Consider the following 57,671-nt stretch of genomic DNA (forward strand, 5'->3'; position numbering starts at 1 on the left):
AAAGATACAAGATTACATTAGGCACCAACTTGAGCATGATAAGCTTGGTGATCAATTATCTCTTCCATATTCTGGAAACCCGTTTACGGGTCGCAAGTAACAGAGATGCAGATGCCAGACGAACGTGCGCCTGCTAGGGCGCTGCTAGTAAGAAAGCCTTATAGGCGCATATGAAGAACCCCCAGCTATGCTGGGGGGTACCTTTTTTGTTTATATTGATGCACTCCTTTTCCGATTGCTGGCCCTGAATGCAGTGTGAAGCTATAGGCAGGTCAACACCCAAGGAAAAAAAGTTTGGCTCCTGTGCAAGGTTGCAGGTACAAATAAGCGCCTGACTACAGTTTTGAAGTCAGGCGCTTAGCTGGCTGTAATTACATCTTTTTTAACACTGCCTTCTGGCTGTAAAAGGCAGTGCCTTCACCTGCATCTGTAAGAAGCGGTTCAATGATGCTGTTTGCCCCCCAGCCGCAGCTTACCCAGCCTCCGCGACGTAGACATGCCACCGTTGGGTGCATGGTGTTGTCGTGCCGGATTACGACACGCATTTCCCCTCTGGGGGTACATAAACGTGCTGTTTCCCCTTCGGCAAAGTTGCTGTTAGCCGGTAATAAGGGGGATACTGTAAGTTCCGGCAGGCCGCTTTGCTCGGCAGTCGGAATTTGCGAGTGCAGGGATTTTTTTCTGACCAGAGTTAACAACGACAACGGGTAATCGCCTGAAAACTCTTCGGGTGGAGAAAGCCTGTTGATGCAGCAAAACTTGCCGTCGGCATGAGCAAACACCATACCTTCAAAAGCAATTTCAGGGTGCTTTGCCAGAGTAAAGCCCGTGGATTTTAACTCTTCCAGTGTGGTTGCAAGCAACGGGGATTCAAGTCCGCGGCGCAGGCAGGCTTCTTTGTCCGGCAAGGCTATGGAAGGGCATAATCTGTTCCCGAGTTCCTGCAGAATATCGAAGTCATCTTTAACGCTTTCTGGAGGCTGTATGACCTTGGCAGAATAGTGCACGTAATTATGCAGAAACGAACCAAGGATTTCTTCACGTTCCAGCATGAGAGTGCATGGCAGAAAAACATCTGCCTGTCTGGCTGTATCGGTCATGAAAGCATCAGTAACAACCAGAAATGTTTTTTCCAGAGTTCTGGCTATAGTGCTGGAGTCAGGGCACTGGTTTACAAAGTTAATCCCCCTGCACCAGATAAGCTCTACTGGCGGGGCTGCGTGCGTAAGTTCCTGCCCGATACGTGGCAGGCTGAACTGACGAGGCGGGGGCGGGAGTTCTTTCATCCAGCTTCTGTTAAAATTGCGTGAAGATGAAATGTTGTAGTAGGTTCCGGCTCCCTTGCGGCCGATATTGCCGGAAATCAAAGCCAGTGCGTTGATGTGCCGGACGCTTTCTGCGCCGTACAGGTAGCGCTGCAACCCCCATCCGAGCAGGCTGGCGACAGGTTTGCTGTCTTTGCTGTACCATTCGACAAGCAGGTCCAAGTCCTGCACAGAGGCATCACAGGCGGACAACAGTTCCGCTTCACTCCTGCGCGCTAGGCTGGCGAGGTAACTTTGTGATCCTGTGGTATGGTTTTGAAGAATTTGTTGTGCTTCAGGAAACTTCAACAGACGCTTTGCCGCGGCGGCAGCCAGAAAACGGTCCGTTCCGGGGCGGATGGTGATGACCGCATCTGCAAATGAGTCCGCACCGGCAGGACAGGGACTGATCAGCAAAACTTTTGTTCCGGCTTTTCTGGCGTCTTTCAGAATCTGCGCCAGATGAATGGAAGAGCGTGAAACATCACGTCCCCAGTTGACTATGCGACTGGCGTTTGCAAGGTCGGATGGGGCGCTCATAGTCAGGTCGCCGAAGTCTGCCTTGCAGGCTTCAATGCCTGTCTCGTCACAAAGAGAACCATATGTTGTCGCCATGCGTAGACGTGCCGGAACTTCTCCTGCACTGTCGTACAATACTCCGCGGGTTCCTGCGCCCCGAATGTGCAGCATGCGTTCCGGCGTGTTTCTAAGTGCGTTGATTTTTTCTGCGCACAGAGTGAGTGCTTCGTCCCATGTGGCGGGCTGCAGTTGGCCGTTTTTGCGTATAAGAGGGGTTGTGATCCGTTCTTCAGAGTGCAGGCGCTTAGCAAACGTGCGACCTTTGTTACATATAATTCCGTTAGTGAACGGATGCGCCGGGTTTCCCTTGATGGTAAGCGTACCATCTTCATTGTGCTGCGTAATGAGCGAGCAACAGTCGGGACAATCCAGTGTGCAGGCACTGATCTGCTGGTTCATGCGTTACCCTTTTATACATATCAATGGTTTCAGCCTTGCAACTTGTACGGCAAGACCTGCTGTGCATGTGGATTCAATCACTTCATCGACATCTTTATACGCAGCGGGCGCCTCTTCTGCCAGCGCTTTAAGGTCTGAGGTTCGTATTTCAATACTCTGTTTTTGAAGCCTTGCCAGCAGCTCTTTGGAGTTATGGCGCTTTTTTGCCTGTGTGCGGCTAAGTTGTCTTCCTGCACCGTGATTGGCAGAATACAGACTTTGTTCAGCATGTTGTGAGCCTGCAAGAATCCACGATGCAGTCCCCATGCTGCCGCCTACAAGCACGGGCTGGCCTGTAGTCTTGAAGTCGGCGGGTATGTCAGGATGGTTGGGACCGAATGATCTGGTGGCTCCTTTACGGTGTACAAAAAGTCGCTTTTCGCTTCCGTCTATAATATGCCGTTCTTCTTTGCATGTGTTGTGGGAAACGTCATAAAGTTGCGTCAACATGCTGTCTGACATGGCCGATGTGAAAGCGTTACGGATGCTATGGGTGAGTGCCTGCCGGTTGGCTAAAGCACAGTTTATACCCGCTCGCATGGCTGCCAGATAATCTTGGCCCAGCTCAGACTGTATCGGTGCGCAGGCAAGGGCAGGGTCGGGCAGGTGCTGTCCGGTCTGTGCGGCATGCTTTTTCATCAGTAAAATATAGTCAGTGGCAACCTGATGTCCTAGCCCGCGTGAGCCGCAGTGGATACTGACCAGAATTTGTCCTTTGTGCAGATTGAACTGGTCGGCGATGTCTTTGTTAAAGATTGTATCGACAACCTGCACTTCAAGGTAATGATTTCCGGAGCCAAGTGTGCCCAGCTGATTAATAAATCGACTTTTTGCCTCCGCGGATACCTTACGGGGATCAGCCCCTCCGGCTTTGCCACCATCTTCTGTGCGTTCAAGGTCTGATCTGGTGCCCATGCCTTGTTCCGCCGCCCAGACAGCGCCGTTCAGAAGTATGTTGTCAATATCTTTGATAGTCAGGTTGTGAATGCCGCCTTTGCCGGTTCCGGCGGGAATTGCTTTAAATAGAGCGTCTGCGAGCTGCTGTGTGCGCTTGTGACTGGCGATATCTTTTACGGTCAGATTGGTCGTAAGTGTACGTACCCCGCAGGCTATGTCGTATCCCACACCACCGGCAGAAATAATGCCGCCATCATCAGCAGAAAAACCGGCAACACCGCCGATGGGAAAGCCGTAACCGGAGTGCGCATCTGACATGGCTATGGCAGGGCCTGTGATCCCGGGTAAGGAAGCGATATTTACAAGCTGTTGTAATGTCGTCTGGTCCATGCTCTCTACAAGCCTGCGGCTGGCAAAAATCAAGGCCGGAACACGCATTTTGCCGGAAGGGTATATTTTCCAGACAGATTCTGACTTTTGCACCGGAGTAATGGTGTTCCCCATGAGTGTGACTCCTGTCCGGACAGGTTCGCCCGACGATAATAAAAAAGGGCCGGCAATAACCGGCCCCCCTGAAAATACAGCATACAGGTTGTTATCCGTTATACAGCTTTTCGCCCGGAATAACGTTGAAGCCGCCCTGCTGGAGGACTTCAATTGCCTGATCTGTTCTGTCAAAGCGGAAGATCAGCACGGCACTGTTGCCACCGGGCTGAACGTATGCGTACATGTATTCGACATTAACTTTGTTGTCGGACAGTGTTTGCAGAATGTCATTGAGTCCACCCGGCTTGTCCGGCACTTCAACCGCCAGAACGGTGGTGCGACCAACAGTGAATCCTTTATCTTTTAAAACCTGTTTGGCTTTTTCATGGTCGGCCACAATCAGGCGTAGGATGCCGAAGTCCGAGGTGTCAGCCAAAGACAGCGCACGCAAGTTGATGCCCGCATCGGCAAGGGCGTTAGTGACTTCGGCCAGACGGCCTGCCTTGTTTTCGAGAAAAACAGAAATCTGTTCGACTTTCATGGCTAGTCAGTCCCATTTTGGTTGCAAGTAGTAGACGTAAAAAAAGCGTCGTCTTCGTCTCTCGTTTCAGTATCATTCCCGCCTTGTGATGACAAGCGCAAGCAACATGCGGGGTTGCGCGTATCTGCCGCTTGGATATACTGTATGGCCAATCAACAGTATTGCCTTATACCATGCGGCAAGACAACGGAGAAAACATGTCTAACCCCATGAATTTTGCTTTCCTCAGAAAAGAGGCTTTGCCTCCGAATGGTCGTAAAGTAGCCATCATTGGTGCCGGGCCGTCCGGACTTGCTGCTTCGGGCTATCTTGCGTGCCTTGGATACGAGGTTGTCGTTTACGATAAATTGCCCCAACCCGGAGGATTGATGGTTTTCGGGATTCCCAAAAAACGCATTCCACCGGAACGCATTCAGGCTGGTGTAAAGCGCATGGAGCGTCAGTTCGGGGTATTGTTTCGTACAAAAACCAAAATTTGCTGTAGTGCGCCCTTGCATGAAGAAGAGGGGGACCACTTTTCCTGTGACATCAGAGGACTGGGCGAGCTTGTACGCGAGTACGATGCCATTATGATCTGCACCGGTTCCTGGAAATCGCGCAAGCTCGGAATTCCCGGAGAAAAACTGAAAGGTGTGCATTCCGGTCTTGAATTTTTGTTTCCCATCCGTGCCGCACGCTATGCTTCTCCTAATGTGTCTATGCCGGCTGTGCAGGGGAAGCGCGTTGCGGTGGTCGGTGCCGGTCATTCCGCTGTAGATGTGGTAGACAGTGCTCATGCGCTGGGCGCGGAAAAAGTCTACATGATCTACCGGCGTACTGTGCGTGAAGCTCCATGCGGCAGTTATGAGATTGACCGTATTGAGGAGATGGGGGCTACGTGGCTTGAGCGCCGGACGCCGCTTTCAGTCATGGGTGATGACAGCGTCGTCGGCCTTGAACTTGCCAACGGTGTTACCGGAGAGACGGAAACACTGGATGTTGATATGGTTGTGACCGCTATTGGTGAGATCCCGACGCCGCCTTTCCAGCAGGAGCTGGGCCTTGAAAATGTTCGTAAGGGTGAAGTCCGCTGGCTGCATATGACCAGTATCGACAACGTCTTTGTTGCCGGTGATGTGCTTACCGGCCCCAGCAAGATCGGAAAGGCCATATATAGCGGGTTGCGGGCTTCGCGTTCCTTGACAAACTGGCTTGACCTTAAAGCTCAGGACCGTGAAGACGAATACAACTACGATGAAGATAAAATTGACCGTTAGCCCGTTTCATATCCGGAGGCGTTACAATGTCCTGTGAAGGAAAAACTCTTTTTATTGACTACAGCAAGTGTATCGGATGTGAGACGTGTGAGGCTGTGTGCAAGTTTTTGTATGATACTCCCCGCATAGCCATGACCCGGACAATCGAAGGTATTGCTGTTCCGCTTTACTGTAAGCATTGCGAGCATGCGCACTGTATGAAAGTCTGCAATCGCGGTGCGCTGTTGCGAGACAGAGACGGTGCTGTGGTGCTGCAGCCTTTATTATGCCGCGGTTGCGAAACAAGAAACTGTATCCTTGCCTGTCCGTATGCAGCTTTTTTTGCTACCGACAGGGGAGTCACGGTTCAGAAGTGCGACCTGTGCGCTGCCCGGCGCGATGTGGGGCTTGAACCTGCTTGTGTCGAGATGTGCCCCTGTGAAGCGATTGTGCTGGCTGACAGAGAAAAAATTCTTGAGCTGGAAACAGAAGAGTCCCGCAAGGCGTATGAAAAGGTGATGACTCATATCCGTCCGCCTGCCAAAAGTAGACGGTCCAGCAGAGAGGATTAAGAAGTTATAGGTATGGTGTCTGTTGCGTTGGCTCAGCCTTGCTTCTGTTTGGGCGCTTTAGCTAGCCAGATCGGGCTGGTGCGCTGTTAGCTGCTTAGCTCTGCAGAGTAACCTTATATTTTTTATTTGGGTTTAGTCGCTTGTTCAGCCTGAATTACTGTTTTGACAGAGTGCACACAAAAATAAAGGGGAAGCCTTGTGGCTTCCCCTTTATTTTCAGCTTTGCGGATTCTATTCTTCGTTGCGCAGGTCCAGCACTCGTTTTGCTTTACCTTCCGAGCGCTGAATGGAGCGCGGGTCAACCAGTCGTACTTTTGCTGTGACACCGAGAAATTCTTTGATTGTTTTCTGGATACGGCCCTCAAGACGTTGCAGGTTTTTGATCTCGTCTGAGAACATGTTCTCAGACAGTTCAACCTGTACTTCCATAACGTCGAGGTTCCCATGCTTTTTAACCACAATCTGGTAATGGGGCGAAGCACCTTCGGTTTCCAGCAGGATGGACTCAATCTGGGAGGGGAAGACGTTTACACCGCGGATAATCAGCATGTCGTCGCTTCTGCCCATTACACGGTCCATGCGAACGTGCGTTCTGCCACAGCAGCAGGGGGTGTAATTAAGCCTGCTGATGTCGCGGGTTCGGTAACGGATGAGCGGGATGCCTTCCTTTGTCAGCGTGGTAATGACCAGTTCGCCTCTTTCACCGGGAGGCAGTTGCTCGCCGGTTACAGGATCGATTATTTCAGGCAGGAAATGGTCTTCCCAGATATGCATCCCGTCCTTGGCATCTGCACATTCCATTGAGACGCCAGGTCCCATAATTTCAGAAAGGCCATAGATATTGACGGCGGAAATTCCCATTTTTTGCTCAATGTCATAGCGCATTTCATCGGTCCAAGGCTCTGCGCCGAAGATGCCTACCCGCAAGGGAAGGTCGCGCAGATCAATGCCGGCTTCGGTTGCTGCTTCGTATAAATACAGGCTGTAGGATGGGGTACAGCAGATAGCCGTTGCACCGAAGTCGCGCAGCAACACTACCTGTCGTTTGGTGTTGCCGCCGGAAACAGGAATGACAGTAGCGCCTAGCTTTTCTGCGCCGTAATGCGCACCCAGACCGCCCGTAAAAAGGCCGTAGCCGTATGCGTTGTGGATAAGGTCGCGGCGGGAAAGACCACCGGCCATGAAACTGCGGGCCATAAGTTCTGCCCAGTTGTTCAGGTCACGTGCGGTATAGCCGACAACCGTGGCTTTGCCGGTGGTGCCGCTGGATGCATGCAGACGGACGATATTTTCTTTTGGAACGGCAAAAAGTCCAAAGGGATAGTTGTTGCGTAGGTCCTGCTTCTCGGTAAACGGTAGATATTTCAGATCGGAAAGGCTGTTGATGTCTGCGGGGGTAATGCCTGCCTCCTCAAACTTGCGTCTGTAGTGGCCGACGTTTGCGTATACCCTTTCGCAAAGGTTTCTGAGGCGCTTAACCTGAAGGGTTTCAAGTTCTTCCCGCGGAAGCGTTTCGCGGTCAACATCGTAAATCATGCCGTAATCTCCCATCTGGACGTTCCAGATTTTTAAAGTGTCTACCGAAAAGAAGCAGTTGCGCCCTTAAAAGAACGCAAGCAATTTGTCTGCCCCAAACCAGGCTGGTGGTCAAGCGCTAGCGCACTGAGCTGGCGTTTCGTTCTTAAAGAAAAAAGTTTGTGTTACATTTGTGTGTCGAAAGCCTGTTGGCAATTGCTGCCACTTGATCAACCGGGCAATATATCTGTACCACTAGTGTCGTGCGGGGATGAAATGAGCACATGATGAGGATACTTATGAATGTCGGTTTTGAATGGCGTAAGCCTGTAAAGGGGACTGTTTTAGTTGTCGAAGATAGTAAAACAATAGCTGCTGTTTTAACAGGAGCATTAACACAGGACCTTTCTGTTAAGTGTAAAGTTGCCTGTAGCTTGCAGGAGACGAAACGACTTCTTTCTGCTGGTAATCATTTCGATGTTGCTGTGCTTGATCTTGTCCTGCCTGATGCCCGCAGGGGAGAAGTTGTTGACTATGTTGTTGCTGCAGGAATTCCCTCTATTGTCTTTACCGGTGAGATTTCGGATGAAATCAGAGGGGCAATGTGGGGGAAGCAGATTGCTGACTATATAGTGAAAGATGGCGGGCGCAATGTTCTGCAAGTAACCTCAATCGTCTACAGGTTGCTTGCAAACATGGGCCAGCGAGTGCTTGTGGTGGATGATTCTGCAGTGGCAAGGGGGCTTCTCAGAACGTTGCTTGAGCGCTGGAACTTTGAAGTAGATGAGGCGGAAACAGGATGTGACGGGTTGGAACTGCTGAAGAAGCATCGTGATTATTCGCTTATAATTACTGACTATGAAATGCCTGAGATGTGTGGTGTTGAATTCGTCAGAGAAGTCCGACGTCTTTTTCCGAAGCAGGAAGTGCCAATATTGGGCCTCTCAGCTGCGTCTGCAGCTTCCACATCTGCATTTTTTTGAAGTCCGGTGCTAATGATTTTTTGCATAAGCCCTTTGAAGCTGAAGAGTTTTACTGTCGTGTTGCCCAGCGAATTGAGACGCTTGAATATATGCGCGCGGTTCACACTTTGGCGGAACGTGACCCGCTTTCCGGTTTGTACAACAGACGTTCTTTTTTTCATCTGGGCCGCACGGCTTATGATAATGCCTGCGAAGGCGGCAAGGGCCTTGCTCTGGCTATGATCGATATCGATCACTTTAAAAAATGCAACGATACATATGGGCATGACGGTGGTGATGCAGTCATCAGAGACGTGGCAGGTTGGTTGCAGCGCTTTTTTAGCGATGCCGGAGTTGTAGCCCGCCTTGGCGGCGAAGAATTTTGTGTTGTTCTTTCAGGTGTGGATGCCGAAACCGCATGTGCAATGTGTGAAGCATTTCGGGAGAAACTTGAAAAGAATGTTGTTGAGTACGATGGTAAGAGAATTGCGGTAACAGTAAGTATCGGGGTGTGTTATGGCCCCTCTGCCGGTCTGGAGGCTATGCTGCAACTTGCTGATGGTGCTCTGTACGCGGCAAAAGAAGGGGGACGCAACAGAGTGATGCTTGCGCCTTGACTGTTACAGGCCGTCGAGAGCTGCGCAGCGCTTCATGTGAAGAACCTTGCCTGATTCTGCTCCACGTCCTTGCTCATCAGGAGCCAGTCTGACTTTCAGGATGGCCTTCAGTTGCTGCAGTGCGAGTGGGGTAAAGTCGGTGCCGCTTGCTACATGGATAACTTTGAAAAACGGATGGAGCAGGTTTGCCGTACTAAGGCGCAGAAGCAAACGTATGCGGGTATCGGTTGCAAGCTGCATGTATTGCACTCCGTCGTTAAAGTAGCAGGCGGTGATTTTTGCTGCCAGAATATGTTTGTTCGTGGCCTTGATGCGTGTTGCAAATTTTTGTGCGCAAAGTTCTCTTGCTCTGCGTCTACTCTGGTCAGAATCAGGGCCTCCTGAATGTACACCAGAGCCGAGATCATGACATAGCGCCATCCATACCGCCATGGGATAACCTGCCGTCAGGTCCATCAAGTCTGCAGTTTTTTCAAGGTCCGCCAGCGGTGTGTTGTCGGGCAAGGTTGTTTCAAACTCTTGAAACCAATGAGTTAAGCAGGCGGCACGTTGCAGCGTGCGCAGCAGGTTGCCCGGCTTGCTGCTGTTCAGCAGTTTGTGTATTTCGTTGCCGATGCGTTCGGGGGCGATGCTGGAAAGAGGAAATGTTTCGGCTGTCCGGCGTATGGCCTCGTTAAGGGATGTTGCAATGTGCAGGTCCGGAATGGTGGAAACCATACGGGCAGCCCTGTAGATTCTTACTGGGTCTTGTTCCAGAGCAGTTGGACCGGCAAGTGCCAGTCTGCCTGCAACAAGGTCTTGCAGCGCTTCAGGATGGGCGTATATCTTACCTTGTTCGTCGAGAGCTATTGCGTTGATAGTGAAGTCGCGGGCTAGCAGGTCGTCATGAATTGTGTTGCCGCGCAGCGGAGCAAACTCCAGTCCGTTCAAAATGGCTATCTGGAACTGGGTTCCCGCTTTGCGGGCTTTTGGGTGCTGCTGTAAAAAATCGTTAAGGGTTCCGGAGAATACGTAATCGTACTCACGGGGCTTTCTGCCAAGCAGCATGTCGCGGACCGCACCGCCAACCAGATACGTTTGCATTCTGCGTTCGTAACATATTGTCACGCTGCTCGAAAGAGTGGTTTTTTAGTCTGCATATATGCAGGAGCTATTTTGTCTGAGCCGGTTTACATTGTTCCCGTTTGCGACGGAAAGGTCGTAGATGCTGACCCTGCTGATGTTGCTGATGCTATTGCTGCTTCGCATCCGCTTTGGCATGCTGAAATCGCGCAGTTGGGTACTTTACGGCTTGAAAATGTCAACGGTGTCCGGATGCTTGCTGTGGATGGCAAGGTTGAGTGCGGCCCTGTATTTATCTGCGGCGATGTGAGTTCGTCTCTGGATGTTGCGCACAGTTTGCATAGCTTTGAATTGTTGCCGGAGTGGGGCAGTGTGCTGGCTGTTTCACAAAGTTCAGGCCGGGGGCAGATGAGGCGGGACTGGTCATCTCCGGCAGGAAATATTTATGCTGTACTACGGTTGCCCGTGGCAAGCGGGTATCCGGATTCTCTATCGTCTCTTGTTGTAGCGTATTGTTTTGCACGTGCGTTTGGTTCGCTGGGACTGGAAGTGCGCATTAAGTGGCCCAATGATTTGTTGCATAGTGACCGCAAGTTTGGCGGAATTTTACTGGAAGACAGGGCAGGGGCTCTTTTTGCCGGTATCGGAATAAATCTGGCGTATCGCCCTGATGATACGATGCTTCGCAAAGATGCTGCTGTGTCTGCATGTGCTTTAGAAGAATGCGGCTTTCATGGTGCACCTTTGCAGTTGTGGCGGAAGCTTGTCGAGCGTGCATTTTTTTGCTACTATAATGAGGTTCTTCGCTTCAGTGAAGATGGCTTGATCAGTCGCTTGGAAGCGTATCTTGCCTGGGTGGGCCGTGTTGTGAATGTACACGGAAGTGATTTCGGGAACTGTCCGGGCAGGCTAATGGGCTTGAGCCATGATGGAGCGTTGCGTGTTCTCCTGTCCGGCCGGGAGCAGGTTCTCCACTCCTGTAGTCTTTCCCTTACGTCATGACCCGTCGCACCTGTATGAATCTCAGTGTTTGTTGTAACCCGGGTGTTCTATGTAATGGGCTCCGGCTGTTTGTTGAGTACGAGGAGTGCATGGCTACTAAGACCTTCAATCAGGTGTTGGAAGAGGTTAAGGGCAAGCCTATACTGGTTGCCAACCGGGGGATTCCCGCCCGGCGAATCTGCCGCTCTATCCGTGAGCGGTTTAATGCTGTTGCCGTGATGACGGCTACGGATATCGATAAAACCTCTCCGGCCGCTTCCGCAGCGCAGGAACTTCTGCTGCTCGGATCCGATCCCAGAGCATATCTTGATATCGACCGAATCATCCGGCTCGCCAAACAGCGTGGGATTATAGCAATTCATCCCGGATGGGGCTTTGCTTCCGAAGACCCGCGCTTTCCCTCTCGTTGCGCAGAGGCGGGCATACTTTACATCGGCTCTACCGCAGAAGCCATGAATCTGCTGGGTAACAAGGTACAGGTACGTAAGCTTGCAAAGCGCCTTGAAATTCCCGTAGTTCCGGGCTCTGAAGGTGCTGTTGACATTCCCACAGGTCGTCAGATTGCTGAAGAAATCGGCTTTCCCGTGATGCTTAAAGCGGAAGGCGGCGGCGGTGGTCGTGGTATTTTTCTTGTTACATCTCAGGATGAACTGGAAGATGCTTTTGTTAAGGCCTCTACAATGGCTCAGGCATCTTTCGGAAACCCGCGCCTGTACGTTGAAAAGTACCTGCCTTCGGTTCGTCACATTGAGATTCAGGTTATTGCTGACATGCACGGTAACGTGTTCGCTTTTGACGAGCGTGACTGCACTGTCCAGCGTAACCACCAGAAGCTTATTGAAATCACTCCTTCGCCGTGGAAAGGGCTTACCGCTGAACTGCGTGAACGCCTGAAATCATACTCTCGTCAGCTCGTTCAGGAAGTTGGTTACTATTCGCTTTGCACGGTGGAATTCCTTGTTACCGACGATGGCACTCCGTACCTTATCGAAGTAAACACCCGCCTGCAGGTTGAGCACGGTATTACTGAATGCCGTTACGGTATCGACCTTGTCGAAGAACAGCTCGCTGTTGCCTTCGGTGCTGAGCTGCGGCTTACCGAAGAGAATGCAACGCCTACGCAGAACGCTATTCAGGTGCGCATCAACTGCGAATCGCCGCAGAATGAATTTGCTCCCAATGCCGGTCTTATCACCCGTTATGTTTCTCCCGGTGGTCCCGGTATCCGCCTCGACTCCAACTTGTCTGCCGGCTATGAGTTCCCGTCGAATTACGACTCTGCAGGTTCTTTGCTGATTGCATATGGCAAGGGTTGGGAAAAGGCTATTTCCACGCTGAACCGTGCTCTTCGCGAATACGTTGTCGGCGGTATTAAAACTACTATTCCTTTCTATAAGCAGGTTGTGAACCATCCCAAGTTCCTTGCTGCGGACTTTGATACCAACTTCATTGCCCGTACTCCCGAGCTGATGTGCTATACGGACCTTGAGCCTGAAGCAGAGCGCCTGTCGCGTCTTGTGGCCGAGATTTCTGCAAAAGGGTACAACCCGCATGTGCTGCTGGATGAGTACCGCACCCGCGAAACTCCGCGTATGCGCGAGTTCAAGCCCGTACTGCCCGAAATTACCACTAAAGTAAGAAAGGCTGCCACTCCGTATCCGGTAGGCGACAGAGCTGCCTTGCTGGATATGGTGCGTGATTCTGGCTACGTGCATTTCTGCGATACCACTGCCCGTGACATTACTCAGTCCAACAGTGGTAACAGGTTCCGCCTTGCAGAAGACAGCCTTATTGGCCCTTATCTTGATAATTGCAATTTCTTCTCGTTGGAGAGCGGCGGCGGGGCGCACTTCCATGTAGCCATGCTGGCTAACATGACATACCCCTTCACCGAAGCTAACCGCTGGAATCAGTTTGCACCCAAGACTGCAAAGCAGATTCTTATCCGGTCTACAAACGTTTTGGGGTATAAGCCGCAGCCCAAAAATCTGATGCGCCTTACCGGTGAGATGATCTGCGATCATTATCAGGTGGTCCGCTGCTTTGACTTCCTTAACCATGTAGGCAACATGCGCCCGTTTGCCGAGGTTGCTCTCAGCCGTAAGGGCGTTGTATTTGAGCCTGCGATTTCTCTTTCATGGGCACGTGGTTTTGATGTCCCCCATTACCTGCAGGTGACTGAAGCTGTGCTTCGCATGGTAGGCGATGTGGCCGGGGTAAGTCCAACCAAAGCTTCCGGTATGATTATTCTGGGACTGAAAGATATGGCGGGCGTTTGTCCTCCCCGCTTTATGACAGAACTGGTTACAGCGCTGCGTAAAGCATGGCCTCAGCTCGTGCTGCATTACCATCGTCACTATACTGATGGCTTGTTTGTGCCTGCTGTGGGTGCCGCTGCCAAAGCCGGTGCTCATATAGTGGATACGGCTATCGGCTCATCTGTACGCTGGTACGGTCAGGGCGAAGTGCTTTCGACTGCCGCATACATTGAAGATGAGCTTGGCCTGAAAACGAATCTGAATAAAGACATGATCCGTGACTGCAACTTTGTACTTAAGCAGATCATGCCTTATTACGACAGATATACTGCTCCGTACTTCCAGGGCATCGACTATGATGTTGTGGAGCATGCCATGCCCGGTGGTGCTACTTCCTCCTCTCAGGAAGGCGCTCTGAAGCAGGGATATATCCATTTGCTGCCCTATATGCTGAAGTTCCTCGCCGGAACCCGTAAGGTTGTGCGTTACCATGACGTTACCCCGGGGTCGCAGATTACATGGAATACTGCCTTCCTTGCTGTAACCAGCGCCTATAAGCGCGGTGGCGAGCAGGAAGTACGTTATCTGCTGGAAGTTCTGGAAAATATCACCAGACACGCTGAAGAAGATCTGTCTGAAGAGATGAAGAAAGCGCGTCTGGCTCTGTATCAGGATAGTAACGATGCCTTCCGCGATCTTCTGCTGGGCAAATATGGTAAGCTGCCTTTGGGCTTCCCTGCCGACTGGGTGTACCAGAGTGCATTCGGTAACGAGTGGAAGCGCGCACTCAGCTGCCGCACGGAAGCTTCGCCGCTTGAGTCTCTGGAAGATATGGATTTTGCCGCAGAAGAACGTGGCTTTGTTGACCTGATCCGCCGTAAGCCTACAGATGAAGAGTTTGTGATGTACCTGAACCATCCCGGTGATGCCATCAAGACTATCCAGTTCCGTCAGCAGTACGGTGATCCTAACAACCTGCCATTGAATGTCTGGTTTGAAGGTGTTGAGCCCGGAACCGAACTGAACTTTACCGATACGAACGGTAAACCGCATCAGATGACTATTCTGAGCATCTCGTCGCCTGATGAAAGCGGTATGAGTGTTGTCCGGTATGTTCTTGATTCTGAAATCATGAGTGTTGACATTCAGGTTTCCGAACCGACCAGTGACGACAACCATGGTGTGGAAAAAGCTGACCCCAATAACAGCTACCACATTGCTGCACCTTCCAATGGTGACCTGTGGGTCATGTATGTGCACCCCGGAGATTATGTGAAGAAGGGTGAAGAACTCTTTAACATTTCCATTATGAAGCAGGAAAAAGCCGTGCTTGCTCCCGTTGACGGTATGGTCAAGCGTGTGCTGCGGACTGCGGACTACAAGGAAAATAAACAGATGGTGCCTGTAAAAGGTGGTGAACTTATCGTTGAACTTGGACCTGTTCCTACTTTGTGCCCCAACGATAAATGTCAGCGTCCTATTACTATTGAAGGTATCGGCTTTTGCCCGTACTGCGGTGATCAGTTAAGCTGCGAATGCAAGCAGTAGCCTGATTTCCGTAGCCATCTAATTGACGGATATAGTAGTAGCGTATAAGCAAGAAAGGCTCGGAAAACCGCTTGGCTGTACTGGCGGTTTTCCAGCCTCTTAATACGAGCGACCGGGATTTGACTCGAGGTATGCCCGCCACCATGTATGTGGCCGGGCGTTTTCATCCCCCCATAGGAGGAGAGACAATGGCTAAAGCTCAGGCAGAAAAGCCCAAGGCTGAAGTAAAAGGCCAGAAGGCTAAAGCTGAGACCACTGCCCTGACTACACAGTTGGTGCTTAACGGCGCCGAGATCACCGCCATAGGCGAAGAAGCCGAACTACTTGTTGGCGGCAAAAACTACAATACCGCCATCATCAGTCAGGTAGAAGGTGTCCGGAGCCCCCAGTTCCGTGCTATTTCGTCTGTAGCGTTCCACAAGCTGCTGGATGAAACCAAGGTTAACGCATCCTTGGTACGTAGCGTGCTGGAAAAAGAGTACAACAGCATCGACTGGAATGACTCTGAGATCAACAGGGATCCTGAGTTTCTTAAAAAGTTCGTTCGCAATCTGGCTGATGAAATCCGTCAGAAAGCTGCAGCCTCGGGCGCGCAGAACATGCTTAAGACCAGAACCTTCATCAACAACGTTGTAGAAGGTTTTGCTACTTCTCCTGAAGGTATTGACCAGCTGCGTAAGCGTTCCGTACTTGTTCAGGCTGCACTCCTTTCAGCTGACTTGCCTGAAGAAGTAGCAAACTGCGTACGCGAAGCATACAATTCGATCTGCAAGGAAGCCGGTGTTGAGGACGTGGCTGTTGCAGTTCGTTCTTCCGCGGCTGGTGAAGACTCCCGTAAAAAGGCGTTTGCCGGTCTGCAGGACACGTACCTGAACATTGTCGGCGAAGCTCAGGCCGTGGAAGCATACCACTGGGACTGCGCTTCTGCGTATAACCTGCGCAGTATGACCTATCGCCGCGAAGCTATCCTTGATGCCATGGCCCGCGCAGAAGCTACCGGCGATGAATCCATTGCTGTAGCAGCCAAAGAAGAGTGGGCTATTGAAAATACCTCTCTTTCCGTGTGCATCATGCGCATGGTTAATCCGGTGATTTCCGGTACTGCCTTCAGCGCTGACACTGCTACCGGCTGTCAGGGTACGGCACGTCGTGATTTAGTCTCCGTTGATGCAAGCTACGGCCTTGGAGAAGCTGTCGTTGGCGGCATGGTTACTCCTGACAAGTTCTATGTTTTTCAGCGTGAAGACGGTCAGGAAGTTGTCATTCGCCAGATGGGCTGCAAAGATAAGAAGATTGTTAATGATGAAAAGGGCGGTACCAAAATGGTGCCGGTTCCTGAAAACGAAGCGTTCCGCTGGTCGCTTTCTCTGGCACAGGCCGAAGCCGTTGCCAAGGGCGTACGCAGTATCAGCAAAGCATACGGCGGCATGATCATGGATACGGAGTTCTGCATCGACAGCTCCGACCGTTTGTGGTTTGTGCAGGCTCGCCCTGAAACCCGCTGGAACGAAGAGTTTGAAAAACATCCCCATACCATTTTTATGCGCCGTCTTGAGGTGGATGAAAAAGCGGCAACCAATGCGGAAGTCATTCTGGAAGGTAACGGCGCTTCCCGAGGTGCGGGGCAGGGGACTGTTAAGTATCTGCGTTCAGCCTTAGAACTGAATAAGATTAATAAAGGCGATCTGCTTGCTGCAGAGCGTACCGACCCTGACATGGTTCCCGGTATGCGTATTGCCTCTGCTATTCTTGCTGATGTAGGCGGTGATACCAGCCACGCTGCCATTACGTCCCGCGAACTTGGCATTCCTGCCGTAATCGGTATCCAGCGCCTTGAAATTCTGCGTTCCCTTGACGGTCAGGAAGTGACTGTAGATGGAACCAGAGGCAAGGTATACCGCGGCCTTCTGCCTTTGCAGGAAGTCGGCGGCGAAATGGATGTCAGCGCGTTGCCCCAGACCAAGACCAATGTCGGTCTGATTCTGGCTGACGTCGGCCAGGCCATGTTCCTTTCGCGCCTGCGCGATGTTCCCGGTTTTGAAGTGGGCCTGCTGCGCGCCGAGTTTATGCTTGGCAATATCAGCGTTCACCCTCAGGCACTGGAAGCATACGACAATGGCGAACTTGACATCGTTGTTGCTGCCAAGCTGAAAGAGCTGGATGCACGCCTTACCAAGGTTCTTCGCGACCAGCTTGGTGCAGGCCTGATCGGGCTGGATATGAAATTGCGCGACTACGTAGGTCTGCTGACCGGACTCGCTCAGGATATTCAGCAGCTCACTGAGCGTGAAAACGTTCGCGGTACGGAAGAAGTGCTTGCCATGCACCGCCGTATGCGTGAACTGGACCACAAGCTTGATGAGCACGTAGAACAGGCAACCCGTCGTCTTGACGTGTTGAAGACCTCCGTCAACCTTGAAGAGCACATTCGTGTTGTCATGGGATACGACGAAGAGCTTGCGCTGCTTATCGGCAAAGACTCTGACACCATAAAGCGCAGAGCGGAAATCGATGCTACGGTTAAAGCCATGGCAGAGAGAGTTGCCGATGATCCCAAAGTGAAGGATGTTATGGAGCGCATTCAGGCGCTGCGTAATGAAGTAGCACAGAAGAGCGGTATGCTGAAAGAAATGGAAGAAGTGCGTAATGTGCCTTCCATGATCCGCGACCTTATCCGTTCGCGCGGTTTCCGTACCGGTAAAGAACACTACGTGCAGACTCTGGCGCAGGGACTTGCACTGTTCTCCATGGCCTTCCACGGTAAGGAGATTATTTACCGTACGACCGACTTCAAGTCGAACGAGTATCGCAACCTGCTTGGCGGCTCGCTTTTTGAGCATGTGGAAGATAACCCGATGCTGGGCTATCGTGGTGTTTCCCGTAAATTGCACGACTGGGAAATTGAAGCGTTCAAGCTTGCCCGTGGCGTGTTTGGCGGCACCAACCTGATGATCATGCTGCCCTTTGTGCGTACACTTGAGGAAGCGCGTTCTATGCGTCGTTACCTTGCTCAGGTGCATAAGCTGAGAAGCGGCGTCGATGGTCTTAAGATCATTCTGATGTCTGAGATTCCCAGCAACGCCATTATGGCTAAGCAGTTCATTCAGGAGTTTGACGGTTTCTCTATCGGCTCTAACGATATGACTCAGATGGTGCTTGCAACTGACCGTGACAACGCACGGCTTGGTCATATTTATGATGAAGAAGATCCTGCAGTTGTATGGGCTATTCTGGTAACCATCTTTACCGGACAGAAGTACGGCAAAAAAGTCGGTTTCTGCGGTCAGGGTGTGTCCAACAGCCGTATACTGCGTGGTATTGTAGCGATTGCCGGTATTATGTCTGCCTCGGTTGTGCCTGATACATATGCACAGACCAAGGTGGATATGGCAGAAGTTGAAGCAGAAAATATCCCGACCAGTAAGTTGGGCGACTGGCTGCGCAGGCAGTATCTGCAGACTTTGCGTACACTTCTTGAGGAAAATGGTTACGGCCACATCCTTAAGAAGTACAAGACCGCTGAAGACCTTATGGAGTGGTACGATGGTGAACTGAGCCGTCTGCATGAGCAGCTGCGCGAAAGCATCGAAACCCCCAAAGAGAAGTTTTACAGGCAAGAGCTTGATAACTTCCGTATGGTCTTCCACAAGCTGGTTATTTACGCTTCGTGGGATTGGCAGGCGACTGTTACCGACGCAATGCACCAGGCGGGTTTTGCCAACTTTGAAGAGCAGGCAAAGGCTCTTGAAGCGCAACGCAACAGAAAGTAACAGACGAAGAATAAATAGTCATAAAGGGCTGTCCATCTGGGCAGCCCTTTTTTTATGTCTGAGTGCTGCCTGAAATCGGCTTGATGCATAATAGAAAGGGAGGCAGATAGTTGTGAACAGTATGGCTACGCTAGATTCATGAGAGGGTGCAGCGGATACGTTATGTCTGAGAGCGCTTTGGACGGGAGTGCGAGCGCGATGCTTTAGCCGTGGCAAAGGAGGCTGTCGTACTCAGGGGCGCTTGAAGGGAAGAGGAATTTCTGACGTGAGTTACTTTTTGTGTCGTGGAGCGGCTACTAAAAAAGGGCTGCCTTATGAAGGCAGCCCTTTATGCTGGTTAGTTATTGCGCAAGGCGATCGGTAATGTTGTGCCGAATCCAGCGCTGGTCGAGCCATTCAAGAGGTTGTACCGGCAAGCCGGAAAGGATGACTCCGAAGTGCAGATGATCACCGCCTGCCATTCCTGTTGCACCGGTAAGTCCGAGAATATCGCCCCGGTTTACGGTATCGCCGTCTTTGACGTGCATCTCTGAAAGGTGGGCGTAGAGTGTTTGCAAACCAAGCCCGTGGTCAACAATCACGCAAAGGCCATAAATGCCCATATCATCCGCAAAAACGACAGTGCCGTTGTTTGCGGCAGGTACAGGTGCACGTGCGATGGACGCCATATCGAGGCCCAGATGGTATTGGTCGTCTACCTTCTGGCCTTTGTACATATATGAGCGGTGATCAGCAAAGCGTGCACGGTTGCTGGCATTGGGCAGGTTCAGGAATCTGCCGGACCAGAGCATGGTAGGCGATGTTTTGTGTCCGATGCTGAGAAGCGCTGCACGGTTAGCTTTTCTCAGATCACGGTTGACCTTAAGGAAGCGTTCCAAAGAGGACATCTGTCCGGGGAACTCGTCTGTAAAGTCCTGCATTTTGCTGTCAAGGAAGGAGTCAGGCAGAGGAATGGTGTCAACTCTGAACTCGACATGCAGCGGCTTGATTGCAAGCGCGATAGACGTAACGTTACCTGCTTCGTCTTCTGCCGTTACTCTGGGAGCAAAGTTGCTGGTAGTCATGTAGTACGGAAAAGCAAAGAAGCACAAGTAGCTGCCGTCAGGCTGCCGGTATCCGGGGAAGTATAAATCTTCCACGGTCACGCCTGTACTTTTGACTTCTTCGTTTACCGTATAAGCGATACAGGCAGTTCCGCCACGGCGCACGTACGGGGGAAGTGTTGTTACACTGATGCGCGGAGGCTGGCTGTCCAGTCGCAGGGTAAAGGTCTGGGTAGAGGTGTTCCCTTTGCCGAAACCGGAAAATGAGGCATCAGTAGCCTTTACGATGATTTTGACAGAGCCTTCGCCAAAATCAGCGCTTTCCTTCAATGAGAATTCAGCAGTGCGAGATACAAGCTTGTCGGTCCATTCTTCATCCAGTGCGACAAATTCACGACTGTTTTTCTGAACGCGGACACTGAGCGCTTTAACGCCGCTTTCAACGTCCTTTACGTTCAGAGTGAAAGGTGTCTGGGGGGAAATGCGTCCTTCAGCAGGGGTTAGTGTCATCTGAGGGCCTGCCTGATCGCGGAACAGCAAAAAGCCAACAAGAACAAGACCGCCCACAAGAGTCAGGAGAACGGTGGACAGCAAGAATTTTTTCATTGGAATCTGGCTCCAGTTACAATGCAATGGCCGCTCGCTCCGCGAACGGCCGTTCAATAGACAAATGAGGCTGGTGCAGCGCCTAGGTTTCTTCCACTGCGTCCAGAAGGGTAATGGTCAGCTTTAAAAAGTCGGCTTCCGTTACAATGCCTACAAGTGTTTCATTCTCGACCACCGGCAGGCAGCCGTATTTGTGGCGGAATAAAATCTCTGCAGCATCTCGCAACCTTAATTCCGGCGAAACGGTACGCACATCGGTACGCATAATTTCTTTTACCGGAATGCCTGAGTCAATTTCATCCTGCACAGTGTTATCTACTTCTGCAAAACGTGAGATTGTAGCTTCAAGAATATTGCGGTGAGTAAGCAGCCCGATAAACCGTTTCTGTTCATCCACAATGGGGATATGGCGTATACGGGCAAGCTGCATTAATGATCGCGCAGTCTTAAGCGAATCTGTAGTCTGTAACGTAAACAACTCTGTAGTCATCAGGTCACCGACATTAAGCATATGAGCCTCCGGGACGTGTTTCCTGCAAGTTTGGCATACTCTGGGCGGATGTCAAGATGGGAAGCATGCGGTACATTTTATCTTTATTCTGCTCCTAAGGTTGACTTGAGGCTGAAAATCTGATTTCCAACCAAAGCCCAGCCTGTTATTGTCATCGGTACAGGGCGATCATTATGCCGAAGGAAGCCATTCGATTATGATTGATAAAAGGCGCAGCAGAGAGCGCATGGTGCGAGAACAACTGGTGGCCAGAGGGATAACGGATTCTGCAGTACTTACCGCAATGCAGAAAATTCCGCGTCACCTGTTCGTTCAGGAAGCATTGCAGGCTCAGGCATATGAAGATCATCCTTTGCCTATAGGGTATGGTCAGACCATTTCACAACCGTTTATCGTGGCATTAATGTCACAGATAATTAAAGCCGAACCCGGTATGAAAGTGCTGGAAATCGGGACCGGGTCGGGATATCAGGCGGCCGTTCTGGCTGAAATGGGTCTGGATGTCTATACCGTCGAGCGAATCCCGGAACTGTACCATCATACACGAAAGCTGTTGCGTGACCTTGGCTATACCAAAGTACGCACTAAGCTTGACGATGGAACCATGGGCTGGCCGCTGGCCGCTCCTTATGATCGAATTCTTGTTACTGCGGGCGGCCCCGGTATTCCCGAGCCGTTGGCCGACCAGTTGGCAGATCCCGGTGTGATGGCGATTCCTGTCGGGGCGTCGCGTCGGGAACAGGAACTCTACCTGATGAAAAAACAAGACGGGACTCTGTCATATGAAAATTACGGCAAGGTTGTTTTTGTAGACCTTGTCGGTAACCATGGATGGTAGGTGTGACAGTATGAGTCTTTTTAAACCTCTGCTTGACCGTCTGTGGCGCATGGCAGACACTGCCGGTGCTACACGGGTACTTGCTCTGGTTTCTTTTACCGAATCGGTATTTTTTCCGATTCCACCTGACTTGCTGCTGATTCCCATGGCTCTGGCCAGAAGGGAAAAGGCAATGCGTCTTGCGCTTATCTGTTTAGTCTCATCGCTGTTAGGCGGTGTGGTGGGCTACTTTTTAGGCTATTTTTTTATGGAAGTAGTAGGCATGCCAATTGTGCGGTTCTATGGCTTGCTTGAAAAATATGATGCAATTCGAGTCTGGTACGAAACATACGATGCATGGGCAGTTGCGATTGCGGGTCTTACGCCCATTCCGTATAAAGTGTGTACTCTCACTGCAGGCGCTTTCCGCATTGATTTTTTAGTTTTTTTGATTGCTTCTGTTCTTAGTCGCGGATTGCGTTTTTTTGTAATTGCAGGGCTTATTTACTTGTTCGGGGATAAGGTTCGTTATTTTCTTGAGCGCCGTTTCGATCTGGTTTTGATTGCATTTACGGTGCTGGGGATAGCCGGCTTTGTCGCCCTTAAGTATTTTTAGGAGTCCGGCCGCGCTGGTGGCCGGGAATCGATGCTGGCAGACAGGTGTCTGTGCCGGAAGTTTTTTTTAAGGAGTATGCGAAATGTCATCGTGTAAAAGTCGCCCCGATAGTCTGAAAGGGGGCGATATCGCCAAAAATGCTTTTGGTGCGTCACAGCAGGAGCTGAATATTCAATCCGTGCTGCAGCGCATCCGCTACAAGCTGTTCATTATGAGCGGCAAGGGCGGTGTAGGTAAAAGTTCGGTTACTGTAAATACCGCTGCGGCTCTGGCTGCCAAAGGCTTTAAAGTAGGCATTCTGGACGTGGATATTCACGGCCCCAGTGTACCTAATTTGCTTGGAGTGAAGTCCGGCCTTGAAGTTGATGAAAAGACACAGAGAATCTGTCCTGCCGCTTACAGCGAGAATCTGTTTGTTGTATCTATGGATTCGCTTTTGAAAGACCGTGACTCTGCTGTACTCTGGCGCGGACCAAAAAAGACCGCCGCCATCCGCCAGTTTGTTTCTGACGTGGAGTGGGGCGAGCTTGATTTTCTTCTGATCGACTCTCCTCCCGGCACCGGTGACGAGCACATGACCGTTCTTAAGACTATTCCCGACGCTCTTTGTGTGGTTGTTACCACCCCGCAGGAAGTCTCTCTGGCTGACGTCAGAAAAGCCATCAACTTCCTGCAGTATGCTCAGTCCAATGTTCTGGGTATTGTAGAAAATATGAGTGGCCTTGTCTGTCCTCATTGTGGTGGCGAAATTTCGCTCTTCAAGAAAGGCGGAGGCAAAGAACTGGCCGAACGCTATGGACTGCCTTTCCTCGGAGCCGTTCCGCTTGACCCAGCGACTGTAGTTGCTGCGGATGTCGGACGTCCGGTAGTATTGCTTGAGGGAGAATCTCACGCAAAGACCGGCTTCCTTGATCTGGCGGACAAAATCGTTCATGCCTGCGAGAACAGTCTGGAAGTGATCGCAAGCGTACATGCCTGATAGCGACGGGGCCTTCTGGCCCCGTTCTTTTAGTATCTGTGTTTTTTACGAGATGAGTTTTGCTGTGCTGCAGCTTTTTTGCTACACTGTCTCCATATATAATCCATGGGGGTCTAGGTAACCTATGTTTACTTTGGCTAATAAGATAACTCTGTTCCGTATCCTTATTGTACCCCTTATTGTGCTGCTTTTGTACTTTCCGGGCCGCATTACCTGTCTTTTGGCTATGATAGGTTTTATGTTGGCTTCAATTTCTGATATGCTTGACGGACATATTGCCCGCAAGTCGAATACTGTTACCAGCTTCGGCAAGTTTCTTGACCCGTTGGCAGACAAGCTGCTTATCAGTTCCGTTCTTGTAATGCTGTCTGCTTTGGGCTGGGTTCCGGCATGGGTTGTTATTGTTATCATCTGTCGTGAGCTGATAGTGACTGGTTTGCGGGCAATTGCCGCTGATGAAGGTGTCGTGATTGCAGCCGACAAGTTTGGCAAGATGAAAACCATACTGCAGATGCTTGCACTGACACCTTTGCTTCTGCATTACCCGTGGTTTGGCTTTGATCCTAATCCCATCGGGCAGATTCTGCTTTACATGGCATTGATTCTCACTGTATTTTCTGGCGGAAACTACCTGTATGCGTTTTATAAAAACTGGCGTGCGGGCGATTCGGTATAGCCATTGCTGGCTTGATGTTGTGCCTGTTCACTGTACGACATCCGGAGCCACAGGCTTTGCGGGAGAATAGTGTGCGAGAAAATGAAGAACTCCAGAGCAGGTTGAGGAATTGTCTGCAGACCATTCTGGAGCTGGAACCCGATCTGGAAGATCTGGATATCGGTCAGGAACTGATGAAAGAACTCAGCACGCTGAAGTCTTTTATGAAAAAGCTTGATAATGTTGAGCTGGAAGAATCAGATGTGTTGCGGATAGAAAAGGCGACGGCTAATTTTTTGAAAGAATTAGAAGGTCCTTTGGCCATTTATAGAAAACAACAGGCTACGCGCCCCTACCTGCAATAATCAGATGCGTTGGCGGCATATTGTTATCAGTGTGTCGCTTCTGCTTAACCTGATCATGGTGTACACTTTGATCTGGGGTGAGCAGGGGCTGATTGCATACAACGATTTGAAGACAGAGTCTGAGAGGCTGAAAAGACAGATTGTTGAACTGGACAGCCGTAATGTTGCACTAAGTCGGGAGATCAGACTGCTTCAGTCTGATAATCGGTACATAGAGAAAATGATTCGTAAGCGGATGAATTTTGTAAAAAACGACGAAGTGCTGTATATTTTCCCCGAAAAGATGCCCCAGAACGTCTCAGGAGCGGCTTCCGATGAACGAGAAGATTAAGTGGTATCGTGAGGTTCTTGAGCTTGAGCCAAGCTCTAAAGTTTTTTTTCCTCTGGCTCGTCTCTTCTCTGATAACGGTCAGTTTGCCGAAGCTGTAGAAACTCTGCGGCAAGGGCTGGATCGGCATCCCGAGCACCTTGAAGCGCGGATGCTTCTGATTGAATGCCTTGATAGTCTCGGGCGTGAGCTTGAAGCAGATGATGAGGCCGAAGCTCTCAGTGAGCGGCTTCGCAAATATCCTCAGTTCTGGCAGGCTTGGGGCCGGTCAATGGCTTCGCGTCCTGATTCCAGAGATGCCTCGCTTGCTCTGGATTTTCTTGCAGCATCATTTGGCGATTCGCCTGTTTCCTGGGCCGCAGTTATCGAGCAAGGCTTGCGCTCGCTTTCTGCTGACGGTTGTAATGCTTCAGCCGAAAGTAAAACAGGTGGTTTTGCCTCGCCTGCGATGTCTGTATCTGCTCAGGATATAGAAAGTGTTGCCGCGGCTGCTGTCACAACTGAAGCGCAGGCCGGAATTTCCTCTGATGAAGCGAGTGACTTTATTTTTGAAGAGCCAGAATCTTCTGCTGCTGAACAGGTAGCGGATGTCTCTGGTTTTTCTGTTTCAGAGAATGCAGCAGAGCAGGGCAATGATGACTTTGATGTAGAAGATGACGAACCATTGTCCCTTCGTACCCGCTCCATGGCTGACGTGCTCGCACAGCAGGGAGATATTAAAGGTGCCATGGAGATTCTTGATGAACTTTTGGCCGGAACCATGGATAGTGAAGTCCGGCGAGATATTCTGGCAAGAAAAGAGTCTCTTACCTTAATAGGTTCGGCCAGCACTTCGTCAAAAGACGCACAGGCCGAACAGCCCCTGCATTCTAAACATAAGTTGTTGACCATGCTTGAAAGCCTTGCCGAGCGCCTTGAGGCGCGGGCCGCAGGGTAGCATTTCTTTATTCCGACCTATCTACTTTCTAAGCAGGAGAATAACGTGACTCGCTTTACGCGAATCCTCATTTTTATTGCCTTTGCAATCATTCTTTCCGGATGCAAGCAAGATGCTAAAAACTACTGGAAAGATACGCGTAAGCTGTATCGTGAATACGTAAACACACCTGCAACTCTTGATAACAATGAAGAGTTGGATGTGATGCTTGTGGAATCAAAAATTGCCACAGTTTTTACTAGTATGGACGAGCAGCTTGAGCAGATGCGTCGTGTGCTGGATAATCAGGACACGTTTCCCAGCGATGAGTGGATTGCGGGGTTTCTTGAACGTTTTCCGTGGGTGAGCGGTGTGGCTGTAGTAGACACTGACGGAACTGTGTTGCTCCAGCAACCTCAGCTTGCCATTAAGCCTTATAACTACAACCCGCTGCTTGAAGCTTCCTCTGATACACCTGTTCATGTCATGCGGGGCTACGCTGAAGCTAACCCTCTGGGTCCAGAGTTTTATCTGGCCAACCCGATGGTTGCCGGCCGTGATATATCGGCCTTGCTTATTGCCCACTTTGATGTGCGGAACCTGCTGGCTTTCTGCCCCAGCCCCGGTGATATTGTTGTCCTTTCCCGTACAGATATGCTTTGGCCCGGTAAGTATGTTTACGACAAGACTCCGCTGGCCGGAGTTGACTGGGCTGAAAAGTTGAAGACTGATGTCATGGGCGAAGTAGAAGACGACCGTGGCAGCTTCCTGTGGATTGCCCGTTACCTTGGAGGCATTCCGATTGTTTACGCCGCTTCGGTTGATCAGTACCCTGAAGATCCGGCAAATCTTGCGGGGCTGGCAGCCTGGTTTGAAACCAGAGAAGCTTTACGTAATGCTCCGGCTATGGAAGAAACTGAGGTTGACCCCGTAGCGCTTGCAGCTAGAGGCGAGATTCATGAAGACGTAGTTGTGGAATCAGAGCCGGTGTCTTCCGGTAATGCTCCGGAGCGGGTAACCCCCGGACTACATGACCAACCCACCGCGGCTCCTGCCACTGATGATTTTGTATACTCCGTGCAGATTGGCGCGTTTATTAACGAAGGTTACGCGAAAGATCGCGTAGAATTACTGCGTAAAGCAGGTTTTGAGCCTTGCACAATGAAGCTGTACGACAAAGACGGGCAGCTTTGGAATATTGTGCAGATTGGCGATTACCGTACCTCCACCGATGCGTGGAAGAGAGTGCGGGAATTTATAAATGCTGACACAGGTTTTGACTATAATATAGAATTCCTTGATGCCGGTGTTGTAAGCCGACGCAAGCAATGTCCTTAAATCTGCCGGACCGACAAGGAGATTCCATGAGACAGGTTACTGTTACTGAACACTTGCTGTTGCATCAGGCCAAATCGCCTGCAGCAACCGGCCAGTTTACAGCGCTGCTATACGACTTGATTCTGGCAGCTAAGATTATTTCAAAAAGCGTTAATAAAGCAGGTCTGCTGGATGTTCTGGGGGGCACCGGCCAGGTTAACGTGCAGGGCGAACAGGTTCAGAAGCTGGATGAATTCGCTAACCGTGTTCTCATCCACCGTATGGAGCGCACGGGCGTGCTGTGCGCTATGGCTTCCGAAGAAAACGCAGACCTTATCCGCGTACCGGAAAAATTTGGTGCCGGTGACTATATTTTGATTTTTGACCCGCTTGATGGTTCGTCTAATATTGATGTGAATATCAATGTGGGAACCATTTTCTCTATTTTGCGCAGAAAATCCGATAGTTCTTCTGCCAGAGACGTTACTCTCGGGGATGTTTTGCAAAGTGGAGTAGAACAGGTTGCTGCTGGCTATTTCCTCTATGGACCTTCCACTATGCTGGTGTATTCTTCCGGTCAGGGTGTGCACGGTTTTACTCTTGACCCCAGTGTGGGTGAGTTTCTGCTGTCGCATCCGGATATCCGCTTCCCAGATCAAGGCAAAGTATACTCGGTGAACGAGTCATACTGGCATTACTGGGATGAGCCTACGCGTGAAGTTATGCGCTATTTCAAAGGTACGGAAAATCCTCTGGGTAAGCCGTACTCGTTACGCTATGTCGGTTCGCTTGTTGCTGATTTCCATCGTAACCTGTTCTATGGTGGTATTTTTATGTACCCCATGGATTACCGCCTGCCGGATAAGCCGCAGGGTAAACTGCGCCTGATGTGCGAAGCTTCTCCGCTTGCCTTCCTTGCCGAGCAGGCTGGGGGCAAAGCTACTGATGGTCAGCGTCGCATTCTGGATATTACGCCGTCGGAGCTTCACGAACGTGTACCGCTTTTTATCGGCTCCCGAAGTGACGTGGAAATGGTTGAGAAAATCTATAGTCAGCATAAGTAGCTGGCTTTGACATGGTGTTATTATGCCGGCTGTCCTGCCTGCGGGGCTGCCGGCTTCATTTCTTTATTGTGATGTACTGCGCATGCGATGTTTAGGAATTGAAACAAGCTGTGACGAAACGGCGCTTGCCATTGTAGAAAACGGCAAGCTGGTTGATGCGGTGATGACTACGCAAGCAGAGGTGCATGCGCTGTTTGGCGGGGTTGTGCCTGAGCTTGCATCAAGAGAACATTATCGACTGATCGCCAGAATGTTCGACGCGTTAATGGAGCGTTGTAACTTGTCGTATCAGGATATTGATGTTGTTTCCGTTGCCAGAGGCCCCGGTTTGCTGGGCAGTCTTCTGGTGGGAGTCGGGTTTGCAAAGGGCCTTGTCCTGGCCGGTGGTCAGCGTTTGATCGGTGTTAACCATCTGCATGCCCACTTGCTTGCAGCAGGGCTTGAGCAGAAGTTGCAATTTCCCGCACTGGGCTTGTTGGTTTCCGGTGGGCATACGCATTTGTACCTTGTTGAGTCACCTCGTGAATTTCGCCTTATCGGCCGTACGCTGGATGATGCAGCGGGTGAAGCCTTTGACAAGGTGGCAAAGATGCTTAATCTTCCATATCCTGGGGGGCGCTTTATTGATGTCCTCGGAAATATGGTTGAACCTGATGCAAAGATGTTTCCCAGACCGTATGTTGATAACGACAATCTTGACTTCAGCTTCAGTGGGTTGAAAACAGCGGTCGGTAGCTGGTTGAACTCGCATCCTTCCGTTGCCTTACAGTTCCCCTTGGCAGAAGAACAGGCAGACTCTCTTTTATGCGAGAGAAGATTGCCCGAGAATGTTGCAGAAGACCTGCCGCTGGTCTGTGCTTCTTTTAATGCTGCAGTGGCCGATACTTTGTATATAAAGACAAAGAGGGCCTTGGGGCAGTTGCGGAGTGAAGGCTGTGAGGTCCGGTCGGTTATCGTGGCTGGTGGCGTCGCCGCCAACAGCCGTATACGAAGTTCCATAGCCGGACTGGCTGATGAGGCCGGACTGGTGTTGCACTTGCCGTCGTTTGGGTTGTGTACCGATAACGGGGCGATGATTGCCTATACTGGCTGGCTTCTGGCTGTTCAGGGCTTGTGTCATGGGCTGGACTTAGAAACAATGCCCCGCGGACGTGTGATTCCGGATGATTACCGGATGTATTCTTTTTAAACCTTAAAGTTGTCTCTCGTTTACTTGACAGTATTCGAGAGCGCTAATATCTCTAGTTGAATTGGCTTGCGACTCAAATGAGAGAGTTGCACTCTTAGCTATCAAGCGGGAGGCTTGTTTCGCCCGCTAAACGTTATTAAAAGGAGCTTCCCATGGCTGTGCAGGTTACCGATAGCAATTTCGAAGCTGAAGTGCTCAAGTCTGAACTCCCCACCCTTATCGATTTCTGGGCTCCCTGGTGCGGACCCTGTCGTGCAATGGGCCCTGTCATTGATGAACTGGCAGCCGAATTCGCCGGCAAGGTGAACATCGTTAAGATGAACGTGGATGAAAACCCCGCGACCCCCAGCAAGTATGGTATCCGCGCTATCCCCACTCTTATTCTGTTTAAGGACGGCGAAGTTGTGGAACAGATCACAGGTGCTGTTTCCAAAAGCAGCATTAAGGATATGATCACCCAGAAGGCTCTCGGGTAATGAAGCTCTACGACGCCATTGTTATTGGAGGGGGGCCGGCAGGAATAACGGCCGCCCTTTATCTTCTCCGTTCCGGTGTGACTGTTGCGTGGTGCGAAAAACTTTCGCCCGGCGGCCAGATGCTGATGACCGAAGAGATTGAGAACTATCCCGGATTTCCCAAGGGGCTGAAGGGGTATGAACTGGTTGATCTTTTTGCAGCACACCTCGACGGATGGTCTTTTGACAAGTATACGGACGAAGTTGCTGAAATTGTACCTGAAAAAGGACGCAATCGTGTACGTATCGGGGATGAGTGGATAGAAGGTAAAGCCATCATCATCAGCTCTGGAGCACGCTACAAAAAGCTTGGCCTGCCTAACGAAGAACGTCTTACCGGAAAGGGCATTTCCTATTGTGCTCTTTGTGACGGTAACTTTTTCAGAGGGCTTGAGGTCGGTGTAGTGGGGGGCGGCAACTCTGCATTGGAAGAGTCTCTGTATCTTTCCAAGCTGGTTGGCAAATTGCATCTTATCCACAGGCGTGATGATTTCCGCGCCATGAAGTGCTATCAGGATAAAGTTTGTGTCATGCCTGACATTGACGTTATCCGTAGTACGGTCGTGAAAAAAATCCACGGTGAAGACTCACTCGAAGGCGTTACTCTGCTGAATCGTAAGACAGGTGAGGAGCGTTTTCTCAAACTTGATGGACTGTTCATCTTTATCGGCTTTGAGCCTGTTTCAGGCTTCCTGCCTGAAGATATGAAAGTTGATGAACAGGGTTTCATCATTACAGATGCAGAGATGGCAACCAGTATCCCCGGTATTTTTGCTGCCGGTGATATCCGTTCCAAGCTGTGCCGTCAGGTGACCACTGCTGTGGGCGATGGCGCTACAGCGGCAAACTCTGCATTCCTGTATCTGGAACAACTTGATGCGTAGATCTGTTGTGCGCTTTCTGGCGATGCTGCCGCTGCTGGCAATGCTTTCCGGCTGCGGTCTCATCGACTACTTTTTTTTGCCTCCGCCGGAAGACACGGCGCAGGAGCTTTTTGAGTCCGGTAACGACGCCATGCGTGAAAAGGACTATGCTTCGGCTACAAATTATTTTTCAAAGCTGAAAGACAACTTCCCGTTCAGTCCTTATGCCATTGAGGCAGAGCTGTCCTTGGGGGATGCCTACTTTCTGGATGAAGAGTATTTGCTGGCGTCAGAGGCATATAAGGAATTTGAAATGCTGCACCCAAGGCACAGCGCAATTCCTTATGTTCTTTTCCAGATCGGTAACGCCAACTTGAAAAGTTTCGTTTCCATCGACAGGCCTCAAACAAATGTTGCTGAAGCGTATGAATACTTCAGCCGTGTTCGAGAGTCCTATCCCGGTAGCGAGTATGCAAAAAAGTCTGAAGAACTGCTTGGGCAGTGCCGCAGGCTGATGGCGGAACATGAGCTTTTTGTTGCAGATTTTTATTGGCGTACAGAGCGTTTTATGTCTGCTGCTTTTCGCTATAAATACGTGGCGGAAGAGTTCTCTGACGTTGAAGATTTGCAGAAATATGCAATTGAAAAAAGCCGGATAGCCTATCTGCGGGCTACTGCGGAGCACGCCCAGACTGACAGGGCAAAGCTCCACGGGTCATGGAAAGAATGGTTTGAATGGTTATAAATAAGACAAAAAGGCGGCTCCGGCCGCCTTTTTTTATCTATTTAACCGCCTTGAACTCCCTCCCGTGTCTTTCAAGTTCCCGTTGCTTACTGTATAGTATGCAGGAAATTTCTTTTTATCTGTAAAATTGATCAGTTGTGCAGGGTTGATATGGCTGATGACTTCTTCCCCGAATGGCTTTATTCCCGCCAGATTGATGATGATCAGTTTGGGGCTGCGTATAACAATGTGTCTGACTTTCACAGGTCTTGTCTGAAAACAAACATTGCTCGGCATCAGGCTTTGTACGGCTTTCCTGACGTTACTTCTGTTTTAGAAAAAAAAGTTCTGGCGCAAGGCGGTTCTGTCGAAATACAGGTCAGGCCTCTCGATTGGTGTGTTTTTGTTCTTGCAAAGGGATATGCTTCCGCCCCTCGGTTTCTGGCAGTGCTTATGCCTGCGCTTTTTTCCGGTGTGCAGGCTGTCGCAGTTGTGCAGTGCGGTTCGGAATCTGTTGAAGGCACCATTCTTACTGCCTGTGAGCTTGCGGGTGTAGAGACCGTGGTTGCTCTTTCTGAGCAGCAGTTGATTACTCTTGTGCAGGATTGTTCAGTTAAAGGGCACGGTGCCGTGCTGACTCTGGGCACAGGTGTATTATCAGGTCTGAACACTACTTCTGCTTCTCAACGCACTTTGAAGTGCTGGAGCGAGCCTGTATACCATACTGTCTTTGCAGACAAAGATGCTGATCTGAATCTGCTTAGCTGGGCGCATCCGGATATGGAGCTTATTTGCTCCGCGGCAAGTGTGAAAGGTCGCCTGCTGGCGACGTGTGCAGCGTCTGCAGATACTTTTCCTGATGTTCCAGTCCGCTTGGGAGCCGGACAGGAAGCTCTTTTTTGTTGGCCTGGCTTGCAGAAAGATTTTTTCCTTGCTCGATCAGTCGCTTTTCTGGCCTGATATATTGATTTTGCCTTGCGCGGTTCAACCCTTATAATTCGGCAGGCTGTTTATGACCGCTAAAGATTCTTCTTCCTATCTGAAATCGCTTAGAAATATCGGAATTATCGCCCATATTGATGCAGGCAAGACTACGCTGACAGAGCGTTTTTTGTATTACGCTGATAAAATCCATCGTATGGGGGAAGTCCATGAAGGTACTGCCACAATGGACTACCTGCCTGAAGAGCAGGAGCGCGGAATCACCATCACGTCAGCGTGCACAAGCTGTCGCTGGGCGGGGTACGATATCAATATAATCGATACGCCGGGCCATGTTGATTTTACCATTGAAGTGGAGCGCTCGTTACGTGTGCTTGATGGTGCTGTCGGTGTGTTCTGTGCGGTGGGCGGGGTAGAGCCTCAGTCTGAAACCGTATGGAGGCAGTCTGAGCGGTTTAAAGTGCCTAAGCTTGCTTTTATTAACAAGATGGACAGAATAGGCGCAGATTTTGAGGGCGTTCTGAATAATATACGCACACGCCTGAAAGCGAAAGCGGTTGCTGTGCAGATTCCTGTCGGTCAGGGCGAAGAGTTTGAAGCTGTTATTGACCTTATTGCCATGCAACGGATTAACTTTGACAGCGAAGACTACGGTAAGACCTACACATATGAGCCGCTTTCTGAGAATGAACTGGCTTTGGCTGAACCTTGGCGCGAGAAATTGCTTGAAGCTTTGGCTGACTTTGATGATGCGCTTCTTGAGGCCTACCTTGGTGGTGAAGAAATTAGCAGTGGCAGCCTGATTGCCACTATCAGGCAGGCTACTCTTTCTCTGCAACTGGTTCCCGTTTTTACCGGTTCTGCTCTTCGCAATACCGGCGTGCAGCCCTTGATGGATGGCGTCTGCCGTTTTCTTCCCGGGCCACAGGATGTGGTTGCGCCTTATGGCTTGCTTGGCGAAGAGCGTGTTCCGGTAGAAATCACGCCTGACGGGCCTTTTTCTGCTCTTGTTTTTAAGGTCATCATGGAAGGCTCGCGGCCTGTCGCTTTTTTGCGACTTTACTCCGGTACACTTAGTGAAGGTGCTGCCTGCTGGAATTGTGCTCAAAGCGGCTTTGAAAAGGCTTCGCAGCTTTTCAAGCTGCACGCAGGAAGGCGTGAACGGGTAGAGCAGGCTAAAGCAGGTGATATTATTGCTGTTGTCGGTTTTAAAAAAGCACGTACCGGTGATTCGCTGGCAGATAAAGAGCACCCTGTCGTTTTGGAAAATATCCAGCAGTACCGCCCTGTAATTTCGCTGGCGCTTGAGCCGCGGAACTCTGAAGAGGGCGATAAGCTGGACGAAGTCCTTGAAAGAGTACTGGTTGAAGACCCGACACTTACCTTGGAACATGACGAGGATTCCGGTCAGCGTGTCCTTTCTGGTATGGGCGAACTGCACCTTGAAGTTGTGCTGGAGCGGCTGAAACGGGAATACGGTGTCAGTCCGCGTGCCGGTAACCCGCAGGTTGTCTATCAGGAAACGATTCGCAAAGCCGCAGACGGTGTCGGGATTTTTGACCGTGAGCTTGGGGACATTAAACTTTATGGTCACGTAAGTGTATCTGTACTGCCGTTGGGTCGTGATGAGGGGATCATTGTCGAGTCACAGGTGACTGATGAATCTATCCCCGATGCGTGGCTTGCAGATGCTATTCAGGGCGTTAAAGACAGCCTGCAAAGTGGCGTGCTGAAAGGGTATCCGGTTCAGGATATTAAGGTGGCTGTCTGTGCTTTGCAACGAAAAGAAGGCTTTTCTTCTTCGGCAGGCTACCGTATGGCTGCAGTGGCAGCTGTTAAAAATGCGCTTGCACTGGCAGAGCCGGTATTGCTTGAGCCTATTATGGCCGTTGAAATTTCCGTTCCTGCTGATTTTGTAGGGGATGCAATCAGCCTGCTGGGAGCAAAAGGTGGAAGGATTGAAGACATGCTGGATCAGGCTGGCGTAAAAATTGTACGCGGCTTTGCCCCCATGCGTATGCTTTTCGGGTTTACCACGCAACTGCGTAGCGCTACGCAGGGGCGCGCAGCACTTGTCTTAAAGTTCCACCGTTTTGACATGCTACAGTAACTTGCAGCGTTCTATTTTTTATCCGGAGGGTTAACCACTCGTGGATTGGTGGGCTTCTTTTAAACGTCTTGTGCGGCTTCAATATTTGCGTTTGCTGCGCTTAAAGGCTTCAACACATAGTATTGCCATGGGATTGGCGGTAGGTGTCTTTGTGGGCTGTCTGCCGGTTATTCCTTTTCAGACTATAATCGCTGTTGTTATGGCGTTCATTTTCAGAGGCAGTAAGGTGGCGGCAGCGTTGGGGACATGGGTGTCCAACCCTGTCAACATGATCCCCTTCTATACCATGCTGTATTATGTTGGCAGCTTGGTTATGCCTGTAACCGCATATTTTGATCCGCACCATCTTGAGCTGAAAGCTATGCTGCATCAAGGGTGGGAGATTGTGCTGGTTATGTTTACCGGTGGTATCCTGATAGGTGTTCCGGCTTCTTTTGCTACTTACATACTGACGTTCAGATCTGTTAACGCCTATCGTCAGCGTAGAATGATCAAGCTGCTCAAGCAGTATGAACAGCGTCGGGAAGCGAATAATGCAGACATGGACGAAAGCCAAAAACAATCATGAATTCTGGCATCAGATCGCAGCAGCTCCCGGGCTGCTGCTTATGTTTGATTATGATGGTACGTTGGCGCCTTTTACGACAGAGCGTGACAAGGCGTGGCCCTATGCTGGTGTACGTGAAGCTTTGCGCACACTTGTGAGTCTGCCTGATATACACGTTGCAATCGTTACTGGCCGCACCTGCGCTGAAATTCCTTCTTTGCTTGGCCTTGATGCAGACGTTGAAATATGGGGCTGCCACGGCGGAGAGAGAAAATCTGCAGGCGGCTCATGCCATAAGGCAGACCTGTCCCCTGACCTGACTGCGCTGATTGAATCTGCTTACAATAAGGCTGCTGCTCTGATTGCTCCTGAGAATATTGAGCGTAAGCCTTTTAGTGTAGCAGTTCATGTTCGTAGCCTGCAGGAGTCGCGTAGAAAGGCTACGTTGCAGGCGGTTTGTTCTGCATGGGCCTCATTGCCCGGTTATTTAACTGCAGAGCTTTTACCTTTTGCTTGTGGCCTTGAGCTACGCGTAGCGGGATACAGCAAGGCGCGGGCTGTAACTGCGTTGCTGCAGGAACATCCTCAGGCAGCTGCATTTTATGTAGGTGATGACAAGACCGATGAGGATGCTTTTAGTGCGCTGATTCCCTTCCTGCAGCAGGGCGTTCCGGGAGCTGCTGTTTTGGCAGCAGTGAAGCCTGACGTCGAAAGCGCTGCTCAATGGATTCTTTCTCCCCCGCAAGAGTTGCTTGAGTTTTTGGCTTTTCTTGCTGCTGCACGTTCTTGATTTGTCGTTTTCCTGCCGAAATATTTTCTTATAGTTGTATCAACATGCTGTAAGGGGTATAGTTTTAGCTGATATTTGGTATTCAGGAGGCTGGACTATGCCATCTTCTTCTCAAGGGTTGATTGTTGTCTCAAACCGATTGCCTGTTGTGCTATCAAAAGCTGATGGCGAGTGGGGTATCAAGGCAGGCGCAGGTGGCCTTGTTTCTGCAATGGCTCCTGTTTTGCGTGACAGAGGGGGGACTTGGGTAGGTTGGACCGGAACTGAGGGGGCACACGAGGCAGAATCGCTTCTGGGGGATTTTTCGCGTGATGCCGGATATTCGCTTTGCCCGGTCCGGCTAGAAAAAGAAGATGTTGCAGACTTTTATTATGGTTTTGCTAACGAAGTTATCTGGCCGCTGTTTCATGATTTTCAGTCGCTTTGTAATTTTTATCCCCGCTACTGGCGCTCCTATCTGAAAGTAAACAAATTATACGCAGACGCTGTCATAAGTTCCGGCCAGCCTGATGCCTATGTATGGGTGCACGATTATCATCTGATGCATGTCGGTCAGCTGCTTAAAGAAATGGGCAGTACGAGGCGGGCAGGCTTTTTTCTGCATATTCCGTTTCCTCCTGTTGATAATTACCTCAAGCTGCCTTGGCGTGACAGGGTGCTTTCCGCTTTGCTGGAATATGATCTGGTGGGGTTTCAGACATACCGTGATCGCCGTAATTTTATGCAGGCGATCAATGTGTTGCTGCCACATGTAAAGTCTCAGGGCAGAGGGCCGGTTGTTGAATTGCTTGTTGATGGAAGGGTAGTGCGTGTTGGGGCTTTCCCGATAAGTATTGACTACAGGTCTTTTGTCAGAACGGCACGCTCAGCCGGTGTCAGTGAGATGGTCAGCTCACTTAATGCCGCAATGCAGCAACGCAAAATGCTTCTTGCAGTTGACAGGCTGGATTACTCCAAAGGCATTCCATACAGGCTGGAAGGGTATAAAGAAGCGCTTAGCAGGTATCCAGAACTGCATGAGAATGTGACCCTGATGCAGATTATGGTTCCAAGCAGGCAGGAGGTACCACGCTATCAGGCTCTTAAACAAGATATTGAGCGCATGGTGGGTGAAATTAACGGGCTATTCAGTAAGCCAGGCTGGAATCCTGTCGAGTACCAGTACAGAAGCCTTGGCAGGGAAGAGCTTGTGGCGTATTACAGGGCCGCTGCCATGGCTATCGTTTCTCCATTGCGCGATGGTATGAATCTTGTCGCGAAAGAGTATTGCGCATGCAATCTGGGTAAGCGTGGCGTTTTGATGCTTAGTGAATTCGCAGGTGCTGCTGCACAGTTGCAAAACGGTGCGGTACTGATTAATCCGTTTGATACGGAAGGAATGGCACAGGCGATTAAGGAATCATTAGAGTTTCCGCAGGAGCAGGTTCGTAAAAGAATGGAGCGCATGCGGGACGGTATTCGTAAAAATGATATTTTCAGGTGGGTGGATATGTTTCTTCTTGCTGCGTTTTCGCGCCACTTGAACGATTTTCCTACAAGTAATGTTCGTGATTAAGGATAATTGCCAATAATGAACGGTTCAGCAACTGCGCCCCGGGCCAAGAAAAGCCTGGGGCAGAATTTTCTGCAGGACAAAAATATTTCTCGCAGGATTGTGGATGCGTTGCAGATTTCAGCGCAGGACAGGGTGATTGAGATAGGCCCCGGGCCTGGAGCTTTGACGACTTTTATTCAGCAGGCAGGGCCGATGAGTCTTTGGGTGCTGGAAAAAGACTATTACTGGGCAGGGGAGCATAAACGTACAGATACGAAGAGTCCTGTGACTAAGGAAGTTGTGTTGACCGATGCGCTAACTTTTCCTTGGGAGAAACTTGGAAAAGGACAGGCATGGAAAATAATCGGCAACCTGCCTTATAATGTTGCTTCTCCGCTGATGTGGGATATTTTGAGTCGCTCGGCGTTTACCCGTGCAGTTTTCATGATTCAGAAGGAAGTGGGGGACAGGATTCTGGCTGCTCCTCGAACCCGTCAGTATGGAGCTTTGTCTGTATGGCTGCAAAGCTTCTCTGTGCCCAGAAAAGAGCTTATCGTTCCGCCGACGGTTTTTAAGCCTCGGCCGAAGGTGGACTCTGCAGTTCTTTCTTTTGATCCGTTGCCTGAGGATGATAAAAAATTTAGTGCCCGGGCGCTTTCGATGCTCCTGAAGTTGTGCTTTCAGCAGCGTAGAAAGCAATTGCAAAAGATTTTAAAGCCTTACTGGGATGAGTCGGTCAGCTTGTGGATTGAATCACATGGGCTGACTCCGGCCCTAAGACCTGAAGAATTATCCCCTAAACAGTTTCAAGAACTTGCAAACTTGTTGGAAATGCGGTTGGCATCTTGACGTAATGCCGCTAAATATGCTTGAGTCTTTCTCGGACAACGTGCCGGTTGCGCTGTTTAAGACGCTCTGGTACATGCGAAACAAAGCTTGAGAAAAAAATCTCAAAGTTGCCGGTTGCAATTTTTTTGTGTGGGTGCGCCGGTAATTATGGCTTAAGCCTGATAATCCTGCAAACCTTGAGAGGAGGAGACGGCAGATGACCAAGGCTGATCTGGTTGAAAAGATTGCTGAAAAGGCGAACCTGACTAAGGCAAATGCAGAGCGTGCACTTAACGCATTTCTGGACTCTGTAGAAGATGTTCTGGTTAAAGAAGGCAAGCTGACCCTTACCGGATTCGGCACTTTTGTTGTCGAAACCCGTCAGGAGCGTCAGGGACGCAATCCCCGTACCGGCGATCCCCTTGTCATTCCTGCAGCCAAGGTTGTTAAGTTCCGTCCCGGCAAGCTGCTTAAGGATGCTGTAAAGTAACAATCGGAGGCTGTTGTTATGATGTTGCATGGTGAAACAATTCAGAGCCCTCTGCCTATGGATATCCCGTGGTGGATGCCTGATCACTTTGTATTTTTTGGCGTTCTGTACGCTGTTTTGTTTGTTCTCTTCGCCGGCCTTGGCTATGTCATGGTCAAGTCGGCCTCTCAGGCTGCACAGGACTGTCAGGGTGGTGGTTCTCACCACTAATCATACAGTTTGTATGAGGCGACCTTCGGGTCGCCTTTTTTTATGCGAAAAAGTGTGTATTGGGGCTTGCTATGTCGGTTGAATGAGGGTAAGGAAGTCGGTTCATGGTGTCCGCAATCCGTTGCGGAACTTTGCCACTGAGGGAGGTGATTTCTTTGCCCGGTGTATACCTTGATGATAGCGAATACAACTTTGATATCGCACTGCGTCGCTTCAAGAAGCAGGTCGAAAAGGCCGGCGTTCTGTCTGAAATGAAGAAGCGTCAGCATTTCGAAAAGCCCAGCGTAATGCGCAAGAAGAAAAAAGCTGCAGCACGTAAGCGTCTTCTGAAGAAAATGCGTAAGGCTAACATGGGTTAGTTTTAACCTCTCTGTTATGAAAGCCAGCGCGCTTTGCTGAGGCTTATATAACTTTCACGGGAAATCCGGCTTGTTCCGGATTTCCCGTATTGTCTTATCTAAAGGGGCAATATCATGACTCTCTCTTCCCGTATTGAAAGCGACTACATCACAGCTTACAAAGCAAAAAACAGCTTGAAGCTTGGTGTGCTGCGTCTTTTGAAGACCGCTGTGAAAAACCTGCAGGTCGAAAAAATGCGTCCTCTTACCGAGGACGAAATTTTCGACGTACTTATGCGTCAGGTTAAGCAACGGCAGGATTCCATTGAACAGTTTGAAAATGCAAATCGCCAGGACCTTGCTGATAAAGAAGCCGCTGAACTTACTGTCTTGCAGGAATACATGCCTGCGCAGCTCGGTGCGGAAGAACTTGCCGCAGCTGTTGATAAAGCTATTGCTGATTCCGGTGCTGCTTCCATGCAGGATATGGGCAAAGTGATGAGCGCAATCATGGCTGAGTACAAGGGCCGTGTTGACGGTAAAGAACTTAGCGGTATGGTCCGTTCCAAGCTGCAGGCACTGTCTTAATTTTCTATGCAGCCCAGAACCGCAAACGTTCTTGAATTTGATAAGGTGCTTCGGCATCTGGCAGGGTACACTGTATCCGAAGCCGGTGCCGAAGCTTGTCTTGCGCTTACTCCGGAGCATGACGTAGAAGCCGCCAGAGCCAGAAGTGATTTTTTTAGTCAGGGGCAACGTTGGAGAGAGGTCTCAGGCTTTCGTCTGACTTCTTTTCCTGATCTGGAAGGCGTCTTTCATTTTTTGCAGGCTCCTGCTGCTGTGCTGGATTGCGACGCTTTGTGGGCTGTCAGGCAAGTTCTGGTTCTCGGGCGGGAGCTTACTTCCTCAATCTCCAGAGCTGGTGAAACCGGCGGCGCATGGCCGCTGCTGGAAGACATGCTTGCCCGCTACAGCTGGCCTGAGAAGACCCTCTCCGGTCTTTCCCGCTGCCTTGGCGATGACGGGCTGCTGCGTGATGAAAGCTCGCCTGAACTTCTTCTGGTACGTGAGGAAATCCGGCGTATTCACCAACTTTGCACCCGCAAAGTAAAAGATCTCGCGTATAAGTATAACCTCAGCCATTATATGCAGGACGAGTTTATTACGCTTTCGTCCGACAGATATGTTTTGCCTTTAAAAGCAAACTTTAAAGGCCGGCTGCAAGGTATTATTCATGACTATTCGCAGACAGGCGAAACCTGTTATTTTGAGCCGATTTTTCTTGTAGAGCTGAATAACCAGCTGCAGCAGCTCAAGCGGCAGGAACGCGCTGAAGAACGGAAAATTTTTGAATATCTGACAGGTCTGATCAGGGCTGAACTGGATAGCATCGGCTCAATCTGGAATCTGCTTGTCGAAGTAGATGTCCTGCAGGCTCGTTGTGCGTTGGCTGCTGCCTATGACGGCATAGCTCTAGACTTCGATAATGCCCGTCCTTTCTGCCTTAAGCAGGTTCGGCATCCTTTACTGGCACTGGCTACAGATAAAACGCATCCTGTAGATCTGGAATTATTGCCCGGCCAGCACTGCCTGATTATCAGCGGAGGCAATGCCGGTGGTAAGACTGTGTGTCTTAAGACCATCGGTTTGATAGCCATGATGGCTGCAGCCGGACTGCCTGTTCCTGCACAGCAGGGGAGCACGCTGCCCGGGTGGGATGCCATTTATGCCTTTATCGGTGATGAACAGAGCCTGGAAGGCAGCGTAAGTACGTTTACTGCTCAGATTCGTCATCTTAGTGATGTATGGGAGCAGGTTAACCACGGCACGCTGATTATTCTGGACGAGTTTGGTGCTGGCACAGACCCCGCACAGGGCGCTGCGTTGGCACAGGCTGTGGTGGACGAACTGATGGAAAAAGGGGCTACTGTTTGCGTTGCCACTCACTTCCCTGCGCTTAAGGCGTACGCCCTTAGCAGAGATGGGGTTCGGGCTGCCTCTGTTTTGTTTGATCCCGGTACCAAACGTCCTCTTTATCGCCTTGCTTATGATCAGGTCGGGGCCAGTCAGGCTCTTGATGTGGCTCGCGAACATGGTCTTCCCGAGACTGTACTTAAGCGTGCCCAGAATTATCTTTTGATTGACGGTGAAGACTCCGCGGCCCTTATTGAACGACTGAATTCGCTTGCTGTTGCCCGGGAAGATGAACTGGACGAACTGAACAGAGAGAAAGACAAGTTCCGCGTAAAACGTGACAAGCTTGAAGCGCGGTTTGAAAAAGAGCGTATGAAGCTTTTTGAAAGTGTTCAGGCTCAGGCGCAGGACATTTTGCGCGAGTGGAAGCAGGGCAAGCGCTCTCATAAGCAGGCATTAAAAGATCTGGCCGAAACCCGTCAGCGTCTGGTTGCGGAAAAAACCGCTGAAAAGCCACAGGAAGATGTAGTAGATACTGCTAAACTTGTTGTAGGGATGACAGTAAAGTATATTCCCTGGGATAAGAAAGCTGTCATTGAAGAGATCGATATTCGCAAAAAACGTGTAAAAGTTGATCTTAACGGCGTTTCCATGTGGGTAAAGCTGCAGGATATTTCTGCAGGCCAAGGACAGCAGGGCACCCAGCATGTTGTTTCCGGCGCTACAGGCAAAAAGCCTTTGGCTGATGACGCTGCTGGCGATGTTCCCGCTTCTGTCGGGCCGCCTATGCGGGCTGATCTCAGAGGGTTGCGCGCAGATGCTGCCATTGCAGAACTCGCATCTGTTCTTGATAAGGCACTGCTTGCAGGCACGCAAGAGGTGGAAGTCGTCCACGGGCGTGGTACAGGCGCTTTACGTAAAGAAGTGCACTCTTTTCTACGCAGCTTTGCTGCTGTTGAAGGCTTTTCTCTTGCGCCTGAAGGGCGCGGGGGCGATGGCATGACCATTGTCGAGCTTAGATAGCTTATAGTTCCAACGGAGTTTGTTTTCTATGTCGGGTCATGACAATTCAGCAGTGCAGGCTATTAAAGCCAGACTGAATCTTGCGGAACTTGCACGCAGGTATGTTGAGTTGCGTCGAATCGGCAATCGCTGGATGGCTCCTTGTCCTTTTCATCAGGAAACCAAACCTTCCTTTTCTATTAACGAAGAAGAAGGATTTTATTACTGTTTCGGCTGTCAGGCTTCCGGCGATCTTATTGACTTTTATTGCCGTATAAACGGGCTGGAATTCAGGGAAGGACTGGAACAACTTGCTGAAGAGGCTGGCGTAACACTGGGGCAGCGACAAGTTAACCCTTACGAAGAGCAGGAGCGGAAGTTTCGTACTCAGTGCTTTGACATGTATGCAATCGCCACGCAGCATTTCAGCCGTAATCTGCGCGACGCTTCCGGCAAGGAGTGCAGGGATTACATTCAAGGGCGAACTATGTCGCCTGAAATTGTAAAGAGTTTTGAGCTTGGCTGGAGTAAGCGGGAATGGTCCGCACTGGCAGACGAGTTGCAACGTGCCGGTTACCAGCCCCGTGCAGCTGCCAAAGCAGGGCTGCTTTCCACCAATGATTCCGGAAGAATGTACGACCGTTTTCGCGGACGTCTTATTTTTCCTATAAAAAATCTTTCTGGAAAAGTTATTGCCTTTGGCGGTAGAATTATTAGTTCTGAAGATCAGGCAAAATATATAAACAGCAGCGACAGTACCATTTATAAAAAAGGTGACCACCTTTATGGGCTGTATCAGGCCAGAAGGGCTATTTCCCAGCATAAAAGAGCCTTGTTGACAGAGGGGTACATGGATGTTCTGGCATTGCACCAGTTCGGCTATGCTAATGCTTGTGGTGTGCTGGGAACTGCGCTGACAGAATCTCAGGTCAAACGGCTGAGCGGGTTCTGCTCTCACGTAGATTTGATTTTTGATGGAGACGGCCCCGGGCGCAAAGCTGCTTTGCGCAGCTGTGAGATGATGCTTGTCAAAGGTATGAACTGCCGTGTGGTGTTGATGCCGGAAGGCGAAGATATTGACAGCTTGCTTCATAAGCAGGGGACTCAAGCATTTGACGAATTGTCCGATCAGGCTCCTGATGGCTTGGACTATTGTATCAAGACACTGCAAACTACTTTTTCGCCACGAGAGATTCTAGATTGGACCACTGCGTTTCTCAATCAGTTGGAACGTCCGGAACTGGCCAGCTTTTATGTGTCCAGACTGGCGGGAGGACTGGGATTGCAGGAAGCGGAACTTCGGGCCGGCCTGAAAATGGCAGGGGGCAAGGCTGCTCCTCAGGCTCGTTCATCCGCCGCAGGGCGAGTTGGAAAAGAGCGCAAGCTTGAACGCCACCTGATGGAGTTTGCTGTTCGCTTCCCTCGTCATCTTACCGACTTGCAGGCCCGCGGAGCAGAAGAGGTTCTTGTCTCCCGCTGGGCCAAAGATATGTGGGATAAACTTTTGGAGTTCGGCGAGGGTGATGCGCCGAATCATTTTTCCGAAGAGCAGAAATCGTTTTGGATTCGTTGCAGGGTGGCTGACCCTATTCCAGCTGAGAACGAGCGGCAGGAACTTGAAGATTTATACAGCAAGTTAGCCGAACTTAACCAGAAAGAACAAAGCCGGATGATGTTGGCAGCTCTCAGGCAACTTAGCAAAGATGCTAATTCCGATGCGGGGTTTGAGCTTCTTCGGGCCATGAAAGATAATCTGGGGAGATCCGATGGGTAACATTAAGGAAATCCAGCAAATCAAGACCCTCATTGCCAAAGGCAAAGTCGCAGGCTTTCTCACTTTTGATGAAGTGAACAAAGCGTTGCCGGCGGAGATCAACACCCCCGAGCAGATTGAAGAGATCATTGGGATTTTCGATCAGCTCGACATTGCTATTGTCGATTCTGAAAAAGACGGCAAAAAAATAAGCATGTCGCCTGGCGAGAATGACGATGATGCGGGCGATGGTGGTCTTGAACTGACTGATGAAGAAGATCCTGCGGATTATTCTTCTCGTAGTACCGATCCCGTGCGCATGTACCTGCGCGAAATGGGGGCGGTCCCGTTGCTCGACCGCGATGGCGAAGTCAACATCGCCAAAAAGATAGAAACAGGCGAGCAGGATGTTTTGTATGCGCTGGTGGAAGTCCCCGGTGCCGTAGAAGAACAGATGGCCGTCGGCGAAGACCTGAAAGATAACCACATCAAGCTGAAGGATGTCGTTAAAACCATTGAGGAAGACGACCCCAGTGAAGATGAAATGAACCAGCGCCAGCGTGTAATCATGCTGCTGGATGAAATTCAGACTGCTTTTAAGAAGAAGCGTAAGATTTATCAGCGTCTTGATGAATGTGCCACGCTCGAAAAGCGTGTGTACGGCATCCAGAAGGAAATTATCGCGTACAAAGAGGAAATTGTTTCTCGCCTGCGCGATATCAAGCTGGAAAAAACACTGATCGACCGTATCATCGAAACTGTCGAGGATTACGTGCGTCAGATGCACAACTGCCAGCGCGACCTTTCGGCATACATTCTTTCTACCGGTAAAACTCAGGTAGAAATGCGCGAACTTTTCCGGCAGCTGGATGAGCGCGAAATCAATCCTGTCGTTGCCGCGGACAGCTTGAATCTGACAGTCGAAGAGCTTTTCTCTTTCAAGGAAATGATCATGGGCAAGATGGAAATCCTGAATCGTCTTCAGGAAAAGTGTTGCCATAACGTGACTGACCTTGAAGAAGTTCTGTGGCGTATCAAGCGCGGTAACAGCCATGCCATGCGTGCAAAGCAGGAACTTATTCGCTCCAACCTGCGCCTGGTTGTCAGCATTGCAAAGAAATACACCAACCGCGGGCTACAGTTCCTTGACCTGATTCAGGAAGGTAACATTGGCCTGATGAAAGCTGTTGATAAGTTTGAATACCAGAGGGGCTACAAGTTCTCCACGTACGCCACCTGGTGGATCAGACAGGCAATTACCCGTGCTATTGCCGATCAGGCGCGCACGATCCGTATTCCTGTGCATATGATCGAAACTATTAACAAGCTTATCCGTACTTCACGTTACCTTGTGCAGGAGCTGGGACGTGACCCCACTCCGGAAGAAATCGCCGAACGTATGGATTATCCCATCGACAAGGTGAAAAAAGTATTGAAGATTGCCAAGGAACCGATTTCGCTTGAAACGCCTATCGGTGATGAAGAAGATTCGAGCCTTGGTGATTTTATCGAAGATAAAAAGGCTGTTGCCCCTGCAGAAGAAGTGGTTAACACGAAGCTAAGCGAACAGATCGCTTCTGTGCTTGCAGACTTGACCCCCAGAGAAGAGCAGGTGCTGCGTAAACGCTTTGGTATTAATGAAAAATCTGACCACACTTTGGAAGAAGTGGGCAAACTTTTCAATGTTACCAGAGAACGCATCAGACAGATTGAAGCCAAGGCTTTGAGAAAGTTGAGACATCCTGTCCGTAGCCAGACATTACGGTCATACTACGAAAGCTAAAAGTGTATGGCGGCTCCTGAAGGAGCCGCCATTTTTATAATCAGGCGGCTGAAATGGATGTGAGTTACAAGCGAGGAAAGATCCTCTGCCTGTGTGCGGGACTATGCGTGCTGTTATTTGCTGCATCTGTGGCGCGCGCTTCCGACGTTAGCTTTCCGGTACGGTTTATTCCTGATGGCGATACGGTCGTTATGCTGGACGGGAGGTCTGTCAGGCTTGCCGGTATTGATGCACCTGAAATGCCGCGTGATGGAAAAACCGGAGGGCTTTACTCTGTACAATCCCGTGATGTTTTGAGAAAATATCTTGCAGGGGGATTGATTGTATTGAATATGTCCAATAGTGGCAAAGACCGCTTCGGACGCATTGTCGGAGAAGGAAAATTACCTGACGGAACATCATTGAATGAGGTTCTTGTACGAGATGGTGCTGCATGGTTTTATTACCATGATGACGTCCCTGAGGAACTCTCAAAGAGACTTTTACGGGCACAAAAAAAAGCCATAGGAGAAAAGCGGGGGATGTGGGCCTTGGTCCAAGCGTTTGATACTGCCGAAAAAGGTTACAGAGGCAATAAACGTAGCAAGCGTTTCTTTAGCTCTCGATGTGATGCATTCAATAAAATATCCTATCGGAACCGTGTGCATTTTGATAATCTTATACAAGCCTTCCTTCATGGCATGGCTCCGGCCAGATCTTGTTCGGTCTGGCCTGCTCAGCCTTAATGGATTGTGTAAAGCAGCTATGGAACGACCATGAACAAGAAAATTTTGAAACCAGAAGACGCCGCAGATGCTGCGACTGGTTGCGTGCGCACCGGGGGGTGCGATTTTTCGGCTGACGGCCGGATGTGCGAAGCGCTCGACAGAGTAGGAGTTCCCAAAGACGCTAAATGGCGGACGCTGATTTTATATATGCGAGGTCTGCAAGAATATACGTACCTAACTGGCGAGCAGAAAGTTCAGGTTCAGCAGCTCCTTGTCGAAGTTTTGCAGAATAGAGATTTTTCAGAAGAAAGTTATCAGCACATCCTTGAACGGGACAGGCAGATTCTGGTTGCCCCTTATGAGCAACGTCTGAACAGGGCCATGCAGGAAACAGCCAGTCTGGCAGAAGAATTCAGAAATTTGATGCTGCGGCGCAAAGGTGAAGTTGAACACCTTGAGACAGCCAGCATTGACGCTGTTGTGAGCGGTAAAGAGCCTGAAGAAGTAGTGGCAATGCTTAAAAAGACGTTCCATGATGTCATTAACGTGATGGAACGCGATGCAGCAGCCATGACGGAACTAACACAGCGTGACCCGTTAAGTGGTCTTCATAACAGACGAGCTTTTGATGAGTTCCTGCAAGATTCTGTAACGATGTGGCGCAAGAAGGACGTGCCGCTTGCGTTGATAATGCTTGATATTGATAATTTTAAAAACTTCAATGATGAGTTTGGCCATAGGATAGGTGATCAGGCCATCCGCACTGTGGCAAAAATTTTGCAAGATGCTGTTTCAACTCTTGTAGGAAAGAGAGACACAGATGTGTTGGTTGCTCGCTACGGCGGTGAAGAGTTTTCAATTATTCTTCGCGGGCAGTTTGTGGTGAAGGCCGAGGAACTTGCAGAGGCTGCACGTACGAGTATGGAAGCGTTTAACTTTGTCATCCGTAATAATGACGGAGAGGTTGTACGTAGCGGTATCCGTATTACTCTGAGTGCCGGCGTGGCTTATGCAAGTAAGGCATGGCGGGGGGCTTTTGAGGATAACCTGATCGATTCTGCCGATAGTGCTCTTTATGAAGCAAAGCGTCAGGGCAGGAATCTGGTTTGCAAATACCTCGAAGGCAAAGAGGGTGAAGACAGGTTCGAAATAATCGGTTCATGATTTGTTCCCACCTGCTAAACGAGTATGAATAAGTAAAAATGCCGGCACCCTGAGGTGCCGGCATTTTATTTTACTGATTCAGCTTGGAGCGCTGCTCACATTCATCTTTGTACAATTTGTACGTGATTGAATCGACCAGTGCCTGCCAGCTTGCTTCGATGATATTGAAGGAAACGCCTACCGTAACCCACCGGCTATGTTGGTCTCCTGATTCGATGAGAACCCGTACAACAGAAGCCGTGCTGCCTTTTTCATCTTTGGCGCCGGTCAGAACTCTTACTTTAAAGTCCAGCAGGCGCATTTCATTAAGGCGCGGGTAAAAGCCCGACAATGCTTTACGCAGGGCGTTATCCAATGCGTTCACAGGACCCATGCCGGAGGCTGCAGTATGTTCTTCGATGCCCTCAACCTCTACAATGACTGTCGCTTCAGACATGGGCTGATCGTCACGCCCTTGCTTGGACTCAAGCACCCTGAAGTTGATCAGCCTGAAGAACTGCCGTACACCTCTGCGGGCAAGCTTCCGGAAGAGCAGTAATTCTACGGATGCTTCTGCTGCAGCGTAGTCGTAGCCCAGACTTGCTTTGTCTTTAAGCTCTTTCAGCAGTCCTTTGACCACAGGCTCGTCTTTTTCGAGGTGAAAGCCGAACCGTCTGGCAATGGAAACAATATTACTTCTTCCTGCAAGCTCGGTAAGCAGTACCCGTTGCCTGTTACCAATCACCTCAGGGTCCATATGTTCATACAGGCTTGCCATTCTGTTTACTGCACTGGCATGAATACCGCCTTTATGAGCAAACGCAGAGCGACCGACAAAAGGTTGTCTGCTGAACGGCTGAACGTTGGCAACTTCAGAGACAAAGTGCGAGATACGCGTAAGCATCTGCAGGTGCCCCTCGGGAAGACATTGATGCTTGCCCGGGAATTTTTGTTCAAGCGTTGGTATGATTGAACACAGGTTGGCGTTGCCACAGCGTTCGCCAACGCCGTTGATGGTTCCCTGAATATGCTCAGCACCGGCTTGAACAGCGGCAATGGAGTTTGCCACAGCGAGTTCACAATCGTTGTGAGTATGAATGCCGAGTGTTGCATCCGGTAGTGCTTTGCGAACTTCTGCAGTGATGTCGAAAACTTCACTGGGAAGGCTTCCTCCGTTGGTGTCGCAAAGCACCAGAACGCGGGCTCCTGCTTCGTGCGCTTTGCGCAGTGCTGCCAGCGCGTATTCCGGATTCGCTTTATAGCCGTCAAAAAAGTGCTCTGCATCAAAAAGCACTTCATTTAGCTTGCTGTGCAGATAGGCGACCGAATCATGGATAATCTCCAGATTTCGCTCCAACGGTATGCGTAGTGCTTCATTGACGTGAATGTCCCAGCTTTTACCGAAGATAGTGGCCGTCTGAACGCCGGATTCAATAATAGCCCGTAGGTTCGGGTCTTCAGACGCTGCAAAATTCGGGTGATGCGTGCTGCCAAAGGCGGTAATTCGCGCATGCCGTATTGCATAGTTGGTAATCTCGTTGAAGAAAGCGCGATCGACTGGGTTTGATCCCGGCCAGCCGCCTTCAATATAACGGACTCCCAACTCATCGAGCTTTAGAGCTATTTTGATTTTATCTTCAGTGCTGAGGTTGATGTCTTCAGCCTGTGTACCATCGCGGAGCGTAGTGTCGTATATTTCTATCTGCTTCATGGCATTTTATTTTCAGCCTGATTGAGACTGATCCTTGTCGAGGCCGAAAGCGTCATGCAAAGTACGTACGGCCAGTTCTGTGTATTTTTCTTCTATCAGACAGGTGATTTTGATTTCAGAAGTACTGATCATCAAAATGTTAATGTTTTCGCGGCGCAGAGTTGCAAAGGTTTTGCTTGCTACGCCGGAATGGTTTCGCATGCCCACGCCGATGGCGGAAACCTTACATACGTGCAGGTCGTGCAGTACTTCTTTTGCTCCGACTTCTGTCTTGGTTTTTTCGACCAGCTCAAGCGCACTCTTCAGGTCTTTGCGCGGTACGGTGAACGTCATGTCCGTAACGCCGTCCAGACTGGGGTTCTGGACGATCATGTCAACGACGATTCCGGCATCGGCCAGCGGACAGAACAGCGACGCGGCAACACCGGGAGTATCCGGTACCCCGCGTAGGGTAATTCGTGCCTGATCTTTGTCATATGCGATTCCGGATACCATAACGGCTTCCATCTGAGAGTCCTCCTGAGTAAGCAGCGTTCCTGCGTCGTCGGTAAACGTCGAACGGACGCGTACAGGAACTTTATATTTTTTAGCAAATTCGACGGAACGGATTTGTAGAACCTTTGCACCCATGCTGGCCATCTCAAGCATTTCGTCATACGAAATTCTGTCCAGCTTGCGCGCTGTAGAGCACATGTTGGGGTCTGTGGTGTATACGCCGTCTACATCTGTATAAATTTCGCATTCACAGCCAAGAGCCGCAGCAAGGGCTACAGCTGACGTGTCAGAGCCGCCGCGGCCCAATGTGGAGATACGGTTTTTATCTGTAACTCCCTGAAAACCGGCTACGGCAAGCACATCGTGCTGCTCGAGCATGTTGAGCAGAATTTTGCTGTCAATATCAAGAATCCTTGCCCGACCGTGCGAAGTGTTGGTCTTCATGGGAATCTGAAAGCCCAGTACCGACCTTGCACTGACTCCATCCCCCTGCAGAAGCATGGAAAAAAGAGAGACAGAAATTTGTTCACCTGTCGAAATGAGAGCATCGACTTCGGCGGGATCGGGGCATTGTGACCATTGGTCCGCCATTGCGAGTAGGCGGTTTGTCTCTCCGGACATGGCTGACAGGACAGCGACGACCTTGTATCCCTGTGCGCGGGCTTTGAGGACCTTTTGCTTTACCTGTTGCATGCACTCCAGATTGGCAACTGAAGTTCCTCCGAACTTCTGTACTAGAATACGCATACCGTAATCCTGATCGTTTAGCGTTATTTCAACGGACATTAGCCCGCATGGGGGCTGACGGTGCAGCCGGCAGTCCGTGATGCCAGCTCGGCAAGTATGGTTTCCGCCTTGTCGCCAGTTGCTTGAATTGTAACCAGTCGGCCAGAGTCGCACGGTTGCCATGCTAACGTGAGGGCATGGTCTGGACGTGCATCTTCTGGCAGGTATTCGGCCCACTCAACAATAGTCAGGGATGCCCCGTCTTCAATATGATCGTACAGGCTGTCATCCACAGGAGCGCCTTCGAGCCGGTAAAGATCGTAATGCGCTGTTTCCGGTTGAGTAGGGTAAATATTACAAATATTAAAACTGGGGCTGCTTACTTCTGCGTTGTCACCACCCGGCAAAGCGGAAACCAAACCACGAACCAGCGTAGTTTTGCCCGCGCCAAGAGTACCTTTAAGAAAAAGTGCAACGCCGCCGCCGGAATGCATAATGCTTTCCGCCAGTAACGCTCCCAGTTCTTGCGTGGCTTCAGAGTTTTGAAGCCTGAGTAACAGTTGCATTGCTATGCTTGTGGCTATGCGCCCACGAGGGTGCGCAGAACGTCTTCTTTGCCGACAACGCCGACAAGACGACCATCCTGCACCACGGGCAACGTGTAGTACTTGGAGTCCACCATCAAAGTGGCAACTTCATCCAGCGGCGTATCAGGAGATACCGTAACCGGCTCTTCGGTCATGGCGTCTGCCACACGGGTTGCCGCGACTTTTCGCATTTCTGAGTCAACGTCAGATAGCGATTTCAGAGGGATAAAGCCATCAAGGATGGTAAACAGGGAGGGCAGGTTGACCTTTTTTTGTTGTGCAACAAGGTCGCTCTGACAGAGAACACCGACGAGCTTGCCGTTATGGTCCACAACTGGCAGACCATTGAACTTGTGTTCAAGCAGCAGCTTGGTGGCTTCGATAATATCCATGTCAGGAGCTATGGTCACAGGGTCTGCGGACATAATGTCTTTTGCGCTAAGCATGGTAGAGCTCCTTTCTTGTACGTGGAATAATGTCGGCGATTTCTGTTGCGGTAGTACCGCGCAACGGATTTTCGCGCAATAGCTGTTCGCCGGCTTTTCCGTGAATATGTGCGGCTGCCACCGTAGCGTTAAAGGGACCTAGCCCTTGTGCAGTAAAAGCCGCGCACATACCGGCAAGAACATCTCCGGAACCGCCTACTGCAAGAGAAGGGGCACCAGCATTAATAAAAGCTGTGAAGGAACGGCTGTTGGCAACCAATGTTCCGGCACCCTTAAGCAGGCAGGTTGCTGGGCAGCGTTGCGTGAAAAGCTTCATTGCCGCCAGCCTGTCGGCTTGTACCTGATCACAGGTTAGTCCGGTAAGGAATGCCATTTCTCCCGGATGAGGGGTAAGAATATCTATTTCGCGCATCAATGCAAGTGCATGTGTCGGGTGACGTAAATGAAAAAGTGCATCGGCATCAAAAATTGTTGCGGGACGCGGCAGTTCAATTACGTTGGCAAACAGTCGGGCTGCATGTTCCGATCGGCCCATGCCATTGCCTACAAGCAATGCACCGCATCGCTGCAGCAGGTGCACTATGCACTCCGGATCTGCTCCTTCCCAGTTGTCGCCGCACTGAACGGGCACGGTCATGATATCCGGATGGCTGCACTTTACATGGCTTTCAAGGCGTTCAGGAAGGGCTACTGTAACCAGCCCGGCGCCCGACCTGAGAGCTCCCAGAGCAGCCAACAAGGGAGCACCGGAGAGACCTGTGGAGCCACCAAGAATAAGTACATGGCCCGCAGTGCCTTTGTGCATGGCCGCCGAAGGCGGGGGAGGCAGCATAGCCACGGCATCTGTTGTCCTCTGAACTGCAGCCGGCAATTTTTTTTGTACAGACTGGGGGATGCCTATTTCTCGGACATACAGTGTGCCGGTGTGCTCATGTGCTTCTGGCTGCACAAGGCCCAGCTTTGCGGCCTGAAAAGTCACTGTACAGTCCGCTTGCACGCATTCAGGTGCAGGTATGCCTGTTTCTCCGTTAAGTCCGCTGGGGATGTCCAGAGACATCACAAACGCATGCTGCCCTAATGTGTTGATATGCCGTATGGGTGCAAGCATTTCTTCGGAAACATCACCCTTAAGTCCCGTGCCCAAAAGACCGTCTATAACTACGTCAGGCAGTGCGGGGATGCTGTGATCAGTATCATTCCAATAAGCCAGTTGCTTGGAACTGAGCGTAGCAGGAATAAAAGAGTTCGCTGCCGGATCATAGGGGAGAAAAGGGACACCATGCTGCATTGCCTGATCTATGTGCCATGCAGCTTCATTGGCAAAGGCTTCCAACGGTCTGGTGTGTATCACAAGAACCGTTGCACCCGCATTGTACAGGTGGCGGGCAACAGCCGCTGCGTCGCCGGCGTTATTGCCGCCTCCCATGAAACAGATAATCCGTTTGTCAGCCAGCGCTGTTGCCGGATCTTCCTGCAGGTGCGCACCAGTGTGCCGGACGGGGGCAAAGCATGAACTCAGAACTCTGAAAGCTTCTCTGGCCGCGTTTTCCATCAGGAGTTCGGCCGGTATTCCAGCGTCATGAATAGCACTGTGATCCCAGCTGTTCATTTCTGTCGGGGTAGGCAGCGGAAGGTACATATTTAGTCCTGTGGCGTACGGAAGGTTAATTCTCTAATATAACAACTGCTGCAGCCGTATCTCTGCCATGCGTCAATGAAAGGTGAATGCGGGTTACGCCAAGTTGTTCTGCTTGCTCTCTGGCTTCACCGTGCAAGCGGAGTGCGGGCTTGCCGTTCGCTTCATTATATACTTCCAAGTCCTTGAAACTGATTCCCATGGTAAAACCGGTTCCAAGCGCTTTGACAGCAGCTTCTTTAGCGGCAAAGCGGGCAGCCAGCCTTGCTGGTGTGACAGGCTGCAGGCTTTCCAGCTCATTGTCATGCAGAATCCGCTTGGCAAAGCGCTCAGGATGTCTCTCAAGCGCTTTGCGGATACGGTCCAGCTCTGTCAGGTCTATGCCGGTTCCGACTATCACCACGTTATCCCGTTGGGTTAAATGGACGTTTGACCGGACTACTCGGCAAAAGTGCCGATGATGTCTGCCATCTGCCGGACGGCTTTCTCAAAACCAACCATAACGGCACGGGAAACAATGGAGTGTCCGATGGAGTATTCATTAATTCCGGACACATTTTTAAATTCAAAAATGTTGGTGTAATTCAGGCCGTGCCCGAGGTTTACTTTTAACCCCAGCGTGCGGGCTAGCTCGACTCCAGCGATGATTTTATCACGCTCTTTTTTCATTGCCTCTGGGGTAGGAGCATCGGCAAAATGTCCGGTGTGCAGTTCAATGTATTCTGAGCCTACAGCCTTGGCTGCACGGATTTGCTCGGGGTCTGCTTCAATGAACAAGCTGGAGCGGATGCCCTGCGCATGAATGGGAGCAAGGTATTCCCGCAACACATCAACTCTGCCTGCAACAGCCAGCCCGCCTTCAGTGGTAAGCTCTTCCCGCTTTTCAGGGACAAGGCAGACAATATAAGGAGTTACGCGGAGCGCTATCTCCCGCATTTCTTCTGTACCTGCCATCTCAAGGTGTAGACGTGTATTCAGGCACTGCGAAATAAGTTCAACATCTCTGTCCTGTATGTGCCTGCGGTCCTCCCTCAGATGGACAATAACCCCCCTTGCACCTGCCAGTTCGGCTAAATGTGCCGCCGTTACCGGTTCAGGCTCTTTTCCCATCCGTTGCTGACGCAACGTCGCAATATGATCAACATTAACTACCAGAACTGGCATTCTTTTGCTCCTAAGTTTTTTGCAATGTTCAGAACATAGTTATGAAAAAAGTCAAGCCCTGCGGGCCATATTTGCAGCGCTGTAGCGATATAGGAGCAGGCATTGACGTTTTTTATGCTAATGAGTAACTGAACGGTGCAACAACCTTACTACGCATTATACTCAACTTTGATAAGGATACCATAATGAATGTTTGTATCGTAGGCACTGGATACGTAGGTCTCGTCAGTGCTGCCTGCTTTGCAGAAATGGGTAATACCGTCCGCTGCGTGGATGTTAACCCTGAAGTTGTCAAGACACTGAAAGCCGGCAAAGTTCATATTTACGAACCCGGTTTGGAAGAGCTGGTTCGCCGGAACTACGCTGAAGGCCGTCTGCAGTTTACCACAAGCCTTGAAGAAGGGCTTAAGGACTCACTGTTCGTCTTTATTACCGTGGGCACTCCTTCGCGCGAAGACGGCTCTTGTGACCTTGGCTACGTGGAGCAGGTTGCACGTGAAGTCGGTATGTACATGACCGACAAAAAAATCGTTGTTGATAAGTCTACGGTTCCGGTTGGCACTGCAGATAAAGTACGTGCAATTATTGCGGAAGAGTTGGCTAAGCGCGGCGCAGACATTCCTTACGATGTTGTTTCTAACCCGGAATTTCTTAAAGAGGGTGACGCGGTCAACGATTTTATGAAGCCTGATCGCGTTGTTGTAGGTACTGATTCTCCTGAAACTGCGGAGTACCTCAAGCAGCTTTATTCGCCTTTTGCACGCAGTCGCGAAAAGTTGATCGTGATGGGTGTGCGCAGTGCGGAAATGACGAAGTATGCCGCTAACTGCATGCTGGCAACAAAAATTTCTTTTATTAATGAAATCGCAACACTGTGCGAGCGCGTAGGTGCTGATGTTCGCGATGTTCGTACCGGCATCGGTTCTGACCATCGTATTGGTTACCACTTCATCTACCCCGGTGTGGGCTACGGGGGCTCCTGCTTCCCCAAGGACGTAAAAGCCCTGATTCATACCGCGCATGAATATGACTTCCGCCCGCAACTGCTGGAAGCTGTAGAAGATGTCAACTTCCGTCAGAAGCGCCATATGGCAGAGCGTATTATCAACTACTTCGAGCCTCAGGGCGGAGTAGAGGGTAAGACAATCGCGTTGTGGGGACTTGCTTTTAAAGCCAATACTGATGACATGCGCGAAGCCGCGGCCTTAGCCATTATCAAGGAATTGACTGACCGTGGCATGAGAGTCAAAGCTTTTGACCCCGTTGCAGCTGATAATGCCCGTGAACTGCTTGCCGACAATCCGCTTGTAAGCATTGTTGATGAACAGTACGAAGCAGTAGAAGGCGCTCAGGCTCTTCTGGTAGTGACTGAATGGAACCAGTTCCGTAACCCTGACTTCAGTCGGGTACGCAAGTCTTTGACTGCTCCGATTCTTTTTGATGGCAGAAACCTGTATTCGCCCCAGTTCATGGCTGAGGAAGGATTTGCATATTTCTGCGTTGGTCGTCCCGACTAACAGATATGCATGATGTGATTAAAAAGGGCGCTTCAACAAGAAGCGTCCTTTTTTATGCATACTACTCTGACTTGAGAGGCCTGTTGTCGAATGGTAGTGAAGATTACGGACAGGGTGAAAAAGCATTTGGTGAAGTACGTTGGGAAAGTCATAGGAAGTAATATTTGCTTTAGTGATTGTCATAAAGAATGTTGTCGATGCAGTGGTGGATAGGTGCATAAATGTTGTGACTCAGAGATACTACAGTGTAGTTTGAAACAAGTAACCTTCGGTCTGTATATAAAAAAGGGCTGTGAGGTTATCCCACAGCCCTGATTTGTGTGTAACACGTCGAGTTATTGCAGGGCTGATGCCCAGACATTGCCTTTACACGTCGAAGAGCATTTCAAGGTCGTCGCGAGTAAGAGATTTCCAACTATCCTGTCCGGGAATGATGGAGTCTGCAACGTTACGTTTCATATCCTGTAATTTGAGGATCTTCTCTTCAACAGTGTTCTGGCAGATCATCTTATACGAGAACACCTGACTTTTCTGGCCGATACGGTGTGCGCGGTCAGTAGCCTGATTTTCTACTGCAGGGTTCCACCACGGGTCGTAGTGGATTACGTAGTCAGCACTGGTCAGGTTCAGGCCTGTACCACCTGCCTTAAGCGAAATAAGGAAGATGGGAATGTCAGGCGAGTCGTTGAACCTGTCTACCTGATCAAAGCGGTCCTTACTGGTTCCGTCAAGGTAGCAGAAAGGCATATCATTAATCTGCAGCCATGAGCGGATGATATGCAGCATCTGAACAAACTGCGAGAATACCAGTACCTTGTGGCCTTCTTCCACGATGTCAGTAATCATGTCTTTGAAGGCGTCAAACTTGCCGGAGGGCAGGTTCGTTGTCAGGCCGGGCATATCCAGTTTGAGCAGTCTCGGGTGGCAGCAAATCTGACGAAGCTTGAGCAGCGCATCAAGGATGGACATCTGGCTTTTAGCGATGCCTTTTTCATCCACGTCAGCCATGACCTGCTCTTTAAGCCGCTTGGCAAGTGCGCCGTAAAGTTCCTGCTGCTCTTCTGCAAGAGCACAGTAGTAGACGTTTTCCACCTTGGGCGGCAGGTCTTTTGCCACTTCTGATTTAGTACGTCGCAGGATAAACGGTTTAACGCGAGTACGAAGGTATTCCAGCGTATCCGGGTCCCCATCCTTGATGGGTTTGATGATTCCGCGCTGGAAGCTGTGCTGCGAACCGAGGAAGCCGGGCATAAGGAACTCAAACAACGACCACAGCTCAAAGAGGTTGTTCTCAATGGGCGTACCCGACAGGCAGAGACGCAGATCTGCGCTGATCTTGCGCACAGAACGGGCGGTGATTGTGTTCGGGTTCTTGATATTCTGGGCTTCGTCAAGAATGAGCGAGTTGAATTCGTATTCCTGTAGTTCTTCAAGGTCACGGCGCAGCAGAGCATACGTGGTGACTACAATGTCAGAATCTGCAATCTGGGCAAACATATTTTCACGGCGGGTACCGTAAATGATCAGTCTGCGCAGGTTGGGTACAAACTTTTGCGCTTCACGGTCCCAGTTAGGCAGAACGGAGGTCGGCACAACGATCAGGTTGGGACCGGTGCGGCCGCTTTCCACCATGTACTGGATGAACGAAAGAGTCTGAATGGTCTTACCAAGGCCCATTTCGTCAGCCAGAATACCGCCGAAGCCATATTCGCGCAGGAAGTTAAGATAACTGAGTCCCTGTTGCTGGTAACCACGCAGGGTGGCATTCAGCCCCTTGGGCTGGTCAATGATTTTGATTTCTTGGAAGGTATGAATCTTTTCGCGCAATGAGTTCCAGAACGAATCTGTCTGAACTTCAGGCAGGTCTTCCAGAAGGTTGTCCAGCAGCGGGGCTTCGTATTGTTCAAAGCGCTTTTTGGGAGCCTTTTCAGGGTCAAGGCCCATGGCACGAAGCTTGTGTCCCAATGTCTTAAGCCATGACTCGGGTAAGCTTGTGTACGAGCC

At 50.4% G+C, this 57,671-nt stretch carries 51 protein-coding genes and 1 pseudogene (1 of these 52 running past the window's edge); 37 read left to right on the forward strand and 15 right to left on the reverse strand.

The window, feature by feature from the left end:
• A pseudogene (locus ACK5LI_RS07795) lies at positions 1-100 on the forward strand (IS200/IS605 family transposase); the annotation flags it as partial.
• Between the two features lie 271 nt (positions 101-371).
• On the opposite strand, the gene ACK5LI_RS07800 reads toward ACK5LI_RS07795, so the two are convergent.
• The 3 genes from ACK5LI_RS07800 to ACK5LI_RS07810 form a co-directional block, all read right to left on the reverse strand.
• On the reverse strand, positions 372-2,282 hold the full coding sequence (locus tag ACK5LI_RS07800; RefSeq protein ID WP_416947923.1) for a molybdopterin-dependent oxidoreductase: 1,911 nt from the start codon (positions 2,280-2,282) through the stop codon (positions 372-374).
• Between the two features lie 3 nt (positions 2,283-2,285).
• Positions 2,286-3,722 (reverse strand): RtcB family protein, encoded by a 1,437-nt coding sequence (locus tag ACK5LI_RS07805; RefSeq protein WP_416947925.1) that lies wholly within the window; start codon positions 3,720-3,722, stop codon positions 2,286-2,288.
• 91 nt (positions 3,723-3,813) lie between these two features.
• On the reverse strand, positions 3,814-4,245 hold the full coding sequence (locus tag ACK5LI_RS07810) for an ACT domain-containing protein (RefSeq protein WP_416947927.1): 432 nt from the start codon (positions 4,243-4,245) through the stop codon (positions 3,814-3,816).
• A 197-nt stretch (positions 4,246-4,442) separates the two neighbouring features.
• Between ACK5LI_RS07810 and ACK5LI_RS07815 the strand changes: the two genes are divergently transcribed.
• Together ACK5LI_RS07815 and ACK5LI_RS07820 are read left to right on the forward strand one after the other, a co-directional pair.
• Positions 4,443-5,501, forward strand: coding sequence for an FAD-dependent oxidoreductase (locus tag ACK5LI_RS07815; protein WP_416947929.1), 1,059 nt, complete (start codon positions 4,443-4,445; stop codon positions 5,499-5,501).
• Between the two features lie 26 nt (positions 5,502-5,527).
• Positions 5,528-6,052, forward strand: a complete 525-nt coding sequence (locus tag ACK5LI_RS07820; protein WP_416947931.1) for a 4Fe-4S dicluster domain-containing protein — start codon at positions 5,528-5,530, stop codon at positions 6,050-6,052.
• 231 nt (positions 6,053-6,283) lie between these two features.
• Here ACK5LI_RS07820 and ACK5LI_RS07825 read toward each other — a convergent pair whose 3' ends face one another.
• Complete coding sequence (locus ACK5LI_RS07825) at positions 6,284-7,588, reverse strand: phenylacetate--CoA ligase family protein (RefSeq protein WP_416947933.1); 1,305 nt, start codon at positions 7,586-7,588, stop codon at positions 6,284-6,286.
• Positions 7,589-7,851: 263 nt separating this feature from the next.
• Between ACK5LI_RS07825 and ACK5LI_RS07830 the strand changes: the two genes are divergently transcribed.
• Entirely contained in the window at positions 7,852-8,550 is a 699-nt protein-coding gene (locus ACK5LI_RS07830) for a response regulator (protein WP_416947935.1), read from the forward strand.
• Positions 8,551-8,570: 20 nt separating this feature from the next.
• Positions 8,571-9,146 carry a GGDEF domain-containing protein gene (locus ACK5LI_RS07835; RefSeq protein ID WP_416947937.1) on the forward strand — a complete coding sequence of 192 codons (576 nt, stop codon included), beginning with the start codon at positions 8,571-8,573 and terminating at the stop codon, positions 9,144-9,146.
• A gap of 3 nt (positions 9,147-9,149) precedes the next feature.
• On the opposite strand, the gene ACK5LI_RS07840 is transcribed toward ACK5LI_RS07835, so the two are convergent.
• On the reverse strand, positions 9,150-10,229 hold the full coding sequence (locus tag ACK5LI_RS07840; RefSeq protein WP_416947939.1) for a hypothetical protein: 1,080 nt from the start codon (positions 10,227-10,229) through the stop codon (positions 9,150-9,152).
• Between the two features lie 72 nt (positions 10,230-10,301).
• Between ACK5LI_RS07840 and ACK5LI_RS07845 the strand changes: the two genes are divergently transcribed.
• The 3 genes from ACK5LI_RS07845 (at position 10,302) to ACK5LI_RS07855 (ending at position 18,786) form a co-directional block, all read left to right on the forward strand.
• Positions 10,302-11,210, forward strand: coding sequence for a biotin--[acetyl-CoA-carboxylase] ligase (locus tag ACK5LI_RS07845; protein ID WP_416947941.1), 909 nt, complete (start codon positions 10,302-10,304; stop codon positions 11,208-11,210).
• An 89-nt stretch (positions 11,211-11,299) separates the two neighbouring features.
• Positions 11,300-15,016, forward strand: a complete 3,717-nt coding sequence (locus ACK5LI_RS07850; protein ID WP_416947943.1) for a pyruvate carboxylase — start codon at positions 11,300-11,302, stop codon at positions 15,014-15,016.
• Between the two features lie 188 nt (positions 15,017-15,204).
• Positions 15,205-18,786 carry a PEP/pyruvate-binding domain-containing protein gene (locus ACK5LI_RS07855; protein WP_416947946.1) on the forward strand — a complete coding sequence of 1,194 codons (3,582 nt, stop codon included), beginning with the start codon at positions 15,205-15,207 and terminating at the stop codon, positions 18,784-18,786.
• Positions 18,787-19,127: 341 nt separating this feature from the next.
• On the opposite strand, the gene ACK5LI_RS07860 is transcribed toward ACK5LI_RS07855, so the two are convergent.
• Together ACK5LI_RS07860 and ACK5LI_RS07865 are read right to left on the reverse strand one after the other, a co-directional pair.
• Complete coding sequence (locus ACK5LI_RS07860; protein WP_416947948.1) at positions 19,128-20,435, reverse strand: M23 family metallopeptidase; 1,308 nt, start codon at positions 20,433-20,435, stop codon at positions 19,128-19,130.
• 82 nt (positions 20,436-20,517) lie between these two features.
• Positions 20,518-20,946: a CBS domain-containing protein gene (locus ACK5LI_RS07865; RefSeq protein ID WP_416947950.1), complete on the reverse strand. Its 429-nt coding sequence runs from the start codon at positions 20,944-20,946 to the stop codon at positions 20,518-20,520.
• 196 nt (positions 20,947-21,142) lie between these two features.
• Here ACK5LI_RS07865 and ACK5LI_RS07870 point away from each other — a divergent pair, with 196 nt between their 5' ends.
• From ACK5LI_RS07870 to ACK5LI_RS08005, 28 genes are all read left to right on the forward strand, one after another.
• Positions 21,143-21,784, forward strand: a complete 642-nt coding sequence (locus ACK5LI_RS07870; RefSeq protein WP_416947952.1) for a protein-L-isoaspartate(D-aspartate) O-methyltransferase — start codon at positions 21,143-21,145, stop codon at positions 21,782-21,784.
• 10 nt (positions 21,785-21,794) lie between these two features.
• Positions 21,795-22,379, forward strand: a complete 585-nt coding sequence (locus ACK5LI_RS07875) for a YqaA family protein (protein WP_416947954.1) — start codon at positions 21,795-21,797, stop codon at positions 22,377-22,379.
• Positions 22,380-22,461: 82 nt separating this feature from the next.
• The gene (locus tag ACK5LI_RS07880; RefSeq protein WP_416947956.1) at positions 22,462-23,358 is read left to right on the forward strand and encodes a P-loop NTPase; all 897 of its coding nucleotides are present in this window, start codon (positions 22,462-22,464) and stop codon (positions 23,356-23,358) included.
• A 124-nt stretch (positions 23,359-23,482) separates the two neighbouring features.
• The gene (pgsA, locus tag ACK5LI_RS07885) at positions 23,483-24,034 is read left to right on the forward strand and encodes a CDP-diacylglycerol--glycerol-3-phosphate 3-phosphatidyltransferase (protein ID WP_416947958.1); all 552 of its coding nucleotides are present in this window, start codon (positions 23,483-23,485) and stop codon (positions 24,032-24,034) included.
• A 71-nt stretch (positions 24,035-24,105) separates the two neighbouring features.
• On the forward strand, positions 24,106-24,378 hold the full coding sequence (locus ACK5LI_RS07890; protein WP_416947959.1) for a hypothetical protein: 273 nt from the start codon (positions 24,106-24,108) through the stop codon (positions 24,376-24,378).
• Positions 24,379-24,382: 4 nt separating this feature from the next.
• Positions 24,383-24,709, forward strand: coding sequence for an FtsB family cell division protein (locus ACK5LI_RS07895; RefSeq protein WP_416947961.1), 327 nt, complete (start codon positions 24,383-24,385; stop codon positions 24,707-24,709).
• Complete coding sequence (locus tag ACK5LI_RS07900) at positions 24,693-25,643, forward strand: tetratricopeptide repeat protein (RefSeq protein ID WP_416947963.1); 951 nt, start codon at positions 24,693-24,695, stop codon at positions 25,641-25,643. The genes ACK5LI_RS07895 and ACK5LI_RS07900 overlap by 17 nt, the downstream gene beginning before the upstream one ends.
• A gap of 45 nt (positions 25,644-25,688) precedes the next feature.
• Positions 25,689-26,960: an SPOR domain-containing protein gene (locus tag ACK5LI_RS07905; RefSeq protein ID WP_416947965.1), complete on the forward strand. Its 1,272-nt coding sequence runs from the start codon at positions 25,689-25,691 to the stop codon at positions 26,958-26,960.
• 26 nt (positions 26,961-26,986) lie between these two features.
• Positions 26,987-28,003, forward strand: coding sequence for a class 1 fructose-bisphosphatase (gene fbp, locus ACK5LI_RS07910; RefSeq protein WP_416947967.1), 1,017 nt, complete (start codon positions 26,987-26,989; stop codon positions 28,001-28,003).
• Positions 28,004-28,085: 82 nt separating this feature from the next.
• Positions 28,086-29,192 carry a tRNA (adenosine(37)-N6)-threonylcarbamoyltransferase complex transferase subunit TsaD gene (gene tsaD, locus ACK5LI_RS07915; RefSeq protein ID WP_416947970.1) on the forward strand — a complete coding sequence of 369 codons (1,107 nt, stop codon included), beginning with the start codon at positions 28,086-28,088 and terminating at the stop codon, positions 29,190-29,192.
• Positions 29,193-29,344: 152 nt separating this feature from the next.
• Positions 29,345-29,668: a thioredoxin gene (trxA, locus tag ACK5LI_RS07920; protein WP_416947973.1), complete on the forward strand. Its 324-nt coding sequence runs from the start codon at positions 29,345-29,347 to the stop codon at positions 29,666-29,668.
• Positions 29,668-30,591 carry an NAD(P)/FAD-dependent oxidoreductase gene (locus ACK5LI_RS07925; RefSeq protein ID WP_416947975.1) on the forward strand — a complete coding sequence of 308 codons (924 nt, stop codon included), beginning with the start codon at positions 29,668-29,670 and terminating at the stop codon, positions 30,589-30,591. Before trxA ends, ACK5LI_RS07925 begins: the two co-directional genes overlap by 1 nt.
• Positions 30,584-31,315 carry an outer membrane protein assembly factor BamD gene (locus ACK5LI_RS07930; RefSeq protein ID WP_416947977.1) on the forward strand — a complete coding sequence of 244 codons (732 nt, stop codon included), beginning with the start codon at positions 30,584-30,586 and terminating at the stop codon, positions 31,313-31,315. The genes ACK5LI_RS07925 and ACK5LI_RS07930 overlap by 8 nt, the downstream gene beginning before the upstream one ends.
• A gap of 150 nt (positions 31,316-31,465) precedes the next feature.
• Positions 31,466-32,254: a hypothetical protein gene (locus tag ACK5LI_RS07935; RefSeq protein WP_416947979.1), complete on the forward strand. Its 789-nt coding sequence runs from the start codon at positions 31,466-31,468 to the stop codon at positions 32,252-32,254.
• 52 nt (positions 32,255-32,306) lie between these two features.
• Positions 32,307-34,346, forward strand: coding sequence for an elongation factor G (fusA, locus tag ACK5LI_RS07940; RefSeq protein WP_416947981.1), 2,040 nt, complete (start codon positions 32,307-32,309; stop codon positions 34,344-34,346).
• A gap of 40 nt (positions 34,347-34,386) precedes the next feature.
• Positions 34,387-34,914 carry a DUF2062 domain-containing protein gene (locus tag ACK5LI_RS07945; protein WP_416947983.1) on the forward strand — a complete coding sequence of 176 codons (528 nt, stop codon included), beginning with the start codon at positions 34,387-34,389 and terminating at the stop codon, positions 34,912-34,914.
• A complete protein-coding gene (gene otsB, locus ACK5LI_RS07950) occupies positions 34,880-35,683 on the forward strand; it encodes a trehalose-phosphatase (RefSeq protein WP_416947986.1) in 804 nt (267 codons plus the stop codon). Before ACK5LI_RS07945 ends, otsB begins: the two co-directional genes overlap by 35 nt.
• Before the next feature lie 97 nt (positions 35,684-35,780).
• Positions 35,781-37,238 carry an alpha,alpha-trehalose-phosphate synthase (UDP-forming) gene (locus ACK5LI_RS07955; RefSeq protein WP_416947988.1) on the forward strand — a complete coding sequence of 486 codons (1,458 nt, stop codon included), beginning with the start codon at positions 35,781-35,783 and terminating at the stop codon, positions 37,236-37,238.
• 15 nt (positions 37,239-37,253) lie between these two features.
• The gene (gene rsmA, locus ACK5LI_RS07960) at positions 37,254-38,066 is read left to right on the forward strand and encodes a 16S rRNA (adenine(1518)-N(6)/adenine(1519)-N(6))-dimethyltransferase RsmA (protein ID WP_416947990.1); all 813 of its coding nucleotides are present in this window, start codon (positions 37,254-37,256) and stop codon (positions 38,064-38,066) included.
• A gap of 196 nt (positions 38,067-38,262) precedes the next feature.
• The gene (locus ACK5LI_RS07965; RefSeq protein WP_416947992.1) at positions 38,263-38,535 is read left to right on the forward strand and encodes an HU family DNA-binding protein; all 273 of its coding nucleotides are present in this window, start codon (positions 38,263-38,265) and stop codon (positions 38,533-38,535) included.
• 21 nt (positions 38,536-38,556) lie between these two features.
• Entirely contained in the window at positions 38,557-38,745 is a 189-nt protein-coding gene (locus ACK5LI_RS07970; protein ID WP_416948045.1) for a hypothetical protein, read from the forward strand.
• A gap of 155 nt (positions 38,746-38,900) precedes the next feature.
• Positions 38,901-39,104, forward strand: coding sequence for a 30S ribosomal protein S21 (rpsU, locus tag ACK5LI_RS07975; protein WP_416948047.1), 204 nt, complete (start codon positions 38,901-38,903; stop codon positions 39,102-39,104).
• 114 nt (positions 39,105-39,218) lie between these two features.
• The gene (locus ACK5LI_RS07980; protein ID WP_416947994.1) at positions 39,219-39,671 is read left to right on the forward strand and encodes a GatB/YqeY domain-containing protein; all 453 of its coding nucleotides are present in this window, start codon (positions 39,219-39,221) and stop codon (positions 39,669-39,671) included.
• Positions 39,672-39,677: 6 nt separating this feature from the next.
• Positions 39,678-42,020, forward strand: coding sequence for an endonuclease MutS2 (locus tag ACK5LI_RS07985; RefSeq protein ID WP_416947996.1), 2,343 nt, complete (start codon positions 39,678-39,680; stop codon positions 42,018-42,020).
• A gap of 28 nt (positions 42,021-42,048) precedes the next feature.
• The gene (gene dnaG, locus ACK5LI_RS07990; RefSeq protein WP_416947998.1) at positions 42,049-43,773 is read left to right on the forward strand and encodes a DNA primase; all 1,725 of its coding nucleotides are present in this window, start codon (positions 42,049-42,051) and stop codon (positions 43,771-43,773) included.
• Positions 43,766-45,535, forward strand: coding sequence for an RNA polymerase sigma factor RpoD (gene rpoD / locus ACK5LI_RS07995; protein ID WP_416948000.1), 1,770 nt, complete (start codon positions 43,766-43,768; stop codon positions 45,533-45,535). The genes dnaG and rpoD overlap by 8 nt, the downstream gene beginning before the upstream one ends.
• Before the next feature lie 53 nt (positions 45,536-45,588).
• Positions 45,589-46,260, forward strand: a complete 672-nt coding sequence (locus ACK5LI_RS08000) for a thermonuclease family protein (RefSeq protein WP_416948002.1) — start codon at positions 45,589-45,591, stop codon at positions 46,258-46,260.
• Between the two features lie 30 nt (positions 46,261-46,290).
• Complete coding sequence (locus tag ACK5LI_RS08005; protein ID WP_416948004.1) at positions 46,291-47,406, forward strand: GGDEF domain-containing protein; 1,116 nt, start codon at positions 46,291-46,293, stop codon at positions 47,404-47,406.
• A 70-nt stretch (positions 47,407-47,476) separates the two neighbouring features.
• On the opposite strand, the gene cimA is transcribed toward ACK5LI_RS08005, so the two are convergent.
• From cimA to ACK5LI_RS08040, 7 genes are read right to left on the reverse strand one after another with little or no spacing between them, the layout of a single operon-like run.
• Positions 47,477-49,096 carry a citramalate synthase gene (gene cimA, locus ACK5LI_RS08010; protein WP_416948006.1) on the reverse strand — a complete coding sequence of 540 codons (1,620 nt, stop codon included), beginning with the start codon at positions 49,094-49,096 and terminating at the stop codon, positions 47,477-47,479.
• Positions 49,097-49,108: 12 nt separating this feature from the next.
• Positions 49,109-50,338, reverse strand: a complete 1,230-nt coding sequence (locus ACK5LI_RS08015) for an aspartate kinase (protein WP_416948008.1) — start codon at positions 50,336-50,338, stop codon at positions 49,109-49,111.
• A 38-nt stretch (positions 50,339-50,376) separates the two neighbouring features.
• A complete protein-coding gene (gene tsaE, locus ACK5LI_RS08020) occupies positions 50,377-50,883 on the reverse strand; it encodes a tRNA (adenosine(37)-N6)-threonylcarbamoyltransferase complex ATPase subunit type 1 TsaE (RefSeq protein WP_416948010.1) in 507 nt (168 codons plus the stop codon).
• Positions 50,884-50,897: 14 nt separating this feature from the next.
• A complete protein-coding gene (locus ACK5LI_RS08025) occupies positions 50,898-51,350 on the reverse strand; it encodes a CBS domain-containing protein (RefSeq protein WP_416948012.1) in 453 nt (150 codons plus the stop codon).
• Complete coding sequence (locus ACK5LI_RS08030) at positions 51,343-52,989, reverse strand: NAD(P)H-hydrate dehydratase (RefSeq protein ID WP_416948014.1); 1,647 nt, start codon at positions 52,987-52,989, stop codon at positions 51,343-51,345. Before ACK5LI_RS08030 ends, ACK5LI_RS08025 begins: the two co-directional genes overlap by 8 nt.
• A 25-nt stretch (positions 52,990-53,014) precedes the next feature.
• Complete coding sequence (locus ACK5LI_RS08035; protein WP_416948016.1) at positions 53,015-53,386, reverse strand: holo-[acyl-carrier-protein] synthase; 372 nt, start codon at positions 53,384-53,386, stop codon at positions 53,015-53,017.
• Between the two features lie 38 nt (positions 53,387-53,424).
• Entirely contained in the window at positions 53,425-54,150 is a 726-nt protein-coding gene (locus ACK5LI_RS08040; RefSeq protein WP_416948018.1) for a pyridoxine 5'-phosphate synthase, read from the reverse strand.
• 185 nt (positions 54,151-54,335) lie between these two features.
• Between ACK5LI_RS08040 and ACK5LI_RS08045 the strand changes: the two genes are divergently transcribed.
• Positions 54,336-55,667: a UDP-glucose dehydrogenase family protein gene (locus tag ACK5LI_RS08045; RefSeq protein ID WP_416948020.1), complete on the forward strand. Its 1,332-nt coding sequence runs from the start codon at positions 54,336-54,338 to the stop codon at positions 55,665-55,667.
• 366 nt (positions 55,668-56,033) lie between these two features.
• Here ACK5LI_RS08045 and ACK5LI_RS08050 read toward each other — a convergent pair whose 3' ends face one another.
• On the reverse strand, positions 56,034-57,671 hold the 3' portion of the coding sequence (locus ACK5LI_RS08050; protein WP_416948023.1) for a DEAD/DEAH box helicase. Its footprint extends 1,569 nt past the window's final position; only the last 1,638 of its 3,207 coding nucleotides appear in the window; its start codon lies beyond the right edge, outside the window; the stop codon is at positions 56,034-56,036.

The organism is Oleidesulfovibrio sp. (genome assembly GCF_047973035.1).
GTDB lineage: Bacteria > Desulfobacterota > Desulfovibrionia > Desulfovibrionales > Desulfovibrionaceae > Oleidesulfovibrio.

Excerpts from the sequence above, each read along its gene's own strand:
- ACK5LI_RS07980 (WP_416947994.1), top strand. The coding sequence starts at position 39,219 with ATGACTCTCTCTTCCCGTATTGAAAGCGACTACATCACAGCTTACAAA.
- ACK5LI_RS08045 (WP_416948020.1), top strand. The coding sequence starts at position 54,336 with ATGAATGTTTGTATCGTAGGCACTGGATACGTAGGTCTCGTCAGTGCT.
- ACK5LI_RS07815 (WP_416947929.1), top strand. The coding sequence starts at position 4,443 with ATGTCTAACCCCATGAATTTTGCTTTCCTCAGAAAAGAGGCTTTGCCT.
- pgsA (WP_416947958.1), top strand. The coding sequence starts at position 23,483 with ATGTTTACTTTGGCTAATAAGATAACTCTGTTCCGTATCCTTATTGTA.
- ACK5LI_RS07875 (WP_416947954.1), top strand. The coding sequence starts at position 21,795 with ATGAGTCTTTTTAAACCTCTGCTTGACCGTCTGTGGCGCATGGCAGAC.
- ACK5LI_RS07805 (WP_416947925.1), bottom strand. The coding sequence starts at position 3,722 with ATGGGGAACACCATTACTCCGGTGCAAAAGTCAGAATCTGTCTGGAAA.
- ACK5LI_RS07855 (WP_416947946.1), top strand. The coding sequence starts at position 15,205 with ATGGCTAAAGCTCAGGCAGAAAAGCCCAAGGCTGAAGTAAAAGGCCAG.
- ACK5LI_RS07935 (WP_416947979.1), top strand. The coding sequence starts at position 31,466 with ATGGCTGATGACTTCTTCCCCGAATGGCTTTATTCCCGCCAGATTGAT.
- ACK5LI_RS07865 (WP_416947950.1), bottom strand. The coding sequence starts at position 20,946 with ATGCTTAATGTCGGTGACCTGATGACTACAGAGTTGTTTACGTTACAG.
- ACK5LI_RS07860 (WP_416947948.1), bottom strand. The coding sequence starts at position 20,435 with ATGAAAAAATTCTTGCTGTCCACCGTTCTCCTGACTCTTGTGGGCGGT.
- ACK5LI_RS07930 (WP_416947977.1), top strand. The coding sequence starts at position 30,584 with ATGCGTAGATCTGTTGTGCGCTTTCTGGCGATGCTGCCGCTGCTGGCA.
- ACK5LI_RS08025 (WP_416948012.1), bottom strand. The coding sequence starts at position 51,350 with ATGCTTAGCGCAAAAGACATTATGTCCGCAGACCCTGTGACCATAGCT.
- ACK5LI_RS08015 (WP_416948008.1), bottom strand. The coding sequence starts at position 50,338 with ATGCGTATTCTAGTACAGAAGTTCGGAGGAACTTCAGTTGCCAATCTG.
- tsaE (WP_416948010.1), bottom strand. The coding sequence starts at position 50,883 with ATGCAACTGTTACTCAGGCTTCAAAACTCTGAAGCCACGCAAGAACTG.
- ACK5LI_RS08040 (WP_416948018.1), bottom strand. The coding sequence starts at position 54,150 with ATGCCAGTTCTGGTAGTTAATGTTGATCATATTGCGACGTTGCGTCAG.
- fbp (WP_416947967.1), top strand. The coding sequence starts at position 26,987 with ATGAGACAGGTTACTGTTACTGAACACTTGCTGTTGCATCAGGCCAAA.
- tsaD (WP_416947970.1), top strand. The coding sequence starts at position 28,086 with ATGCGATGTTTAGGAATTGAAACAAGCTGTGACGAAACGGCGCTTGCC.
- dnaG (WP_416947998.1), top strand. The coding sequence starts at position 42,049 with ATGTCGGGTCATGACAATTCAGCAGTGCAGGCTATTAAAGCCAGACTG.
- ACK5LI_RS07895 (WP_416947961.1), top strand. The coding sequence starts at position 24,383 with ATGCGTTGGCGGCATATTGTTATCAGTGTGTCGCTTCTGCTTAACCTG.
- fusA (WP_416947981.1), top strand. The coding sequence starts at position 32,307 with ATGACCGCTAAAGATTCTTCTTCCTATCTGAAATCGCTTAGAAATATC.
- ACK5LI_RS07955 (WP_416947988.1), top strand. The coding sequence starts at position 35,781 with ATGCCATCTTCTTCTCAAGGGTTGATTGTTGTCTCAAACCGATTGCCT.
- rpoD (WP_416948000.1), top strand. The coding sequence starts at position 43,766 with ATGGGTAACATTAAGGAAATCCAGCAAATCAAGACCCTCATTGCCAAA.
- ACK5LI_RS07830 (WP_416947935.1), top strand. The coding sequence starts at position 7,852 with ATGATGAGGATACTTATGAATGTCGGTTTTGAATGGCGTAAGCCTGTA.
- ACK5LI_RS07900 (WP_416947963.1), top strand. The coding sequence starts at position 24,693 with ATGAACGAGAAGATTAAGTGGTATCGTGAGGTTCTTGAGCTTGAGCCA.
- ACK5LI_RS07825 (WP_416947933.1), bottom strand. The coding sequence starts at position 7,588 with ATGATTTACGATGTTGACCGCGAAACGCTTCCGCGGGAAGAACTTGAA.
- ACK5LI_RS07985 (WP_416947996.1), top strand. The coding sequence starts at position 39,678 with ATGCAGCCCAGAACCGCAAACGTTCTTGAATTTGATAAGGTGCTTCGG.
- trxA (WP_416947973.1), top strand. The coding sequence starts at position 29,345 with ATGGCTGTGCAGGTTACCGATAGCAATTTCGAAGCTGAAGTGCTCAAG.
- ACK5LI_RS07810 (WP_416947927.1), bottom strand. The coding sequence starts at position 4,245 with ATGAAAGTCGAACAGATTTCTGTTTTTCTCGAAAACAAGGCAGGCCGT.
- ACK5LI_RS07970 (WP_416948045.1), top strand. The coding sequence starts at position 38,557 with ATGTTGCATGGTGAAACAATTCAGAGCCCTCTGCCTATGGATATCCCG.
- ACK5LI_RS08000 (WP_416948002.1), top strand. The coding sequence starts at position 45,589 with ATGGATGTGAGTTACAAGCGAGGAAAGATCCTCTGCCTGTGTGCGGGA.
- ACK5LI_RS07850 (WP_416947943.1), top strand. The coding sequence starts at position 11,300 with ATGGCTACTAAGACCTTCAATCAGGTGTTGGAAGAGGTTAAGGGCAAG.
- cimA (WP_416948006.1), bottom strand. The coding sequence starts at position 49,096 with ATGAAGCAGATAGAAATATACGACACTACGCTCCGCGATGGTACACAG.
- ACK5LI_RS07840 (WP_416947939.1), bottom strand. The coding sequence starts at position 10,229 with ATGCAAACGTATCTGGTTGGCGGTGCGGTCCGCGACATGCTGCTTGGC.
- ACK5LI_RS07880 (WP_416947956.1), top strand. The coding sequence starts at position 22,462 with ATGTCATCGTGTAAAAGTCGCCCCGATAGTCTGAAAGGGGGCGATATC.
- ACK5LI_RS07800 (WP_416947923.1), bottom strand. The coding sequence starts at position 2,282 with ATGAACCAGCAGATCAGTGCCTGCACACTGGATTGTCCCGACTGTTGC.
- rsmA (WP_416947990.1), top strand. The coding sequence starts at position 37,254 with ATGAACGGTTCAGCAACTGCGCCCCGGGCCAAGAAAAGCCTGGGGCAG.
- ACK5LI_RS07965 (WP_416947992.1), top strand. The coding sequence starts at position 38,263 with ATGACCAAGGCTGATCTGGTTGAAAAGATTGCTGAAAAGGCGAACCTG.
- ACK5LI_RS08005 (WP_416948004.1), top strand. The coding sequence starts at position 46,291 with ATGAACAAGAAAATTTTGAAACCAGAAGACGCCGCAGATGCTGCGACT.
- ACK5LI_RS07870 (WP_416947952.1), top strand. The coding sequence starts at position 21,143 with ATGATTGATAAAAGGCGCAGCAGAGAGCGCATGGTGCGAGAACAACTG.
- ACK5LI_RS08030 (WP_416948014.1), bottom strand. The coding sequence starts at position 52,989 with ATGTACCTTCCGCTGCCTACCCCGACAGAAATGAACAGCTGGGATCAC.
- ACK5LI_RS07925 (WP_416947975.1), top strand. The coding sequence starts at position 29,668 with ATGAAGCTCTACGACGCCATTGTTATTGGAGGGGGGCCGGCAGGAATA.
- ACK5LI_RS07820 (WP_416947931.1), top strand. The coding sequence starts at position 5,528 with ATGTCCTGTGAAGGAAAAACTCTTTTTATTGACTACAGCAAGTGTATC.
- otsB (WP_416947986.1), top strand. The coding sequence starts at position 34,880 with ATGCAGACATGGACGAAAGCCAAAAACAATCATGAATTCTGGCATCAG.